Genomic DNA, 56,799 nt, shown 5'->3' on the forward strand with positions numbered 1-56,799 from the left:
GCCACGACCCCCGCCGGGCCGTATCGGGCGGCCGCGGCGAGCCCGGCGATCTCGTCCGGCCGCGCGGACGACGGCAGCACCACCAGTGCCGCCTCCGCCGCGTCCGTCGACCCGCGGGCCGGGCCCCGCGGGCGGCGCGCGGAGCCGGCGCCGGGGGTGTCGACGACGGTGAGCCCGTCGAGGGCGTCGCTGGTCAACGAGACCAGCAGGTGGTCGACGTCGGCGGGGTCGACCCCCAACCGGTCACCGACCGCCGCGGGCACCCGGCCGCCCTCGGCGAGCGGGAGCGGTCGGCGGGACCCGTCCGCGAGCACGACGTCGAGTCGGTCGACCGGCCCCCGCACGTAGCGCGCCGTCAGGCGGGTGCACTCGCCCGCCCCGGTCGGCGCGACCCGCCGTCCGACCAGGGCGTTGACCAGCGTCGACTTGCCCGACGAGACCGGACCGGTGACGACGATCGCGGGCGTGGCCACCGCCCGGGCCGCGACCGCGTCCAGCGCGTCCGCGATCGGCAGCGCGACCGCGGGCGCGAGCGTGCGGCACGCCCCCGCCGTCTCCTGTGCCCACCGACCCATGCCCGGCAGGGTAGGGAGCCCGGCGGAGCCGTGGGGGCGGTTCCGCGGACCTCACCAGCCACATCCGTCCCGAGATCACGCGCGCGCCGGGTTTCGCCCGATCGGGATCACGGGGATGCTGGGCGCTGCCGGGGACACACCCCGACCGAGGAAGGAAGGCGCGTCACCGTGACCACCAGCGCCAGTACCGGGACGTACCTGCTCATCGTCGTGATCGGCCTCGTGGCCACGGTCATCGTCGGACAGGTCCTGATGCGCACCGGCGTCGGCTTCCTGCGCGACGTCTTCGACGACCGCGACACCGCGATGTCGATCACCCGCCTGCTCGGCGTCGGCTTCCACCTCGTCGCGCTGGGCTTCCTCGCCCTGGTGTCCACGTGGGACCCGTTCGAGATCCAGGGCACGGTCCAGTACGTCGTCACGAAGACCGGTGCGGTGCTGCTCTTCCTCGGCATCCTCCACGTCATCACGCTGCTGGCGCTGGCCCGCGTGCGGAACAACCGCCGGGTGCAGACGATGGCGGCCAACCTGCGCGGCGGCCGCCGCCAGCCGGCCGATGGTCGCACCCAGGCCCTCGAGTCCGGGCCGTCCTGACGACGGGTCGCGGCCCCGTCCGGGGCGGGATGTGAGGATCGACGACGTGCCAGCAGGAGACGTCGCGGTCGACCCGCGGCGCGGGATCGTCAGCTTCGCCGACCGCGGGGGTCGGATCACCCCCGGCCAGCAACGGGCGTGGGAGCGCTCGTGGCCGCGCTTCGGGCGTGAGTTCGCCGAGCTCGGCGACGTCCTGGACGCGTCCGGGCACCTGGACGCCCCGCGCTGGTTCGGCCGCGAGGCGCCGCTGCGTCTCGAGATCGGCTCCGGGATGGGGGAGACGACGGCCGCGCTCGCGGCGGCGGAACCGGACACCGACCACGTCGCGATCGAGGTCTACCCGCCCGGGCTCGCCCAGCTGCTGATGCGGATCGAGGCCGCGGACCTGGAGAACCTGCGCCTGCTGCGGGGCGACGCCGTCGTGGTGCTCCGCGAGCACGTCGCACCGGACTCGCTGGCGGGTCTGCGCGTCTTCTACCCCGACCCGTGGCCCAAGCGCCGGCACCACAAGCGCCGGATCGTCCAGCCCTCGACGGTGGCGCTGATGGCCTCCCGGCTGCGCCCCGGCGCCACCCTGCACCTCGCGACCGACATCGCCGACTACGCCGAGTGGATGCTGGAGGTCACCGACGCCGAGCCCACCCTGCACAACCCGCACGGCGGCTTCGCCCCCCGGCCGGACTGGCGGCCCCGGACGAAGTTCGAGAGCCGGGCCGAGCGGGAGGGCCGGCCGAGCCGGGACCTGCTGCTCGTCCGGGTGGGGGACGCGGCGTGATCAGTCCCCGGGGTGATGGGGGAACGCGGGCCTGGGGCGAGCGGAGCGACGGGGGAACGAGACGGACGCGTCGGAGGCGGGCCGTTAGAGTCGAGCCCGTGTCACCCTCCCCTTCTCCGTCCCCGGCCGATCTCGCGCACCCGGCCGCGATCGCGGGTGGCGAGGTCGACGAGAACGGGGTGCTCGCGGTGGAGCCGGGCCCGGCCCGGACGCTGCTGGTCTGGGACGCCCCGAACATGGACATGAGCCTCGGCTCGCTGCTGGGGGCGCGGCCCACCTCCGCCTTCCGGCCCCGCTTCGACGCGGTCGGCCGGTGGCTGCTGGGGCTCGCCGGCCCGGAGGGCGTGGCCGAGGCGACGGTGTTCACCAACGTCGTGCCGGGGTCGACCGAGATCGTGCGGCCCTGGGTCGAGGCGCTGCGCAACGTCGGGTTCGCGGTCTTCGCCAAGCCGAAGACGACGGAGGACTCCGACGTCGACGACGACATGCTCGCCCACATCCAGGCCCGCCACGCCGAGGGCGACCTGGCCCACGTCGTCGTCGCCTCCGGGGACGGGCGCGCGTTCCGCGAGCCGCTCGAGGCCCTCGTCGAGCAGGGCATCCGGGTCACGGTGATCGGCTTCCGGGAGTACGCCGCGTTCGCGGTCGCCTCGGAGGTCGTCGCCTTCCTGGACCTCGAGGAGATCGAAGGCGTGTTCCGCGAGCCGTTGCCGCGGGTCAGCCTGGACACCCTGCCCGCGGGCGGTGCCTGGCTGCAGCCGCTGCGCTCGCTGCGGTCGCTGCTGGAGCGGTAGGCCCCCCACCTGCACGAACGGCACTCTCGCAGCTTCTATGGGCGCGAGAGTGCCGTTCGCTCGGATCGAGGAGGCGCCCGCCCGTGGACGTGCCCGAGCACTGGGGAACCACCCCGGCCGAGCGTGCGCGCCGCACTCCGGCGGACGACCTCGTCCCGCACCCCGTCGCGCGGTGGACCCGGGCCGCGACCAGCACCGCCGACCGGAACGTGCTGTACCGATGGCTGTGCCAGCTCACGGTCGCGCCCTACAGCTACGACCTCGTCGACAACTGGTCCCGGTCGAGCTCCGCTCCGCTGCGTCTCCCGCTCGTCCGCCGCAGCCCGCGCGCGCTGACGCCGGGGGCCGACACGGTGCACATCGGACAGCGACTCCTGGCGCTGTTCGTGGTCGACTCCTTCGTGCCGGGGGAGCACTTGACGATCCGGCGCCGGAGACGGAGCGCAGCGGAGCTCGACCACGCGGGCCGGACGAGGGGCGGTCCGGTCGGGGAGTTCGCGGTCACCTACGCCGTGCACGACGATCCGGGCGGCTCCCGACTCGTCGCGACGGTCGTGCTCGACCGCACCGGCCCCGTCGTCGGGAAGGCCCTGGCGTGGGGGGACCTGGTGATGATGCGCCGGCAGCTGACCCGTCTCTGCGCCCTCGCCGCGCGGTGACGACACTGACCCCCATGCGCCGACTCGCCGCCCCGCTCGTCCTGACCTGCGACGGGCCGCCGGTGCCGCTGCGCGACGCGGTGGTCGACGTCGACGACGACGGGCGCATCACCTTCGTCGGGCCGGCCGCCGACGCCCCGCCCACCGGGGCCACGACCACGCACTGCTCCGGCCTGCTCATGCCGGGCCTGGTGAACACCCACGCCCACACGCCGCTCGCACTGCTGCGCGGGATGGGCGGCGACCTCCCGCTGATGCGCTGGCTGACCGAGGTGGTGTGGCCCGCCGAGGCGCGCCTCGACGCGCCGGACGTGCGCACCGGCATGCTCGCGGGCGGCGCGGAGATGCTGCGCCACGGCGTCACGACCTCCACCGAGATGTACTTCTGGGCCGACACCGTCGTGGACGCGGTCCTCGAGCTCGGGTCCCGGGTCGTCATGACGCCGGGGATCATCACGGCGCCGGGGATGGACCGGCTGGGCACGTGGGAGCAGATGCGGGACGCGATCTCGGCGTGGATCGACGCCGACGGCCTGCGGTTCGGCCCGGGCGGGCGCGTCGAGCTCGGCTACGGCGCGCACTCGGCGTACACGCTCTCGGCCGAGGCGGTCGCGACGACGGCCGCGGCCGCCCGCGAGCGCGGCGCCCTGCTGCACATCCACGTCGCGGAGGCGGTCGGGGAGGACGACGAGGTCCGCGCGGCCTACGGCTCCGTCCCGGCGATGCTCGAGACGACGGGCAGCCTGGGCGGCCGGGTGCTCGCGGCGCACTCCATCCAGATGTCCGATCAGGACCTCGAGATCTTCGCCCGCCATGACGTCGCCGTGGCCCACTGCCCGGGCTCGAACGCGAAGCTCGCCGCCGGCGTGGCCCGGATCGGGGAGATGCTGACGGCGGGCCTGCGGGTCGGGCTGGGCACGGACTCCCCGGCGTCCAACGACGACCTCGACCTCTGGGAGGAGCAGCGCCTCGCCTCGCTGTTCGCCCGCCAGCGCCACGCGGACGCGACCGCCCTGACCGCCGCGGACGTCCTCCTGCTCGCGACGGCGGGTGGCGCCGACGCCCTCGGCCGCGACGACCTCGGGCGGCTGCGTCCGGGGGCCTGGGCCGATGTCGTCCACGTCGACCTGGACGACCCGGCCTTCGTCGACCCCGACGACGCCGCCCAGCTCGTCTCCAACCTCGTCTGGTCGGCGGGGTCACGCTCGGTGCGGGACGTGTGGGTCGCGGGCGAGCCGGTGCTCGCCGACCGCACCCCGACGCGCGTCGACCCCGCGGAGATCCTCGGGGCCGCGCGCGCCGCCGGGCGGCGGATCAAGGGCTGACGCTGCACCTCGGGTCCGGGACCGCGCGGACGGCTGGAGCCGGCGCCGGGACCCGCCGTCGTCCGGGGAGGGCGGTCGCGATCCCCGCCGCCGCGACGACGAGCACCGCCGCGACGCCGAACGCGATCCCGTAGCCGGCGCCCGCGGCGACGACCCCGACGACGGCGACGCCCACCGCCCCGCCGGCCTGCTGGCTGGTGTTCGCGAGCCCGGAGACCAGCCCGGCGCGCTCCGGGGAGGCGTCGGCCATGAGCGCGGTCGTGACCGCAGGCATCGCCTGGCCCGCGCCCACGCCGAGCAGCACGAGGGCCGGCAGCACGCCGGCGACGTAGCCGGACCCGAGGGCCATCCAGACCAGGCCCGCGGCGATGGAGGTGGCGCCGGAGAGCAGGACGGTCCGCGCCCCGAATCGTGCGATCAGGCGGCCCGCCACCCCGAGCGCGACGGTCGCGATGAGCAGCGGGACGGGGAGCATCGCCCAGCCGGTGGTCCAGGGGTCGAGACCGAGGACGTCCTGCAGGTAGAGCGCCGCCGCGAACTGGTAGCCCATCGCGCCGGCCACGAGCAGCGCCTGGGAGAGGTTCCCGACGGCGACCGACCGCAGACGGAGCACCGGCAGCGGGACGAGCGGGTCGGACGCCCGCTGCTGCCGCCGGACGAACCCCGCGAGCAGCGCGAGCGCCACGAGGCCGAGCGCGAGGCGGACCCACGGGCCACCGGCCGGTTCGACGATCGCGGTGATGGCCGCGGCCAGCCCCGCCGTGACGAGCACGGCCCCGAGGACGTCCGGGCGGGCGGTGCGGTCCCGGTCGGCGTCCGGCGCCAGCGTGCGCAGGGAGGCGACCAGGGCGACCAGACCGATCGGCGCGTTGATCCAGAAGATGGCGCGCCAGCCGAGCGTGTCGGTGAGGACGCCCCCGAGGAGCAGGCCGATCGACGCGCCCGCCGCCCCGACGAAGGCGTAGACGCCCATCGCACGGGCCCGGTCGGCGGCGTCGTCGAAGAGCCCGACGACCATGCCGAGCACGACCGACGACGCCATCGCGGCGCCGACGCCCTGCACCGCGCGGGCGGCCACGAGGGCTCCCGTGCCCGGGGCGGCCCCGCAGGCGATCGACGCGACCGTGAAGACGACCAGGCCGGCGAGCAGCATCCGGCGGGGCCCGATCAGGTCCCCGACGCGGCCCGCGACGAGCAGGAGCCCGCCGAGCGGCACGAGGTAGGCGTCGACGGTCCAGGACAGGCCGGCGGGGGAGAAGCCCAGGTCACGGGCGAGGGCGGGCATCGCGACGCTCACGATCGTCCCGTCCAGGATGATCATGAGCATCGACAGGCTGAGGACGCCGAGGGCGAGCCACGGGGACACACCGCGGGTCCGGTCCGAGTTGTGCATGCTCGGACCGTAGCGGATCGTCTACTTCAAAACCAAATACTTCAGCATCATCCGCGGCGGGATGACCGTCGTGGCCGCGGGTCGTCGGCGGGGACGTCGAGGGGGCCGCCCGTCGCGATGAGCGAGGTCAGTGCCTCCACCAGCACGTCGCGTTGCGCGGCCGGGAGCGCGCCCAGGACCTCGTCGTAGAGCCCCCGGACCACCGCGGCCGCCTTCTCGAAGAGACGGGAGCCCTCGGCGGTGGTCACCACCACCCGCGCCCGCCGGTCGTTCGGGTGCGGCTCGCGTCGGGCGAGACCGGCGGTCTGCAGGGCGTCCAGCGTGACCACCATCGTGGTCTTGTCGAGCAGGGCCGCCTCGGCGATCTGGCCCTGGGTCAGGGTGCCGCTGTCGGCCTTCCCGAGGACGCAGTACTGGCGCGCCGTGAGGTCCAGGTCCCCGAGCGCGCGGGCCAGGCGGGCCTGGATCCCCTCGTGCGCCGCGCCGAACAGCAGGCCGAGGTCGGGCTCGAGGTCCATGCAACCACGGTAGACGTTCCGTCGCGGGAACATCCCGTTCCGGACGAAGATGGGGGATCCCTACTCCGACCGGACGGGTGCGCTGGGTCACCCGTCGTGGCAGCCTCGCCGCTATGAGCGGCGAGTACCGGCAGGCCTACGAACGCAGCATGACCGACCCCGAGGGCTTCTGGCGCGAGGCCGCATCGCTCATCGACTGGTCCACCGAGCCGGAGACGATCGTCGACGCCTCGGCGCTGCCCTTCTCCCGCTGGTTCGTCGGCGGCGAGCTGAACACCTGCCACAACGCGCTGGACCGTCACGTCGACGCCGGCCGCGGCGACCAGGTCGCGCTGATCCACGACTCGCCCGTCACCGACGACCGGCAGCGGTTCACCTACGCCGAGCTGCGCGACCTCGTCGCCCGGTTCGCCGGCGTCCTCCGCTCGGCCGGCGTCGGCAAGGGCGACCGGGTGATCATCTACATGCCGATGGTCCCGCAGGCCGCGATCGCGATGCTGGCCTGCGCCCGCCTCGGCGCGGTGCACAGCGTCGTGTTCGGCGGCTTCGCCGCCCGCGAGCTCGCGGTGCGGATCGACGACGCGAAGCCGTCCGCGATCGTCTCCGCGTCCTGCGGCATCGAGGGCAAGCGGGTCGTCGAGTACAAGCCCCTGCTGGACAAGGCGATCGAGCTCGCCGAGCACGACCCGGGCCGCTCGATCGTGCTCCAGCGCCCCCAGTACACCGCGTCGATGACCGACCGCGACCTCGACTGGGACGCCGCGATGCGCGACGCCGAGCCCACCGAGTGCGTCCCCGTCGCGGCCACCGACCCCCTCTACGTCCTCTACACCTCGGGCACCACCGGCAAGCCCAAGGGCGTGCAGCGCGACAACGGCGGGCACGCGGTCGCCCTGCGGTGGTCCATGGAGGCGATCTACGACGTCGGGCCGGGCGAGGTCATGTTCACGGCCTCCGACGTCGGGTGGGTCGTCGGCCACTCCTACATCGTCTACGCGCCGCTGCTGACCGGGGCGACGACGGTGCTCTACGAGGGCAAGCCGATCGGCACCCCCGACGCGGGGGCCTTCTGGCGGGTCATCCAGGACCACGGGGTCAAGGCGCTGTTCACCGCGCCCACGGCGTTCCGCGGCATCAAGAAGGAGGACCCCGAGGCGGCCCTGCTCGCCGACTACGACATCTCCTCGCTGCAGACCCTGTTCCTCGCCGGCGAGCGGCTGGACCCGGAGACGTGGACGTGGGCCTCGGAGAAGCTCGGCGTCCCCGTCGTCGACCACTGGTGGCAGACCGAGACGGGCTGGCCGATCGCTGCGAACCTGCGCGGGCTCGAGCCGATGGAGCTCAAGGCGGGCTCGCCCTCGGTCCCGGTGCCCGGGTACCAGGTGGACATCCTGGACGTCGACGGATCGGTGCTCCCGCGCGGCGAGGAGGGGGCCATCGTCATCAAGCTCCCGATGCCGCCCGGGTGCCTGCAGACCCTCTGGGACGACGACGAGCGCTTCCGCGAGTCGTACATGTCCCGCTACGAGGGCTACTACCTCACCGGCGACGGCGGGTACGTCGACGACGACGGCTACGTCTTCGTCATGGGCCGCACCGACGACGTCATCAACGTGGCCGGCCACCGCCTCTCGACCGGGTCGATGGAGGAGGTCCTCGCGGGCCACCCCGACGTCGCCGAGTGCGCGGTCATCGGGGTGCACGACGCGATGAAGGGCCAGGTGCCGCGCGGCTTCGTCGTGCTCAAGGCGGGCGTGACCCGCGGCGAGGACGAGATCGCGCCCGAACTCGTCGCCCTGGTGCGCAGCGAGGTCGGCGCGGTGGCGTCGTTCAAGAACGTCGCGGTCGTGCCCGCGCTGCCCAAGACCCGCTCCGGCAAGGTGCTGCGCAAGACGATGCGGCAGATCGCCGACGGCCAGGACGCCATGGTCCCGTCGACGATCGACGACGCCACGGTGCTCGACACCCTGCGCCCGGTACTGCAGAAGGGCCCGCAGAACAGCTGACCCGTGTCGAGCGAAGGGCCCCTCCGGTCGATCTACTCGATCGGAGGGGCCCTTCGCTCGAACGGGGGGTGGGGGCTAGTCCGCGCGCCCGAGGCCGTCGGTCGGGAGCTTGGCGCCGCCGTAGCCGATGTAGTTGCCGGAGGAGTTCCGCAGTCCGCCGTCCGCGACCGCGTCCAGGCCGTGGTTGGCGATCATCGTGCGGACCCCGGCGGTGATGTTGGCGACCGGGTCGTAGATGCCCTTGTCGGCCAGCGACGGGAGCACCGCGTTGCGGAACGTGGTGTCGATGAGCTGCATGAGCCCCTTCGACGGCGTGCCCGCGGCGGCGTTGGAGTCCCAGTCGTTGATCGCGTCCGGGTTCCCCGTCGACTCCCGCATGATGATCTGCTTGATGCCCGGCGCGAGCTTCTGCGGCAGGCCCATCAGGCCGAGGGCCTTGGCGATCTGGCCGTTGAGGCTGTCGTCGTTCCCGGCCGAGTAGGGCCGCCCGAACTCGACCGGCCCGTTCTCGCGGGCGACGGTCATGGCCTTCTGGAGGTCGTCCGGGCCGCTGTCGGCGCTCTTCGCGGCCTCGGCGAGCTCCGAGGTCGACATCGCGACGGTGGTGACGTCGCTGATGGCGGTCGTCGCGCTCGCCGCCGGGTGCGCCGTGGGGCCCTGCTGGGCGGCGAGGGCCATCTGCGCGGCGGAGAGCTGCGCGGTGCCCGGGTCGGCGTCCGCCGTGTGCGTGGTGTCCAGCATCTGCACGGCCGGCACCACGGCGCCGGCGGCGACCGCCGCGACGAGGATCTTGCCGGACGTGGCACTGGAGAGGGCGCGCGGGGGACGGGGCCGGGCGGGAGCGGCGGGCGGGTTCCAGACCGTCGCCCGGGAGGTCATCGGACGCAGCGGCGCGGGTGCGGCGAAGGCGGGGGTGTAACCGCCGACGGGGCGGGTAGCCCGTAGTCCACCGGGTGGTGTCCCGTGTCTCGCCACGTGTCGTCGCCCTTCGCCGCAGGGAATCGCACGACGAGGCCGCTGGGGAGCGTGGCGCCGGCGTGGCGCCGTGACCTCGTCGTGATCCGGACCGGCGGAACATAGCGCGGACGGCGGGTACCGCGAGGGCGGGGTGCCGCTTCTCGGACCTCCCGACGGCGGGTGTGTCCGGAAACGTGTCCGACGAACGCCTCTCGTCGACCGATCGAGGATGGCGCGTCGCGTCGACCGGCACGCGGACCCCGGGTGAGCGGTCGATCCGGGAGTCCGTCGAGCGGGCCGACGGGCGGGCGGCCGACGAGCGGCGGCCGGGAACCTTCCGGCGCCCGGATCCGACGTCCTGCCGTGGTCGGGCGCGTCCGGGCGTGTCCGGGCGGCGTTCGGCCCAGGTCTCTCAGTCGGCGCTCAGGCCCAGGAGGTCCGCGAGCGCGTCGAGGGCACGGTCGCCCTCCGCCCGCGCGGCGGCCGAGACGGTGCCGAGGCCGAAGTAGCCGTGCACGAGGCCCTCCCCCCGCAGGAGGCGGACCGGCACCCCCGCCGTGGCCATCGCCTCCGCGTGCGCGAGGCCCTCGTCGCGCAGCGGGTCGAACTCCGCGGTCGCGACGACCGCGGGCGCGAGGTCCGTGAGCTCGCCGAGCCGGGCCGCCTCCCCGAGGTTCACCGACGGGTCCCCGTGCGCGGCGGGATGGGGGACGTAGCGCGCGTAGAACCAGCGCATGTCACCCGCCGTCAGGAAGGGGCCGTCGGCGTTGGACACGACACTCTCCGAGGACATCGTCGGGTCGAGGCCCGGGTAGAGCAGGAGCTGGCCCTCCAGGCGCGGCCCCCAGTCGCGGGCGAGCAGCGCGAGGCCCGCGGCGAGCCCGGCGCCCGCGGAGTCGCCCCCGACGACGAGGCGTCCGCCGACGTGCGTGGCGGCCCACCGCAGCGCGGCGTGCGCGTCCTGCAGCGGCGCCGGGTGCGGGTGCTCCGGGGCGAGCCGGTAGTCGACCGACACCACCCGGGCCCGCAGGTGCCGGCAGACCCGCCGCGCGGAGGCGTCCGCGGTGTCCAGGTCGCCGAGCACCCACCCGCCGCCGTGCAGCCAGAGGACCGTGACGCCGCTCGGGTCGTCGGGCTCGTAGACCCGGACGACGACGTCGGTGTCGGTCGTCGGGTCGGTGAGGACGTCGTCGTGCACCGAGGCGACCGGCAGGTCCTGCGAACCCCGGCGGATCAGCGCGAGGTCGCGGTAGCTGCGCCGGGCCTCCTCCGGCGTCTCCCGGGTCATCGGCAGCCAGCCGTCGGCCGCCAGCTTCGCGACGGCGGCGGCGAGCTCGGGGTCCAGCACGCTCACGGTGTGATCTCCTCGGGGTGCGTCAGGAGGCGGGCGTAGTTGCGCACCGACCGCTGGTAGCGGGGCAGGTGGTCGGCGAGGGCGGTGAGGGCGAGCGCGACCCCGTCCAGGGCGCGGCCGGTGTCCGCGTAGGCGAGCGCGAGGAACGCGCGGACGGCGTCGTCGAGCTCGCCGCGGACGGCCAGCTCCGGCTCGAGGAGGGCGACGGCCTCGTCCGGACGACCCAGGGCGCGCAGGGAGCTGGCGAGCTGGATGACGGCGCGGCGGTGGCGGTAGGGGTCGAGCCCGGCCGCGAGCGCCTCCCGGTAGAGCGGGACGGCCTCCGCGGTCAGCCCCGTGGAGTCCCGGACGCCGGCCCGTTCGAACGCGCTCTCGCCCGCCGGGAGGTGGGCGACCAGCTCGTCCAGTGCGTCCCGCGCGGCGGCCTCGCCGTCCCGGGCCACCCGGTCGTCGAACTCCGCCCAGAACCGGTCGAGCGCCGCGTGTGCCTCCACGCCCGTGACCCTGGCACGAACGACGACGGCCCGCCGTCGCGATGACGAGCGGGCCGCTGACCTGCGAGAACCTTCGTGGAGCGAGTGACGGGAATCGAACCCGCGTTCTCAGCTTGGGAAGCTGATGTTCTACCATTGAACTACACTCGCCTGCTGCGCCCGTCACGATACACGGACCGCGCGCGCCGACGATCAGGGACCCCGCAGCCACGAACGGCCCACGCGGACCGCAACGACATCGATGTAACTCACTCGCATCACGGTGCGGTCTCGGGGCGATCGCGGCCGAAACGGTGACACTGCGTCGATCCGATTGCGCCCAAGCGGTATTGATGGAGCACTCGTCTGTCGTCGGGACACGAAGTGGTGTGTGCTGTCTCCCGAGGATGTCGGGATGATCGGCGGGGAGGTGCCATGACTCTCGGTGAGCACGCACGGGAGGACCTCGGCGCGGAAGTCCCCGAACTGCTGGTGATCGTCGGGTCGGTCGCCGACGCGCAGGCCCTGGGTCCGCTGGGCCGTCCGGGTCAGGACGTCGAGGGCGAGCCGGTCCGGCCCGTGCTCGTCGCCACCGGCCCCGACCCGCTGGAGGTGGACGCGGCCCTCGACGACCTCGGCGCGCCGGCCGGTCGCCTGCTGCTGCTCGACGGGCCGAGCGCGACGTGGGCCGAGGAGGCCGCGCGCCTCGTGGTCCGTCTGGACGCGCTGATCGCGGGCGAGCCTCCCGCCGGGGTCGTCGTCCGGGGCGGTACCGAGGCCGCGCTGGCCGCGGCACGCAGCGCGGTGAACGCCGGCATTCCGCTCCTGCACCTCTCCGCGGAGCCGGACGACGCCCGCTCTGCCGTCACGGCGGCCGTCGTGGCCGAACTCGCGGCGTGGCAGACGTCGCCGGCGGGCGGGCTGCCCTACCCCTCCGAGCTCGACCTGGTGGTGCACCGGAGGCTCACGCCGGCCGCCGCGAGGCCCCGGCACTCGGGCGACCAGACCGTCGTCCGGATGCCGTCCGGCCGGGGCTCGCGCTCGCTCTCCGCCTGAGGGTGTTCCTCAGGACTCATTACGCCGAACGGCCGGTCCTATTGGGCCGAGCAGACGGATCTCCGCTGCGCTCACCGTGAGACGCCGACGAAAGCTGTGTCCAGTACCCAGGAACGGCTAACGTCATGCCGCCGGTGGGGGATGTCCCGGTGAGAACGAGTTCGTCTCTCCGGGGGACGGGCGTCCCGCGGAGGATCGGGCCGGGAGGGTGGGGCGGTGAGGCGAGCACCGAGGTTGACGACGGAGGTCGCACGCCTCGGCGTCACGGTGTCCGTCGCCGCGCTCGTGATCGTCCTCCTCGTGGTGTTCCGCGCGCTCTACAGCGCCGCCGTCACCGCACCGGCGGCGGACCGGCTGCAGGCCGGGTTGCTCGCCGTCGAGGACTCCCACCAGGCGATGCTCGCGATGGACTCCTCCCTGCGGGGCTACCTCGCGACCGGCGACCCGTTCTTCGCCGACGAGGCCACCAAGGCCAGCCCCGAACTGGCCGTGGCCAACGGGCAGATGATCAACCAGCTCGAGGAGCCGGCGCTGCGGCAGAGCGTGCTCCAGCTCGTCGTGGCCCAGCAGCGCTGGCGCACCGAGTGGGCCGAGCGGGCCCGCCAGGTCCCGCCGCCCGGCGGCGTGGAGGCCTTCCTGCTGCAGGGCAAGGCCATCTTCGACAACTACCAGGGCCGCAAGGACGACACCCGCGCCGCCACGCTGGCCGCGATCGAGGACAACCAGCAGGCGGCCCTGCGCATGCAGTGGGGGATCGCGGCCGTCCTCGTGCTGGTCGGCCTCGGCACCCTTGCCGTCGCGCTGCGTGGTCGGCGTCGGCTGGAGCGGCACGTCGTCGCGCCGGTCGACGGCCTGCTCGCCTCGGTCCGTGGGATCTCCGAGGGGCGTCTCCATCCGCCGGAGCCGGTCGCGGGCTCCGCCGAACTGGTCGCCCTGCGTGACGGTCTCGCGGACATGACCGTGGCCCTGCGCCACCAGCGCGAGGAGTCGCTGGCCCAGGCCGAGCGCCTGCAGGCCCAGACCGACCGGCTGCGCACCATCCTCATCATGACGCGCGAGATCGCGGGCTCGCTGAACACCCGGTACGTCGTCGACTCGACCGTGCAGGCGGCCGTCGCCGTGACCGACGGCCGGGTGCTGCTCTGGCTGCTCGACGAGGACGGCAGCGGCCTGGAGCTCGCGTACGACTCGGAGCGCGGGGCCATCCCGCCGCTGGAGCGGCAGTGCAGCCTCGGGGTCGGCGTGGTCGGACGCTCGGCGCGCTACGGCCAGATCTCGCGAGGGGACCCCGACACCGACGACGAGGCCGCCGTGGCGGTCCCGCTCGTGGTCGGCGCGCGCGTGATCGGCGTGCTCGAGTGCTTCGACGGCACCGAGGGCGAGGTGGACGGGCAGTCCCTGTCCGCGGTCGAGATGCTGGCCACCCTGGCGGGTTCGGCGATCGAGGCCAGCCGCCTGCACGCGGCCACGGAGCGGCTCTCGCAGTTCGACCCGCTCACCCAGCTCGCGAACCGGCGCCGGCTCGGCGCCGACCTGGACACCGCGGTGGCGAACGCGAAGCGGCACGGTCACCCGATGTCGGTGATCATGCTCGACCTGGACCACTTCAAGGAGCTGAACGACCGCTACGGCCACCAGCAGGGCGACGTCGTGCTCCAGGAGGTCGCGAGCACGCTGCGCGCCTCGATGCGCGACGGCGAGACCGCCTACCGCTACGGCGGCGAGGAGTTCGCCATCCTCGTGACCCAGGGCGGGCCCGACGACGCCGCCGCGCTCGCCGAGCGCCTGCGCGAGCGGGTCGAGGCGGACTTCAAGCGCGGCGGGCGTCAGCTCGTCACGGCGTCGTTCGGGATCGCGACGCTGCCCGAGCACGCGGGCGACGGCGAGGGCCTCGTCTCCGAGGCCGACCGGGCGCTCTACTCGGCGAAGAACTCCGGCCGGAACCGGGTGCACCGGGCGGGGCAGCTCGTGGGTTAGATGGTCGCGTGGCGAGCATCGAGGACCTGATGTGGACGAACCTGCTCGAGGTGTTCGGCGAGCGGGACCCCGACCGGCGGGCCGCCGCCATCGCCCGGACCTACGCGTCCGACGTCGTCTTCGCCGACCCGGAGGAGTCGCTGACCGGCCACGAGGCGCTCCGGGCGAAGGCGCAGTCGCTGCTCGACCAGGCGCCCGGCTTCGTCTTCGCGGCGGACGGCGCGGTCCACGTCGTCGACGACCTGGGCCACCTGAGCTGGACCTTCGGCCCGGACGGCGGCGAGCCGGTGGTCCGTGGCACCGACATCGCGCTGGTCCGCGACGGCGTGATCGCCCGGCTCTACACGTTCCTGCGCTAGAGCCCGCGGCGGAAGTTCACGTACGAGCGCGACGGGGTCGGCCCGCGCTGGTCCTGGTAGCGCGAGCCGTAGACCGGCGAGCCGTAGGGGTGCTCCGACGGCGACGACAGCCGGAACAGGCACAGTTGCCCGACCTTCATGCCCGGCCACAGCCGGATCGGCAGATTCGCGACGTTCGACAGTTCCAGCGTCACGTGGCCGGAGAATCCGGGGTCGATGAATCCGGCGGTGGAGTGGGTCAGCAGGCCCAGACGGCCGAGACTCGATTTACCTTCTAATCGCCCTGCAATGTCATCAGGTAACGAGATGACCTCGTACGTCGAGCCGAGGACGAACTCCCCGGGGTGCAGGACGAACGCCTCGTCCGCGGCCGGCTCGACCATGCGCGTCAGGTCGTCCTGCTGCAGCGCCGGGTCGATGTGGGTGTAGGCGTGGTTGTTGAACGTGCGGAAGTGCCGGTCCAGGCGCAGGTCCACGCTCGAGGGCTGCAGCAGCGTCTCGTCGAACGGGTCGAGCGCGACGCGTCCGGCGGCGATCTCGGCGCGGATGTCGCGGTCGGAGAGCAGCACCGCCGCACTCTATCGGCGTAACCCGACCCACCCGTCGTCGGGAACAGCAAGATCTCGAAGAGCCGAGCGGAGTGGGGCGGGGACCGATCGGTCCGCTCTGCTCGTCGGGATCTTCGCCAGGCCGCGGACGAGCGAAGGGGCCCTCCGGTCGACCTATTCGACCGAAGGGCCCCTTCGCTCAACCGGCGGGGAGCGCGGAGAGCTACTCCGCCGGGTTCTGCACGTTCGCCGAGGTGGCGGTGGTCGCCGGGTCGGACTCGCCCGGCTGGTCGCCGTCCGCCGGCTGACCGCGCTTCACCGCGGCCAGCAGCATCTGCGAGACGTCCATGACCTCGGTGCCGACCGCCTTGGCCTCGCTCTGGCGCTCGGTGAGGCCGTCGGTGAGCATCACGCGGCAGAACGGGCAGCCGGTGGCGATGGTGTCGGGCTCGGTGGAGATGGCCTCGTCGACGCGCTCCATGTTGATGCGCTTGCCGATGTTCTCCTCCATCCACATGCGCGCACCACCGGCACCGCAGCACAGCGCCCGGTCGGCGTGGCGCGGCATCTCCTTGAGCACCGCGCCCGCGGCCTCCACCAGCTCGCGCGGCGGGGTGTAGACCTCGTTGTGCCGACCCAGGTAGCAGGGGTCGTGGTAGGTCACCGTCTTCGGGCCCGCGTGGCCGTTGGACGACCCGTTGGTCGAGACGACCTCCGAGGCCGGCGCCGCCTGGTCCTCCGGGTGGCCGTTCGACGAGTGCCCGTTCGCGGTGATCAGCCCGCGCTCGGTGCCGTCGGCGTGCGGGCCGTGGTACTGCAGGTTCGTCGCCGGGTTGACGTCCAGCTTCGCCTGCGGCACCGGGGAGGACTCCGGCGCGACCGGGATCAGCTTCTTCTCCCGGACCAGCTGGTTGAGCAGCTGGGTGTGGTGGACGACCTCGTAGTGGCCGTCGAGCTGCGGGTACTCGCGCCCGAGGGTGTTCATGCAGTGCGGGCAGGTGGTGACGATCTTGCGCGTGCCCGGCTCGCGGCCCTCGAAGACCGTGTCCAGCATCTCCTTGGTCTGCATCGCCATCATCTGGAAGAGGAACTCGTTGCCCGAGCGCCGCGCCGGGTCACCGGTGCAGCTCTCCTCCTTGCCGAGCACCACGTAGTCGACGCCCGCGATGTGCAGCAGCTCCGCGGTGGCGCGCACCGTCTTCTTGGCGTTGTCGTCGAACGCGCCGGCGCAGCCGATGAAGAAGAGGTACTCGGTCTCGGGGGACAGCTCGCCGTCGAACTCCGGGACCTCGAACGGCAGGTCCTTCGCCCAGTCCATGCGGGCGGAGTTGTTCTGGCCCCAGGGGTTGCCCTTGTTCTCCAGGTTGCGGAACAGCACGCCGAGCTCGCCGGGGAACTCGGACTCGATCATCACCTGGTTGCGGCGCATGTCGACGATGTGGTCGACGTGCTCGATGTCGACGGGGCACTGCTCGACGCAGGCGCCGCAGGTGGTGCAGGACCAGAGGACCTCGGGGTCGATGACGCCGAGCTGCTGGGCCGTGCCCACCAGCGGGCGCGCGGCCTGGATGTCGTCGGTGCCGGTGTGGCGCTCGTAGCCGGACTCCGGCACGCCGTGACCGCCGTGCTCGTTCTTCGCGAGCCCCGCGTCCCAGTCGATCCCGCCCTCGTCGGGCATGTCCTTGCCGCCGATCATGTACGGCGCCTTCGCGAGCATGTGGTCGCGGAGGTCCATGATCAGCAGCTTCGGCGACAGCGGCTTGCCGGTGTTCCACGCGGGGCACTGCGACTGGCAGCGTCCGCACTCGGTGCACGTCTCGAAGTCGAGCATGCCCTTCCACGTGAAGTCCTCGATCTTGCCGCGACCGAAGGACGCCTCCTCGGGCGGGTCCTCGAAGTCGATCGGCTTGCCGTCGTACTCGATCGGCTGCAGCGGGCCGAGGGCCTTGGGCAGGCGCTTCGCCGCGACGTTGATCGGCGCGATGAAGATGTGGAGGTGCTTGGAGTAGAGCACCTGCACGAGGAAGACCAGGGCGACCCCGATGTGCAGCAGCAGGAAGATCGTCTCGAGGACGAACAACGTCGTCGGGGAGAGGCTCGTGAAGAGCTGGCCGACGGCGATCGAGACGTACGCCCCGGACTCGTAGGGCAGGTTCCCCGCCGCGGACGACACGCCGCGGAAGGCGAACAGCGTCCAGACGACGTTGAAGATCAGGAAGAGCACGATCCAGGCGCCGGAGGTGTGCGAGCCGTAGAAGCGCGACGAGCGCTCCTTGCGCTCCGGGTCCTGCTGCACGCGCATGATCCCGAACGTGATGATCGAGAGCAGCACCATCACGGCGATGAAGTCCTGGAGGAAGCCCAGGATCGGCGAGCGCCCGATCAGCGGGATGTGGAAGTCCTCGACGAACAGCGCGCCGTAGGCCTCGATGTAGACCGTCAGCAGGATGACGAAGCCCCACATCGTGAACAGGTGGGCCAGACCGGGGATCGACCAGCGGAGCAGCTTGCGCTGGCCGGCGACCTCCACGATCTGGGTGCCCAGCCGGGCGCCGAGGCCCTCGGAGCGCTTCGCGTCGGGCTGCCCGGACCTGATGAGGGTGAACAGCCAGTACGCGCGGCGGGCGGCGATCACCCCCACGGCGACCGTCAGGGCGAGGCCCAGGATCAATCGGACGAGCACTGTTCGACCTCCCAGCGGACCTCTGCGCTCACCGGCAGCGGTCGTGAACCGTCAGGCGGGCCCTCGCGCGAGATGTGGTGGACGCGGCGTGGACCCGGAGCACGGCGACTGTAACGGCTGGTCCCGGCTCCCGTCCGCGTGAGAGGGGTGACGTGCTACTCATCGGTAACCGACGGCGGCGTCGTCACTCTCCGGAGGACCGGTGGCGACACGGAGGACGGACGACCCCGTGCGCCTCCCCCCGTTGCCGGTACGGGCGCGCCACGATGGGCTAGGCCGTCCGGGGAAGGCACCGACCCCCACGGCGCAGTGTGCGTGCGGCGGCGCCCTGACCGGGGGTACCGACCCGCTCGCGCGACGTGTTTACTCAACCGGTCGAGAGACCGGCCGAGCGCCTGACGATCGCGACCTGTCCGGGAGGACCACCCGCCATGAGCCTCACGACCCTGGGAGCGCACGCCCTCGACGCCCAGATCATGGCCCAGGGGCTGGGGACGAACGGGCTGCAGGGCTGGATTCGTGACAACATCGTGCCGCTCCTGCTGCTCGGCATCGCCGTGATCATGCTGTGGATCGGTGGTCGGGGGGACAACGCGGGAGTCGCGCGCCGTGGGGTCGGCCTGCTCGTGGGCCTGGTGGCCCTGGGGATCGCGGTCTCCGGCAACGGCCCGGCGGTCGGGCAGTTCCTGGCGCAGCTGATCACGGGGTGACGCGGGTGCAGATCCGCACCGACGACGACGTGTACCGCGTCGACGCCGTCTGGCTCGGCCCTCCGCGGGCGACCTTCCCGTGGCGGGCGCGGTACTCCAGTTACGGCGTCGGCCTGATCGTGATGATCGTCGTGATGTTCGTGCAGCGACGCCTCGGGATCCCGATCGGCTTCTTCTCGATCGCCTGGGCGCTGCTGATCACGGTCGTCGTCGTCCGGTTCGTCAGCAAGCGGATCAACGAGGACCGCCCGCTGCTCGAGTGGCTGACCCTCTTCTGGCACGAGGTGCGCGGCCCGCGGCGGCGCACCCGGGGCGCCGGGAGCACGGTGGGCACCGGGCACGTCGCGATCGAGCCCGCCCGGCCCCGCGCGGCACTGCCACCCGGCCGCCACGACCCGCACGCCGAGATGGCCGTGCGCGAGGACGGCCCCCGGACGAGCGCGCCGGGCAGGGAGCGTCCGCGGCGGCGCCCGAAGCGGTCGTGGACGACGCGCGCCGGGGGGACCGGCGCCCGCCGCGGCGTGCCCACCGGTGCGACGCGCGGCACCGCTCCGGACACCGATCCGGACGGTGTCCTGCGCGTCCGGGCCCGCCGCGCCGACCGCCCCTCGCGCGGGACCGCCGCGTCCTCGGGGGCGGCCCGCCGCTACGGTCCGGGCGCGACGGGTGGATCGGTGCGGAACGAGGAGGGCGACGGTGTTGCGCCGGGGAGGTCCTGACGGCGGGCGGGGTCGCCGCTCGCCCTGGCCCGAGCCCCGGGACTCCCCCGCCGCCGCGACCGACGCCGGGTGGGGCACGTTCCCGGGCGGCTTCCCCGCCGCGCCGGCCGAGGTCGTGCCGGTGGACCGCCCCGCGCCGCCCGACGACTCCGACGACCGCGACGACACCGGCCCCGAGCCGCGCGACGCCGGGCCGGAGCCCGCCGATCGTCGCGCCGACGAGCCCGTCGACGCGCCCGCGGGCGGTGGGCTCCGCCGTCCGCGCCGGGCCCGCCGCGGCCGTGCCCTCGCCGGGGCCTCGTCGGCGCCCGGCTACCGGTCCGCGATCGCGCTGCGCTCCATCGACGGCAACATCGCGCGCACCGGCTCGACGGTCACCGCGTGGTACCGGCTGGCCGCGCAGCCCTGGAGCTTCCGGTCGGACCCGCAGCGCGAGTCCCTCATCCGCCGCATCGCCAACCAGCTCGGGGAGCTGCAGGGACGGTGGGTCCACCTGCGGGTGACCAGCCGGCCGTTCCCGGTCGCGCGGTGGGCCGAGGCGTTCGACCACAACTCCCCCGGCCGGCTCCCGGACGTCCCCGACGGGCTGTCCTGGGAGGACTTCGTCACCGGCGAGCAGGAACACCTCATGGGCCTGTCGATGGCCGACAAGGAGGTGTTCCTCGGGGTCGAGGTCTCGGGGCGCTCGGTGGTCGACCGGTGGCTGGAGACGGCCGCCCCGGTGCTGCACAAGGTGCTGCCGAGCGCGGCGGACGCCGAGCTCACCGCCCTCGAGACCGAGATCGCGCACGTCGACGCGCTCGTCGGCGGTCCCGGGCTGGACGGGACGCCGTGCACCGCCGAGGACATGGCCTGGCTGATGCACCGGTCCTGCGCGCTCGGCCTGCCCGCGCCGCAGCACGTGAACGCCGAGGCCGGCGCGGTGTGGGAGAGCGAGGACCTCGCCGCCTTCACCGACGGCGTCGCGATGCACCAGGAGCCCTACGCCCCGACGGTGCAGGTCGAGGGGCGGCAGGGGCTGCACCCGGTGTCCCGGCACGTCGCCGTGCTCTCGGTCGGGCTGATGGACTCGTTGCGCATCCCCGAGGCCGACGACCCGTGGATGCAGCGCTCGGACCGCCTCCCCTTCCCGGTGGAGTGGTCGGCCCGGATCTACGTCCGGCGTCCCGAGGAGGTGTCCGGGGAGCTGCAGCGCCAGATGGGCAAGGTGCGCAGCCAGATCCGGCACTACACGCACGACCACGACCTCGACCCGCCGATGTCGCTGGAGCGCCAGGCCGACCGGGTGCTGCAGATCGAGGACGAGCTCTCCGGCGGACTGACGCAGCTGAACACCCGGGTCTACGGCTGGTGGCGGGTCGCCGTGGCCGGCCGCGACGAGTCCGAGGCGCTCACCCGCGCCCAGCAGCTGCTCGACCTCTACCGCCCGCGGGTCGCCCTCGAGCACCCGGAGGCGCAGTACGCGTACGCCCGCGAGTTCATCCCGGGGGAACCGCTGGCGTCGACCGCCTACCGGCGGCGCGGCTCGGTGACGTGGGTGGCGGCCGGCGTGCCCGCGGCCTCGGCCAGCGTGGGCGACCGGCGCGGGGTGCTGCTCGGGGAGACGTGCACCGCGACCCGTCGTCCGGTCGCGTGGGACCCGTGGATGGCGCAGGAGGTCCGGCGGGCCTCGGGCCTGACGGCGGTCGTCGGCGGGCTGGGCTCGGGCAAGTCGTTCCTGACGGGGCTGATGGTCTACAAGACCCTGCGCGCCGGGGCCCGGTGGACGGTGCTGGACCCGTCCGGCCCGCTGGCGGCCCTGACCCGGCTGCCCGAGCTGGCCCCGTTCTCGCGGCACATCCACCTGCTCGGGGCCGACCCCGGCATCCTCAACCCGTACCGCGTCGTCGCCGAGCCGCGTCGCGAGCACTTCCTCGACGAGGACGACCCGGAGAAGGCCTGGCGCCGGGAGCGGTCCCTGGCCGCCGCGACCCGCCGTCGTCTGGTGCTCGACGTCCTCACCGGGTTGCTCCCCTACGACGTGGCCCGCCTGCCGCACACCCGGATCGTGCTGCTGCGCGCGGTGCGCGAGGTCGGCGGCGGGCAGCACCGCGACCCGGGCCAGGTCATCGCGACGCTGCGCCGCCACGCCCGGGAGGGCGAGGAGCACGCCGACGTCGTCGCGGACTTCCTCGAGGAGCGCCGCGAGCTGCCGCAGGCCGCGCTGCTCTTCCCGGAGCGCACGCACGACCCGGAGGACCCGCGAGGCCCGAGCAACGAACCGAGCGGACCGGACGACCCCTCCGTGCTGGACGAGGACTACCGGCTCACGGTCCTGACGATGCAGGGGATGTCGCTGCCGCGGCCCGGCAGCCCGCGCGAGGAGTGGACCGACGGCGAGTCGCTCGCCGTCGAGCTGCTCAACCTCGCGTCCTGGCTCACGCAGCGGACCGTCTACACCGCCGACCGCGACCTGCGGAAGGGCGTCGCCCTCGACGAGACGCACTTCCTGTCCCAGATCCCCACCGGCAAGGTGCTGATCGACCGGCTCGCGCGCGACTCCCGCAAGTTCAACGTCCGCGCGCTGTTCGCCTCGCAGCTCGCCGGCGACCTGCTGCGGGTGCCCGGCTTCGCGTCGCTGGTCGACGCGGTGTTCGTCGGGCGCACCGACGACGCCGAGGCCCAGGCCGAGGCGCTGCGGCTGCTGCGGGTGCCCACCGACGTCGGCTACGAGGAGATGCTCGGCACCCTGTCGCCGCGCCCGACCGCGTCCCAGCAGGACGACCGTCCCGACGACACCCCGCGCCAGTTCGTCTTCTCCGACGGTCACGGCGGCGTGGAGAAGATCCGGGTCGACCTCGAGGGCGCGCACCTGGAGCACCTGCGCGGGGCGCTGGACACCAACCCGGACGCGCAGCGCGCCCACCTGCCTCCGGCGCCGGCCGGTCCGGCGCCCCGGACGCCGGCCGCGCGGACCTCCGCGGAGGACCGGCCGGCCCCGCCGGAACCCCCGGCGGAGTCGGACGTCGACGACGGCGTCCCGGCCGCCCGCGCCCCGGGGTGGGGTGGCGACGGGTGATCCTCCTCATCGGCATCGTGGCGGCGGCGCTGGTGATCGGATGGCGACGGGCCCGGCGCGCCGGCGACGACCCGTTCCTGACGACGGGTGGTGCCCGGACGACGCTCGCCCGTCGCCCCCGGCTGCGGGCGCTGCTCGTCGTCGGCTCGCTCGTCGCGGGACTGGTGGCGATCGGCGGGACGGCCACCGCGCAGGCGTTCGACTGCAAGGCGCCCCCGGACCCGGACCGCCCCGGCACGGGCCTCGTCGGCTCGCTCGACCCCGCACCGATCGGCGTGGGCGTGCCGGGCAGCGTCTACGACGAGGTGGGCTACGCGGGCCAGGTCTGGTGGACCTACGACCTGGGCTGCGGCCCGGGCGGCGCCCGCGACCCCGCGGCGGCGACCGACACCTGGCTGGGCAACCAGGTCTTCAACGTCGCGAAGCTCGTCGTCGGCGGCGTGAACTGGGCGCACTACCTCATCGCCCGCGGGTCCAGCCTGCTCACGCCGCTCGACCAGGTCATCCAGACCGGCACGCGGGCGATGTACGAGGCGGTCTTCACGACGTGGGTCGGGATCGCGCTGGCGGCGCTGGCGGCGATCCTGCTGCTGCTCGCGATGCGCGGGGAGCTCTCCCAGCAGGCGCGGCGCGGCTTCGTCGCGGTCCTCGCGCTGGGCCTCGCGGCCGCGGCCTACGCGGCGCCGATCCAGTGGTCGCGCGCGCTCGACGGCGTGCTGCTCGACGGGGTCACCGCGATGCAGCAGGGGTTCCTGCGCCAGGTCGGGGTGGGCGACCAGAACACCCTGCCGACGGTGCTGTCCGACCAGATCGTGTACTCGAACTGGCTGCGCGGGGAGTTCGGCTCGGCCGACGTCCCGCAGGCCCGCGACCTCGGGCGCCCGCTGCTGGACGCGCAGACGTTCTCCAAGGTCGAGGTCGCCACGGGGCAGGACGGCCAGGCGCAGGCGGACGCGAAGAAGCAGCAGTTCACCGACGTCGCGAACCGGGTCGGCGACCGGTACTCCTACTTCCAGGGCCGCTCCGGCTCGCGGGTGGGTGCCGGGGTGCTCGCGCTGGTGCAGGCGGCGTGCATCGGCCTGTTCCAGCTGATGAGCAAGGTGCTGATCCTGGTCTCGATGCTGATGATCCGGCTGCTGGTGATGGTGGCGCCGGCGCTGGCCGTCGTCGCGCTGCTGCGCCCGGAGGTGCTGCCCGCGATGCTGCGGGTGGGCGGGGCCGCGCTGGTCAACACGCTGCTCGTCGGTGCCCTGGCCGGGCTGCACTCGCTGCTGGTGATCTCGCTCTTCCGGCCCGGCTCCGGGGTGGACACGTGGCTCGCGCTGCTGGTCACCGGGGTCGTCACGGTGATCCTCTGGGCGGTGTCGCGGCCGTTCCGGCGCCTGACCTCGATGGTGTCCCTGACCCGGGAGCAGGTGAGCGGGGTGCTGCCCGCGAGCGGGTCCGGCGCGATCGGCCGGGCGCTGGGGCGGCTCGGCGGCCCGGGCGGGCGCGAGGACTCCTGGTGGGGCGAGCGGGTCGAGCGGCGGTCGGGAGCCGGGCGCATCCGTCCGGAGGAGACCGACCCCGTCACCGACCGGGCGACCCGCACGCGCACGGTCCACGTCGATTCCGAGGTGGTGCGCCCGGACCCCTCGACCGCCGCCGCGCCGCGCCGCGAGATCGACGCCGCCCGCCCGGCCCTGCCGTCCGGCCCACCGCGCGTCGTCGAGGTCGACGGGGCGCCGTCGCAGCGCATCTACCGGCCGTCCGCGCGGCGCGGGACGGAGCGTGCGGGCGGGCCGGTCGTGGAGGGCCGGGTGCTCGAGAGCCGCATCACCCCCGAGACCCGCGGCGACGGGGGGTAGCCCACCGTGCCGATCCGCACCCGGCGCGGCCGGTCGGGCGCCTACCGGGCGCTCTGGGAGTGGCCGCTGCACAGCCCGGCCCGCCTCGTCCTGGTGGTCGCGGTCCTCGCGCTGCTGGTCGCCGGGGTCACCGCGCTCTCCGGGTGGCTGACGCCGCGGTCGGCGACGACGGGCGGGGCGCTCGGCCCGGTGCCCGAGGCGCCGACCGTGACGGCCGTGCCCCCGGCGCCGGTGCCCCCGCCGGAGCTCACCCCGACGACGCTGCCGCTCTCCGCGGCACCGCAGGCCGCGCTCGGGGTCGCCCAGCGCTGGACCGCCGCGTGGGTGGACCACCCGGCCGGGACCACCGCGGCGCAGTGGAGCGAGCGGCTGCGGCCCTACACCACCGACGAGTACCTCCCGAGTCTCGCGGACGTGGACCCCGCCAACGTGCCGGGCTCGCGGGTGACGGGTCCGCCGCGCGCGGTCGAGGTGCGCCCGGACTCGGTGCGCGTCGAGGTCCCCACGGACGGCGTCACGCTCCAGCTGCTGCTCGTGCAGGTCTCCTCCGGGGACTGGCGGGTGTCCGGGTACGACCGGGCGGGCTGAGATGACCACCCTCCTGCGTCCCCCCGACCAGGGCGGCCCGCCCCGGCTGCCGCGCCTGCCGTCACGCCTGCGCTTCCTGCGCCTGCTCATCCCCGTGGGCGTGCTCGCGCTCGGCCTCGTCGTCGTGCTGATGATGGGGCTGCTCGTCGTCGGGCAGTTCACCGGCGGCGGCGACCCGGAGGCGGCCGGGACCTGCGACGCGGGCGCGGGCCGGGCGGCGGTCGGGGTGCCGCGCACCGGCGCGGACCTGAACCAGACGCAGCGGGACACCGCGGGGACGATCATCGGGGTCGCGAAGGGGATGGACGCGCCGCCGCGGGCGTGGGTGGTCGCCCTCGCCACGGCGATGCAGGAGTCCCGGATGGGGCTCGCCGGGATCGACGTGGCCGTCGACCACGACTCCCTCGGCGTCTTCCAGCAACGTCCCAGCCAGGGGTGGGGCAGCCCCGACGAGGTCCGCGACCCCGTCTACGCCACCCGCACCTTCCTCACCCGCCTCCTCGCGGTGCCCGGGTGGGCCGACCTGCCGGTGACGCGGGCCGCGCAGATCGTCCAGCGCTCCGCTTTCCCGAACGCCTACGCCAAGTGGGAGCCGCTCGCCGCCTCGCTGGTGGGCGACCTGTCCGGCGTCCAGGGCGCGATCCGGCCGTGCACCGAGGGTCCGGCCGCCGGTGTCGCCACCACGCTGCCCCCGGGGGTGGCGCGGACCGCGATCGACTTCGCCGTCCGGGAGACCGGCAAGCCGTACGTCTGGGGTGCGACCGGGCCGTCGAGCTACGACTGCTCCGGGTTGATGTTGCGCGCCTTCCAGTCCGCGGGCATCGTCCTGCCGCGCGTCTCGCGGGACCAGTACGGCGCCGGCGCCCACGTCCCGGTCGACCAGTCGCAGCCGGGTGACCTGCTGTTCTGGGCCTACGACACGTCCGACCCGGACTCGATCCACCACGTCGCGCTCTACCTCGGCGACGGGAAGATGATGGAGGCCCAGCAGACCGGGGTACCGCTGGGAGTGCGCTCCGTGTCGTGGTCGGAGAAGGGCCTGGTCCGCCTGGCCACCCGCCCCGGCACGGCGCCCCCGGAGGCGACCTGAGCCGACCGGGAACAAGTCCACGAACCGGTTCGTTGGCACCGGTGAGAGCAAGTTGAGCGCCTCACACTCACCCCCGGGTCGCCCCCGAGGGCCGGGCTCGGTAGAGTTGAGCGCGACGGGCTCACGGACACCCCACGTACTCCCGGAAGGAGTCATCACCCATGGCGCGAGCGGTCGGCATCGACCTCGGCACCACCAACTCCGTGGTCGCGGTCCTGGAGGGCGGCGAGCCCACGGTCATCGCCAACTCCGAGGGCAGCCGGACCACCCCGTCGGTGGTCGCCTTCGCCCGCAACGGCGACGTCCTCGTCGGGCAGTCGGCCAAGAACCAGGCCGTGACCAACGTCGATCGCACGATCCGGTCGGTCAAGCGGCACATGGGCACCGACTGGACCACCGAGATCGACGGCAAGAAGTACACCGCGCAGGAGATCAGCGCCCGCACGCTGATGAAGCTCAAGCGCGACGCCGAGTCCTACCTCGGCGAGGAGGTCACCGACGCGGTGATCACCGTCCCCGCCTACTTCGAGGACGCGCAGCGCCAGGCCACCAAGGAGGCCGGGCAGATCGCGGGCCTCAACGTGCTGCGGATCGTGAACGAGCCGACCGCGGCCGCCCTCGCCTACGGGCTGGAGAAGGGCTCGGACGAGCAGACCATCCTCGTCTTCGACCTCGGTGGTGGCACGTTCGACGTGTCGCTGCTCGACATCGGCGACGGCGTCGTCGAGGTCCGCGCCACCAACGGTGACAACAACCTCGGTGGCGACGACTGGGACGAGAAGATCATCAGCTGGCTCGTCGACCGGTTCAAGAGCTCGCAGGGCATCGACCTCTCGAAGGACAAGATGGCCATGCAGCGGCTCCGTGAGGCCGCCGAGAAGGCCAAGATCGAGCTGTCGAGCTCGTCCTCGACCAGCATCAACCTGCCCTACATCACGGTCGACGCCGAGAAGAACCCGCTGTTCCTCGACGAGACGCTGTCGCGCTCGGAGTTCCAGCGGATCACCTCCGACCTGCTCGAGCGCTGCCGCAAGCCGTTCAACCAGGTCGTGAAGGACGCCGGCATCTCCGTCGGGCAGATCAGCCACGTGGTCATGGTCGGCGGATCGACGCGCATGCCCGCCGTCACCGAGCTGGTCAAGGAGCTCACCGGCGGCAAGGACCCCAACAAGGGCGTCAACCCGGACGAGGTCGTCGCCGTCGGCGCCACGCTGCAGGCCGGCGTGCTGCGCGGCGACGTCAAGGACGTCCTGCTGCTCGACGTCACGCCGCTGTCCCTCGGCATCGAGACCAAGGGCGGCGTCATGACCAAGCTGATCGAGAAGAACACCACGATCCCCACCAAGAAGTCCGAGGTCTTCACGACGGCGGAGAACAACCAGCCGTCCGTCCAGATCCAGGTCTTCCAGGGCGAGCGCGAGATCGCGGCCTACAACAAGAAGCTCGGCATGTTCGAGCTGACCGGGCTGCCCCCGGCCCCGCAGGGCGTGCCGCAGATCGAGGTCACGTTCGACATCGACGCCAACGGCATCGTCAACGTCTCCGCGGTCGACAAGGGCACCGGCAAGTCGCAGGCCATGACCATCACCGGCGGGTCGGCCCTGTCCAAGGAGGAGATCGACCGCATGGTCTCCGACGCCGAGGCACACGCCGACGAGGACCGGCAGCGCCGCGAGGCCGCCGAGACCCGCAACCAGGCCGAGTCGCTGGTCCACCAGACCGAGAAGGTCCTCGAGGAGAGCGGCGACAAGGTCCCGTCCGAGACGAAGGACAAGGTCCAGGGCTCGCTCGACGACCTGAAGAAGGCCCTGCAGGACGACGACACCGAGGCGATCAAGTCCGCGGTGGAGAAGCTCGCCACCGACTCGCAGGAGCTCGGCCAGGCCATCTACGCGCAGGGCCAGCAGGACGGCGCGGCGGGTGCGGCCGGCGGCGCCGCGGGCGCCGGTGCCGCGGACGGCTCGGCCGACGACGACGTCGTCGACGCCGAGATCGTCGACGACGACAAGAAGTAGTCCCGACCGACGGGTGTCGTGGCCCGGCCCTCGTGGCCGGGCCACGACCGCGTGACGAGCCTCCGGGAGGAGATCATCGTGCAGGACCCGACGGACGTCCGCGAGGACGTGTCGGTGGAGGACCACCAGGAGCAGTTCGGGGTCGGACCCGACGGACCCGGCGGTGACCCCGTCGTGTCGGGCGGAGGCGTCGAGGGCGTCGTCGAGGGCGTCGTCGAGGGCGTCGAGGTCCCGGACGCGGCCGTGGGCGGCACGCCCACCTCGGCCGAGGCCGGCACCGACGAGACCCCCGGGTCGACCGACCCGGAGCTCGGCCGGCTGCGCACCGACCTCGAGGAGCGCACCGAGGACCTCAAGCGGATCTCAGCGGAGTACGCCAACTACCGCCGCCGCGTGGAGCGGGACCGCGAGGCCACCGTGAACGGCGCGAAGGCCCAGGTGGCCGGGGAGCTGCTCACGGTGCTCGACGACGTCGAGCGCGCACGGCAGCACGGCGACCTGAACGGCGCCTTCAAGGTGGTCGCCGACCGGCTCACCGAGACGCTGAACCGCGCCGGACTCGCCGGCTTCGGCGAGGTCGGCGACGCGTTCGACCCCGCGGTGCACGAGGCCGTCGCCCACGGCACCTCCGCCGAGGTCGACGGCCCCACCGTCACCACGGTGATGCGCCGGGGCTACCGGTTCGGCGACAAGGTGCTGCGGGCCGCCATGGTCGAGGTCACCGACCACGACCCGGACGCGGTCGCGGCGACGACGAACGGGACCGGCGGTTCCGAGACCGCCTGAGGATGCAGGAGAGTAGGGACGTCCCGGTCGACGCCGGGTTCACGGGAGGAGGGATGTGCCGATGAGCAATCGCGACTGGCTCGAGAAGGACTTCTACCGTGAGCTCGGCGTCGCCAAGGACGCGTCGGCCGACGAGATCAAGAAGGCCTACCGCAAGATCGCGCGGGAGAACCACCCCGACGCCAAGCCCGGCGACACGAAGGCCGAGGCGAAGTTCAAGGCGGCCGGCGAGGCCTACGGCGTGCTGTCCGACGCCACCAAGCGCCAGGAGTACGACGAGGCCCGCACGCTGTTCTCCGGGGGCCGTTTCGGCGGCTTCGGTGGCGGTGGTCGCTCCTCCGGCGGCGGCCAGGCCGGCGGGTTCGAGGACCTGTTCGGCGGAGCCACCCGTGGCGGGGGAGGCGGCGCCGGCGGCCTGGGCGACCTCCTCGGCGGCATCTTCGGCGGCATGGGAGGCATGGGTGGCACCGCCACCGACCCCACCGGCGGCGCGGGTGCCCCCGGGGGCATGGGCGGCTTCGGCGGCGGGGTGCCCCGCCAGCGCCGGGGCGCCGACGTCGAGACCGAGGTCCGCATCGACTTCGGCGAGGCCGTCAACGGCGCGACCCTGCCGCTGCGGCTCACCTCGCCGATGACGTGCGGGACCTGCGACGGGTCCGGCGCGAAGCCCGGCACCACCCCGCGCACCTGCGTGCGCTGCGGCGGCGCGGGCCTGGTGTCCCGCAGCCAAGGTGCCTTCGCGTTCAGCGAGCCCTGCCCGGACTGCCGCGGCACCGGTCACCTGGTCGACGACCCGTGCCCGGAGTGCGGCGGTGACGGCGTCAGTTCGCGGCCCCGCACCCTGACCATCCGCATCCCGGCGGGCGTCGAGGACGGCCAGCGGATCCGGCTCGCCGGCAAGGGCCAGCCCGGCCCCAGCGGCGGCCCCGCGGGCGACCTCTACGTCATCGTCCACGTCGCGGCCGACGCCGTGTTCGGACGCTCGTCGAAGAACCCCGACGACCTCACCCTCGGGCTGCCCGTGACCTACCCCGAGCTGGTGCGGGGCGCGACCGTGACGGTGCCGACGATCGAGGGCCGCATCTCGCTGAAGGTCCCGGCCGGCAGCTCGGCCGGGCGCACCCTGCGGGTGCGCGGCCGCGGGGTGAAGCGGAAGGACCGCACGGGGGACCTGCTCGTCACCCTCGAGCTCGCGGTGCCGTCCCGACTGTCCGCCGAGGCGAGCGACGCGCTCGACGCCTACGCGAAGGCGACCGCCGACCACGACCCGCGGGCCCACCTCACCGAGCGGGCCGACCGGGCCCACGCGGACAAGGAAGCGGCGTCATGACCGCGGGGGACACGGGGCCCGACGGCACCCGTCGTGCCCCGCGCGCCGAGTCGGCGATCCCCGGGCTGCCGCCCTGGGCCGACGAGGACACCCCGGTCTTCGTCATCTCCATCGCCGCGGAGTTCTCGGGCATGCACGCGCAGACGCTGCGGTCCTACGACCGCATCGGGCTCGTGAGTCCGGGCCGCGCCAGTGGTGGCGGGCGGCGGTACTCGGTGCGCGACATCGCCCTGCTGCGCGAGGTACAGCGGCTCTCCCAGGAGGAGGGCGTCAACCTCGCCGGCATCAAACGGATCATCGAGCTGGAGCGCGAGGTCGACCAGCTCACCGACCGGCTCGCCGAGGTCACCGACGAGCTCGCGCGCAGCCGGTCCCGGCTGCAGGCGCTGACCGACCAGGCCGGTCGCAGCGGCGAGCTGCTGCCCGCGGTGCGGACGCAGTCGGTCGTCGTGTGGCAGCCGGCCCGCCGGCGGCGGCAGGGCCCGGAGGAACCGGGCCGGGAGTGAGCCGGCTCAGGACCCGTCGTCGGTGAAGGGGTCGTAGTGGATGCGGTCCAGCGGCGTGCCGTCGACCAGCAGGGCGGCCGTGGTCGCCCGGGTCATCGCGGGCGAGCCGGCCACCACGACGTCGTGCTCCAGCCACGGGCCGGAGCGCGCGACGGCGTCCACGACGCTGCCCGGGGCGAGCTCGGTGTCGAGCGGGTCGGACTCGCAGACCCCCACGACGGCGAGCCACGGCTCGCCCACCGCGAGGTCGGCGAAGCGGTCCAACGTGTGCAGGTCCTCGGGGGTCCGTCCGCCGACCATCACGGTCGTGGGGCGCACGTCGACGCCCGCCGCGGCCTGGCCGACCAGGTCCTCGCACAGGGCCAGGGCCACCGAGGCGCCGGTGCCGCCGGCGACGACGAGCAGCTCCCGCTCGGCGCCCGGGTCGACCACGGTCCCGCCCTCGGCCGGGCCGATGCGCCAGCGCTCGCCGCAGCGGCTGTGCGCGACCAGCGACCGGCTGACCCACCCGCCGTCGACGGCGCGCACGTGGAACTCCAGGCGGCCGTCGGCGCGCGGCGCGCCGGCCGGCGTGAGGTGCCGCCACAGGCGCGGGCGCTGCGGGATCTCGACGGTCACCGACTGCCCGGCCCGGAACGGCACGGCGACGTCGGGTTCGACCTCGACGACCGCGAGGTCCCAGCTCAACCGGCGGTGCGACACGACCGTCGCCCCGACGACGCCGGGCAGCGCCGCGGCGGCCTCCCGCGCCGGGGCGGCGGCCAGCGAGAAGGCGCGCACCCAGGCGTCGTCCGCGCCCGGGGCCCACAGGTCCCCGGCGAACTCACGGACCGCGCCGATCAGGGCGACGCCGAGGGCCTCGTCGGCGGCCTCGTCGAGGTCGAGGGCCCGCAGCTCCCGGGCGAGCGCCCCGGCCGCCACCGGGAGCTCCCCGGGGCGGTCGACCGCGGACATCGCGGTGACCGTGGTCCGGAGCAGGCGCCGGGCGGCGGGGTCGGCCTGGGTGGGGAAGTGTTCCCGCAGGCGCGGCGCGAGACTGAACAGCAGGGCGCCGAACCAGTGGGCGAGGTCGGCCTCGCAGTCCGCGACGCGCGACCAGACCGCGCGGACGGCCTCGCCCGCGCGCACGACGACGAGGTCGACGGCGGGGGCCGCGGGCTCCTGGGCCGGGAGCGGAGTGGCCGGGAGCGGTGTGGTCGGGGGCGGCACCGTGACCGGGGTGGCCAGGGCCGTGGTCGGCGGGGCGTCGGCGGGCGAGGCATCCGCGGGCGGGGCGTCGGTGGTCGCGGCGGGGAGGACGGTCGTGGCCGCCGACGGCGCACCCGGCCGCGTCGCGGTGGGCACCAGCCGGAGCATGCGGGCGGGCCGATCGGCCGACGGGCGGGGTCGGGGACGCGGCCGATCGGCCGCCGTCCCGCCGTCCGCGGCCGTGCGACCGCCGCGCTCGACTGGGCCGATCGGCTCGGCTGGTTCCGCCGACATGCCGACTCCCTCCGTGCCCCCGGCGAGGTCCCGTCCCTCGCCCGGGTCCGGAGCATCATGACAGAGCGTGCCGAGACCCGGCGAACCGACGTTGCGTCGTCACCGTGGGTGCTGATGCGCGGGAACGAATCGGAGAAAGCTCCGGAGACTTGAGCGGAATACGCTCAACTCTGGGTAGGTTGGACCCCACGAGAGTCACGACGCCCGGCGTCACCACCCCCATCCCCGAAAGCTCAGCCCCGAAAGGTCAGCCCCGATGGACTTCTCGCCGACGACGCGGACCCAGCAGGCCGTGTCCGCCGCGGTCCGCGCCGCCACCGCGTCCGGACACCCCCAGGTGTCGCCGGCGCACCTCCTCGTCGCCCTCCTCGACCAGACCGACGGGATCACGCTCCCGCTGCTGCGCGCCGTGTCGGCCGACCCGGACGCCGTCCGGGGCGAGACCGAGCGCCTGGTCGCGTCGATGCCGAGCGCGACCGGGTCGAACGTGTCCGCGCCGCAGTTCGACGGTGACTCCGCCCGGGTGCTCGCGCACGCCCAGCAGCTCGCGGCCGACATGGGCGACGAGTACGTCTCCACCGAGCACCTGCTGGTCGGGATCGCGGCCGCCGGGGGCCGGACCGCGGGCGTCCTCACCCGCCACGGCGCGACGCCGGAGGCGCTCCAGGAGGCGTTCGGCAAGGTCCGCGGCTCCACGCGCATCACGTCGGCCGATCCCGAGGGCACCTTCCAGGCCCTGGAGAAGTACGGGCAGGACCTCACCGAGCGGGCCCGGTCCGGCGCGCTCGACCCCGTCGTCGGGCGGGACGCCGAGATCCGGCGCGTGGTGCAGGTGCTGTCGCGCCGCACGAAGAACAACCCGGTGCTGATCGGAGAACCCGGCGTCGGGAAGACCGCGATCGTCGAGGGGCTGGCGCAGCGCATCGTCGCGGGCGACGTGCCCGAGTCGCTGCGCGACAAGCGCGTCGTCGCGTTGGACCTCGGCTCGATGGTCGCCGGCGCGAAGTACCGCGGTGAGTTCGAGGAGCGGCTCAAGGCCGTCCTCGGCGAGATCACCGACTCCGCGGGCCAGGTCATCACCTTCATCGACGAGCTGCACACGATCGTCGGCGCCGGGGCGACCGGGGAGTCCGCCATGGACGCCGGCAACATGATCAAGCCGATGCTGGCGCGCGGCGAGCTGCGGATGGTCGGCGCGACCACGCTGGACGAGTACCGCAAGCACATCGAGTCCGACCCGGCCCTGGAGCGCCGCTTCCAGCAGGTCCTCGTGGGCGAGCCGTCGGTGGAGGACACCATCGGCATCCTGCGCGGCCTCAAGGAGCGCTACGAGGTGCACCACGGCGTGCGCATCACCGACGCCGCCCTCGTCGCGGCGGCGGCGCTCTCCGACCGGTACATCACCGCGCGCTTCCTGCCGGACAAGGCGATCGACCTCGTCGACGAGGCCGCGTCCCACCTGCGCATGGAGATCGACTCGCGCCCGGTGGAGATCGACGAGGTGGAGCGCGCGGTGCGCCGCCTCGAGATCGAGGAGATGGCGCTGGCCAAGGAGTCGGACGCCGCGTCGGCCGAGCGGCTGACCGCCCTGCGCGCCGAGCTGGCCGAGCGCCGCGAGGAGCTCACCGCCCTCACCGCTCGCTGGACGGGGGAGAAGGAGTCGATCAACTCCTCGCGCGACCTCAAGGAGCAGCTCGAGGCCCTGCGCGGCGAGTCCGACCGCGCCGAGCGCGACGGTGACTACGCGAAGGTCGCCGAGCTGCGCTACGGCCGGATCCCGGCGCTGGAGAAGGAGCTCGCCGCCGCCGACGAGGCGTCGGCCGCCGCGGGCCCCGTCATGCTCAAGGAGGAGGTCGGTCCGGACGACGTCGCCGACGTCGTCTCCGCCTGGACCGGCATCCCCGCCGGGCGGCTGCTCGAGGGCGAGACCCAGAAGCTGCTGCGCATGGAGGACGAGCTCGCGGGCCGCGTCGTCGGTCAGGCCGAGGCGGTCCGGGCGGTGTCCGACGCCGTCCGCCGCACCCGGGCCGGCATCTCCGACCCCGACCGTCCCACCGGCTCGTTCCTGTTCCTCGGCCCCACGGGCGTCGGCAAGACCGAGCTGGCCAAGGCACTCGCCGCGTTCCTCTTCGACGACGAGCGGGCCATGATCCGCATCGACATGAGCGAGTACGGCGAGAAGCACTCGGTCGCCCGGCTCGTCGGTGCGCCCCCCGGCTACGTCGGCTACGACCAGGGCGGCCAGCTCACCGAGGCCGTCCGGCGGCGGCCGTACGCGGTCGTCCTGCTCGACGAGGTCGAGAAGGCGCACCCGGACGTGTTCGACGTGCTGCTCCAGGTCCTCGACGACGGCCGCCTGACGGACGGCCAGGGCCGCACCGTCGACTTCCGCAACACGATCCTCGTGCTGACCTCGAACCTCGGCTCCGCGGCGCTGATGGACTCCGCGCTCGACGACGCCGGGCGGCGGGACAAGGTCATGGAGGTGGTCAAGCGGTCGTTCAAGCCGGAGTTCCTCAACCGGCTCGACGACGTCGTGGTGTTCCACGCGCTGTCGACCGAGGAGCTGACCTCCATCGTCGACATCCAGATCCAGCGCCTGGCCGCCCGCCTGGCCGGCCGCCGGCTCACCCTCGACGTCTCCGACGCCGCGAAGGAGTGGCTGGCGCTGCAGGGCTTCGACCCGCTGTACGGGGCGCGCCCGCTGCGCCGACTGGTGCAGTCCGCGATCGGCGACCAGCTGGCCCGCGAGCTGCTCGGCGGCGAGGTCCGCGAGGGCGACACCGTGCGGGTCGACCTCGACAAGGACGCCGAGCACGGCACCGGCGCGCTGACGGTCACGCGGGCCTGATCCCCGGCCCCCGGTCGAGCGAAGGGCCCCTTTGGTCGGATAGACGGGCGAGGGGCGCCCACCGCCAGTCCGGTCCCGGTTGAGCGAAGGGCCCCTTCGGTCGAATAGATCGACCGAGGGGGCCCTTCGCTCGTTCCCGGGCCAGGCGTCAGGCGGCGACCGGCTCGGCCGCAGGCACCGGCTCCGGTTCGTCGTCGGGGGCGACCGCGGTGATCGGCGGAACGGCCCGCAGCGCCCAGATCGCGACACCGCACAGCGCCAGGAACACGACTGCGCCCACGCCCGCCGTCGTCGCGAGCCCGGTGGTGAAGGCCTCGCGGGCGGCGTCGAGCACGCCCGGATCGCCGGTACGCGCCGCGGTCTCGAGGCTCTGCGCAGCCGCGTCGGCGGTCGCGGTCGGGGTGCCGGCCGGGAGGTCCAGCGTCGAGCGGTAGACGACGGCGGCGAGGCTGCCGAGGGTGGCGACGCCCAGGGCGATGCCCATCTCGCCGCTGGTCTCCGACAGCGCGCCCGCCGAGCCCGCCTTCTCCGGGGGCACCGACCCGACGACGAGGTCGGTGCCGAGGGCGGCCGGCGCGGCGACACCCATGGACGTCACGAGGAACGCGCCGACCAGCAGCCACGGCGAGCTGTCGGCGGCGAGCCCGGTCAGGGCAACCAGGCCCAGGGCCGCGAGCGCGAGGCCGCCGGCGATGACGAAGGCCGGGCGGACCCGGCCCGCGAGGCGCGGCGCGGCGTTCGTCGCCACGATCATCGCGAGCTGCAGTGGTGCCAGGATCAGGCCGGCCTGCAGGACGGAGAGGCCCGCGACGAGCTGGAACCACTGGGTCGCGAGCAGGAACGTCCCGGCCATGACGACCCCGCCCGCCAGGTTCAGCCCGAGCGCACCGGACACCGCGCGGCGACGGAAGAGGCGGAGGTCGAGCAGCGGGTCCTCGAGGCGGAGCTGCCGCCGGACGAACAGCACGCCGACACCGAGGCCGACCACGAGGGCGGCGAGCGGAGCGAGCGCGGGACCCGCCGTCGCGAACTCCTTGAGCGCGTAGACCACGGGCAGGACGGTGCCGAGCGAGAGCGCGACGCTCGCGAGGTCGAGCCGGCCGGCGGCCTCGTCGCGGGCCTCGGGGAGCAGCAGCGGGCCCGCGATCAGCAGCACGACCATCACCGGCACCCCGAGCAGGAACGCCGCACCCCACCAGAACGTCTCGAGGAGCAGGCCCCCGGCGAGCGGCCCGACGGTCATGCCGCCCATGAAGCAGCTCATCCAGATGGCGATCGCGCTCGCCCGGGCCCGCGGGTCGGTGAACATCGTGCTGATCAGGGCGAGGGTCGACGGCATCAGCGTCGCGCCGGCGATGCCGAGGACCGCCCGGGCCGCGATCAGGGTGGCCGCGGAGTCGGCGAAGGCGGCGACCACCGAGGCGACCGCGAACGCCGCGCCCCCGATCAGCAGCAGCCGTCGACGGCCGATGCGGTCGCCGAGCGTGCCCATCGTGACCAGGAACCCGGCGATCATGAAGCCGTAGACGTCCATCGCCCACAGCTGCTCGGTCGGCCCCAGGTCGAGGTCCGCGCTCATCGCCGGCAGCGCGAGGTAGAGCACGCTCATGTCGAGCGACAGCAGCAACGTCGGCAGGGCCAGGACGGCGAGGCCGGTCCATGCTCGTCGGTTCGTCATGGTCCGAGAAACTAACAGACAAGTATTGATTTAGGAATTCATGCGATGAGAGCAGCCTCATCGCGGTCTCCCGGAGGGCTCACCGCCGGTCCCGAGAGTGGTTCTCGACGGCGGGCGAGGTGCCCGCCCCGATCACCGGGAGACCAGCCATGACCCGCACCCGCCTGCTCGCCCTCGGCGTCGCCGCCGCCGGTGCCGTCCTCCTGTCCGGCTGCGCCGGGGGCGACGACGCCCCGCTGCCGGCCGGCGTCGCCGTCCCGGGCATCACCGAGATGTCCGCGGACACGCCGATCGCGCCGCCGGCTCCGGTCCCCGCCCCGCCGGTCGGCGACGACGCGGACGACCGCTGGGACGACGACCGCTGGGACGACATCGATGACCGCGACGACGACCGGGACGACCGCGACGACGACCTGGACGACCGCGACGACGACCGGGATGACGTGGACGACCTGGACGACGACGACCGCTGGGACGACTGACTCTCAGACGAGCCGGTACCCCATGCCACGCACGGTGGCGATGCGGTCGGCGCCGATCTTGCGGCGCAGGTAGCGGACGTAGACGTCGACGACGTTGGAGCCCGGGTCGAAGTCGTAGCCCCAGACCCGGGAGAGCAGCTGCTCGCGGGAGAGCACCTGCCCGGGGTGGCGCAGGAACGTCTCGGCCAGCACGTACTCGCGCGCCGAGAGGTCCACGACCACCCCGTCCACCGTCGCCTGCCGCGTCCGCACGTCCAGCGACAGCGAGCCGTGCCGCAGCACCGTCACCTCGCCCGACGAGTCGGCCAGCCGTCGACGTACCCGCGCCAGCAGCTCCTCGAAGCGGAACGGCTTGGCCATGTAGTCGTCCGCGCCGCCCTCGAGGCCGGCGACGGTGTCGGTGATCGAGTCGCGGGCGGTCAGCACGATCACGGGGAGCCGCGACCCGGAGCCGCGCAGCTCCGACAGCACGCCGAAGCCGTCCATCCCGGGCAGCCCGATGTCGAGGACGAGCAGGTCGAAGTGTCCGGAGAGGGCCTGGTCACGGGCGGCCACGCCGTCGCCGACGGTCGTGCAGGCGAACCCCGCGCCCCGCAGCCCCTTCTCGACGAACGACGCGATCCGGGGCTCGTCCTCGGCGATCAGGATGCTGCTCACGACCACTCCGCCCGGTACGGGATGACGAGGGTGAAGGTGGCGCCGGGACCGCTCTCGCCGGGCCGGCCCGCGCCGACCCCGTCGGACAGTGCGACGCGGCCGCCGTGCGCCGCGGCGATGGCGCCGACGACGGCGAGGCCGAGTCCGGCGCCCTCGGAGCGCCGGGCCCCGCCGCCGCGGGCGAAGCGGGCGAAGATGCGGTCCCGATCGGCGTCCGCCACGCCGATCCCGGTGTCGGAGACCCGGAGCTCGAGCACCCCGCCGCTCATCGCGGCGCCGAGCACGATGCGGTCGGCCGGCACGGTGTGGGCGACGGCGTTGTCGGCCAGCGCCAGCAGCGCCTGGGTGATCCGCTGCGCGTCGAGCGCCTGGACGAGCCCGCCGACCGACGTCACGATCCCCCAGTGGCGGTCACCGAGCCCCCGGGCCTTGGCCAGCGTCTCCTCGACCAGCGCGTCGACGTCGGTCGGCTCCGGGCGCACGAACGCGGGCTGCTCGGCCTTCGCCAGGACGAGCAGGTCGGCGACGATGCGGTTCATCCGGTCCAGCTCGTCGTCGACCAGGGCCAGGGCCTCGCGGACGTCGTCCGGGTCGGTGGCGTCCACGACGTCGAGGTGGCCGCGCACGATCGTGATGGGGGTCCGCAGCTCGTGGCCCGCGTCGTCGACGAAGCGGCGCTGCTCGGCGGCGCCGGCCTCGAGGCGGTCGAGCATCGCGTTGACCGCGGTCACCAGGTCCCCCATCTCGTCGCGGCCGGTCGTGACCCGGATGCGGGCCGACAGGTCGGTCTCGGTGATCGTGCGGGCCGTCCGCGCCACGGAGCGGACCGGCGCGAGGATGCGGCCCGCCACGAACCACGCGCCACCGGCCGCGAGCAGGGCGGTGACGGCGCCGACCCCGACCATGAGCAGCGCCGCGTCGTCGGCCGCCGCCCGTTCCTGGTCCGCGAAGTAGGCGGCCACGAGCACGCCGCGCGCCGGTGTGCCCGCGAGGGTCACCGGCACCGCGAGGTAGCGCACCTCGCCGGCGGCGCTGGCGTAGGTGCCGGACGTGGGAGCGGTGACCGGGCCGACCAGCGCGGTGAAGGCCGGGTCGGCGGAGAGCAGCACCGGGCTCGCCTGCCGGCTCTGGAAGCGGAACACCCCGTCGACGTAGCCGAGGAACTTCTCGTTCGGCCGGGCCAGGTTGTAGGTGATGGCGGTCTGCAGCACGGCGTCCACCGTCCCGAAGGGCCGTCCCGGCGACGGGTCCCGGCCGGAGGCCGTGAGGCCGGTGAACTCGTCGATCTCGGTGCGCAGCGCCGCGTCCATCCGGGCGTCGGTCTCGCGGACCGACAGGCGCCACGTCACCACGGTGACCAGCGCCAGGCTCGCCAGCACCACCAGCAGCACCCAGGCGACGATCCGGAGACGGGCGGAGAGCCGCCCCCGTCGCTCAGTTGTCGTCGTCCGGCCCGTCGTCGTCGGGACCGTCGTCATCCTGGTCCTGCCCGGCCGGCGGCGGCGCGACCGTGCCGTCGTCGTCGGAGTCCGGTGCGGGGGCCCCGGGGACCGCCGACGGCACCGAGACCGGGGCCGGCAGGGGCGGCGCGCCCGAGGTGTCGCAGGCGGCCAGACCGCCGAGGGCCACGAGCAGCAGGGCGGCGGCGAGGCGGGAGCGCATGGTCCCGAGCGTCGGGGCCGCCGATGAGCCGACGATGACGCGCCGATGAGAAGACTCTCATCGGGCCTCGGTGACCCGCCCGGACTCCACGTGCCAGTGCCGGGTGGTGCGCACCGTGTCGAGCATGCGGCGGTCGTGGGTGACCAGCAGGACGGTGCCCGGGAACGACTCGAGCGCGGACTCCAGCTGCTCGATCGCCGGCAGGTCGAGGTGGTTCGTCGGCTCGTCGAGCACCAGCAGGTTCACCCCGCGCGCCTGCAGCAGGGCGAGTGCGGCCCGGGTGCGTTCGCCGGGGGAGAGCGAGTCGGCCGGTCGGTGCACGTGCTCGGCGCCCAGCCCGAACTTGGCGAGCAGGGTGCGGACCTCCGCCGTCGGCCACCGGTCGACCTCCGGCTCGCGGGAGAACGCGTCGAGCAGCGTGCCGGAGGCGAACAGGGAGCGGGCCTGGTCCACCTCCCCGATGACGACGCCCGACCCGAGCCGCGCCGACCCGGCGTCGGGAACGATCCGACCCAGCAGCAGCCCGAGCAGGGTGGTCTTCCCGGCGCCGTTGGCGCCGGTCACGACGACGCGGTCGGCGTGGTCGAGCTGCAGCGTGACGGGCCCGAGCGTGAAGTCGCCGCGCCGCACGACCGCCTCGGACAGCGCGGCCACCACCGTGCCCGACCGGGGTGCGGCCGCGATCGTCATCCGCAGCTCCCACTCCTTGCGGGGCTCCTCGACGACCTCCAGGCGCTCGATCCGCCGCTGCGACTGCGCGACCTTCGACGCCTGCTTCTCGGTGGACTCCGTGCGGACCTTGCGCGCGTTCTTGTCGTTGTCCGACTTCCCGGCCCCCTTGCGGCGCGCGTTGCGGACGCCGTGCTCGAGCCAGTTGCGCTGCGTCTGCATGCGGCTCTCGAGGGCGGAGCGCTTGTCCGCGTACTCGTCGTAGGCCTCCCGCGCGTGCCGCCGGGCCACCGCACGCTCGGCGAGGTAGGACTCGTACCCGCCGCCGTAGGAGTCCACCTGCTGCTGGGCCAGGTCGAGCTCCAGGACGCCGGTGACGGTGCGGGCGAGGAACTCGCGGTCGTGGCTGACCACCACGGTCGGGGCGCGCAGCTCCCGCACGAACCGCTCGAGGCGCTCCAGGCCGGCGAGGTCGAGGTCGTTGGTCGGCTCGTCGAGCAGGAACACGTCGAAGCGGGCGAGCAGGAGGGCGGCGAGGTTGACGCGGGCGGCCTGGCCGCCGGAGAGCGTCGTCATCGGGGTGTCCAGCCCGAGCGCGAGCCCGAGGTCGTCGGCCACCTCGGGGACCCGGTCGGCCAGGTCGGCGGCGCCGAGGTCGAGCCAGCGTTCGAGAGCCACCGAGTAGCGCTCGCCGTCACCTCCGGCCTCGAGGTCCGCCGTGGCCGCGTCGAGCTCGGCCTGCGCGGCCGCGACCCCGGTCCGCCGGGCCAGGAAGCCCTCGATCGTCTCGCCCGGGCGGGGAGCGGGCTCCTGCGGCAGGTGCCCGACGGTGGCCGTGGGCGGCGCGAGCTCGACGGTGCCGGTGTCCGGCTTCTCCAGCCCCGCGAGGATGCGCAGGAACGTCGACTTGCCGGCGCCGTTCGCGCCGACCAGCCCGACCACGTCCCCGGCCCCGATGGTGAGGTCGGCGCCGGAGAAGACGGTGCGGGCGCCGTGGACGGCCGAGACGTCGCGGGCGACGAGGGTGGCGCTCACCGTGGCGAGCGTAGCCCCGGGAAAAGCATGGTCACTCCGAGTGTCCTCCCCCGCCGGGGTGGGTCACGGGCCTACGCTCGGCGGGTGCCTGCCTGGATCTGGTTCGTCGTGGCGCTCGTCGCCGCAGCCGGCGGTGCGCTGCTGCTCTGGTACGACCGCGCCCGTCCGGAACGTCGTGGCAACGACCGACGGGAGTGGGCGGCGTCCAAGGGCTGGGAGTTCACCGACGCGCTCTCCTCGCCGCCGCACGCGTGGCGCTACGGGACGCTGCGCGGTGACGGCCCCCGCCAGGCCTACGACGTGGCGACGGGGGCCGTGCCCGGCCCCGGCGGCCGCCGTCTGGGATGCATCTTCGACCAGGAGCAGGACGGGCGGACCGTCTCGACGATCGCCGCGGTGCGCGGGACGGTCGCGGTGCCGGTCGCGATCGAGCTGCGCCTGCCCGAGTCTCCCCGTCCCGACGACGACGAGCTCGACAACCTCGGGCAGGTCGGCCGCCGCTACGCGTTCGTCTCGAACGCCCTCGAGGGCCGCCGCCTGCTGACCCGCCGCGTCACCGACGCCGCGGACCGCGTGGGCGCCGACGTGCCGCTGGTCTGGGCGGAGGACACCTGGGTGCTCGCGTCGATCGAGCCCGACGCCGACCCGGACCGGGTGGAGGGCCTCATCGAGTCCCTCGTCGAGGTGTCCGCCGCGATCAAGGAGGCCGTCGAGGGGGGCCCGGGCGACACGGACCGGCCGGAGCCCGACGGCGACGACGCGCCCACCACCGTCGTCGGGAAGCGGGAGCCGGAGCGCTCGATCCCACCGGTCGGCAGCCCCGCCGACGAGTCGCGTACCGAGACCGTGGAACGCGACGACGACGCGCCGACCACCACCGTCGAGCGCCCCGTCCCCGCGGAGGGGAAGCGGCCGGCGGGCGACGACGAGGACGACCTCGACTACGACGAGGAGCTCGAGCGCTTCGCCGCCGGCGACGACGACACGAGCCCCTACACCGACGGCCGACCGACGCACCGGGACCGGCCCGCGGACATCCCCTACGACCTCGAGAGCGACGACCCGGACCCGGACCAGGGCCGCCGGGACGAGCCGCGCTCCTCGCAGGGCAGCACGTGGCGCAGCGGGAAGTTCCGCGGCCGGTGACGGGTACCGCCCTCGTGACGGGGGCGAGCTCCGGCCTGGGGGCCGAGTTCGCCGTCCAGCTCGCCGCCGCCGGCTACGACCTCGTGCTGGTCGCCCGCGACGAGGCCCGGCTGCAGGCGCTCGCCGACCGCCTCGGCGGCGCCGAGGTGCTCGTGGCCGACCTCGCCGACCCGACGTCGCGGCTCGCCGTCGAGCAACGCCTCACCGACGACGAACGACCCGTCGATCTGCTGGTGAACAACGCCGGGTACGGCACCGCGGGCGAGTTCGTCGACACCGACCTCGACGTCCTCGCGGCGAACCACGAGGTCAACGTGACCACGGTGCTGCGGCTCACCCGCGTCGCGCTGCCCGGGATGATCGCGCGGGATCGCGGCGGCGTGCTGAACGTGTCCAGCGTCGCGGGCTTCCTTCCCGGCCGGGGCTCGGTGTACGGGGCGGGCAAGGCCTACGTGACGACGTTGTCGCAGAGCCTGGCGCGGGTCGTGGCCGGGACCGGGGTGCACGTGATGGCCCTCTGCCCCGGGTTCGTGAAGACCGAGTTCCACGAGCGCTTCGGCCAGGCGCGGACCGGCCCGGGCTTCGCCTGGATGGAGCCGGACTACGTCGTCCGGACCGCCCTGGCCGACTTCGCGAACGCGAAGGCGCTCTCCGTCCCGCACCCGCTCTACAAGGGCATCGTCGTGTTCGCCCGCGTGGCGCCCCTCGGCCTCATTCGCCGGATCGCCCGCCGCAGCGCCACGGGGCGTGGCTGAGAACCGGACGTACGACGCGAACCGGACCGATCGGTCTGCCGTCGTTGACCCGTCCGTGGCCGCTCACCAGGATGGTGCGGTGAACGCGACGGGGGGCGGGGGGACGCCCCGGGTGTCGGTGGTCGTGCCGCTGTACCAGAAGGAGCGGTACATCGGTCGCACCGTCGCGAGCGTGCTCGCGCAGACCTTCACCGATCTCGAGCTCGTGGTGCTCGACAACGCCTGCACCGACGGCTCCGCGGACGTGGTGCGCTCGTTCGACGACCCACGGGTGCGGCTCGAGCGCAACGACGAGACGGTGCCCGCACCGGAGAACTTCCGCCGCGCCGTGCAGCTCGCCCGGGCGCCCCTGGTCAAGGTGGTGAACGCGGACGACCTCATCTACCCGAGCGCACTCGCCGAACAGGTCGCGGTGCTCGACGCCGAGCCGGACCTCCCGCTGGTCTCGTGCCGCCACGACCTGGTCGACGACCACGACACCGTCATGTCGCGTGACCGCGCGCTGCGCACCCCGGACCTGATCGGGCGGCAGGACGCGACCACGGTGATCCGGCGGATCGTCCGGCACCGCGGCAGCCCGCTCGGCGTGCCGGGCAACATGCTCTTCCGGCGGACGGCCTACGACGCGGTCGGCGGGTTCCCGGACAACCCGTACGCCCTGGACGTCGCCCTGGCCGCCCGGCTGGTCGAGCAGGGCGGCTTCTACGGGTTGCCCCGCACCCTGTCAGCGTTCCGGCTCGCCACCGGGTCGGTCACCTCGACCGCCTTCCGCCGCAACATCGCGCTCCAGCACGACTTCCTCCGCGAGCTGCAGGCCCGGCACGCGGGCGTGATCCGACCCAGCGACATCGCGGTCGGGCTGCTGCGCGAACCGGTGACCACCCTGCGGCAGCGCCTCATGGCGGCGGCCTCGTCCGACCCCTCGAGCCGCTCCCACCGGTGGATGCGCCACGCGGTCGACGTGCGCCTCCCCGCACCCCGCCCCTGACCGTCGCGGGACAATGGCGGCCATGTCGTCGTCGCACGCGCCCCTGCCCGGAGCCCCCGCCGACCGCGCGGCCGCCAGCGTGGGGGGCGGACCCGACGTCGACGGCCCGTCCCGGGAGCGGCTCGCGGCCCTGGCCCGCGAGCTCGCCGTCGTGCACGGGCGGGTCACGCTGTCGTCCGGCCGCGAGGCGGACTACTACGTCGACATGCGCCGGATCAGCCTCCACCACGAGGCGGCGCCGCTGATCGGGCGGCTGCTCCGGGAGATGACGGCCGACTGGTCCTACGACGCCGCCGGTGGTCTGACCATGGGCGCGGACCCCGTCGGGGCGGCGATCATGCACGCCCCGGGGCCACCCGTCGACGCGTTCGTGGTGCGCAAGGAGGCCAAGGGCCACGGGATGCAGCGTCGGGTCGAGGGACCGGAGGTCGCGGGCCGGCGGGTGCTCGTGGTCGAGGACACCTCCACCACCGGCGGCAGCCCGGTGACGGCGCTGGACGCGCTGCGGGAGGCCGGGGCGGAGGTCGTCGGCGTCGCGACGATCGTCGACCGGACGACCGGGGCCGCCGAGGTGATCCAGGCACGCGGTGTGCCCTACCGGGCGCTGCTCGGGCTCGCGGACCTGGGTCTGGGGTGACGGAACCGCCCGACGAGGGGCCCGGCCCCACCGAGTGGGCGACGGGTGCCCCCGAGGTGGGGGTCGGGCCGTGGGAGGGATCGTGGCCGGACGCCCCGCACTACGACCCGGAACTCCTCGAGCACGGCGACCGCCGCAACGTCGTCGACCGCTACCGGTACTGGCGCCGCGAGGCGATCGTCGCCGACCTCGACACCCGGCGGCACCCGTTCCACGTCGCCATCGAGAACCTCCGCCACGACGCCAACATCGGGACGATCGTGCGCACCGCCAACGCATTCCTGGCCGCGGCGGTGCACGTCGTCGGCCGCCGGCGCTGGAACCGCCGCGGGGCGATGGTCACCGACCGCTACCAGCACGTCGTGCACCACCCCGACGTCGCCGACCTCGTCGCGGCGGCCCGCGCCGAGGGCCTCGTCGTTGTGGCGGTGGACAACGGCCCGGGCGCGGCCCCGCTGGAGACCACGCCGCTGCCGCGCGCGTGCGTGCTGCTGTTCGGGCAGGAGGGGTCGGGGCTCTCCGCGGAGGCGGTGGCGGGCGCCGACCTGGTGGTGTCCATCGCCCAGTTCGGCTCGACCCGCTCGATCAACGCCGGGGTGGCCGCCGGGATCGCGATGCACGCCTGGATCCGCGCTCACGCGACCTGACCGCTCAGCTCCCGGGGCGGCGGATCTGCTGGGTGGGGGCGTCGGCGTTCGCGCCGTCCAGGGTGTCCTCGGCGAGCCCCTGCGCCCCGAGCTTCTTCTCGCGTCGCGCCTGGATCAGCTCGACGGCGATCGGGATGAGCGACACGAGGACGACGAGGATCAGCATCGCCTCGATGTTGTTCTTGACGAACTCGAACTGGCCGAGCACCGCGCCGAGCAGCGTCACGCCCGCCGCCCAGAGCACGGCGCCGATCGCCGAGAAGGTCATGAACCGCTTCGCGTCCATGCGGCCGACGCCTGCCATCACGGTGATGAAGGTCCGGACGATCGGCACGAACCGGCCGAGCACGATGGCCCGGTTGCCGTACTTGTCGAAGAACTTCTGCGTCCGCTCGACGTTCTCCCGCTTGAACAGCTTCGAGTCCGGCTTGTCGAAGATCGCCGGGCCGGCCTTCCAGCCGATGCCGAACCCGACGACGTTGCCTGCGAAGGCCGCCACCACGAGGACCACGCAGACCAGCCACAGCGGCGTCTCGATGAGCCCCGTGGTGGCCGCGAGGCCGGTGATGAACAGCAGCGAGTCACCCGGCAGGAAGAACCCGATCAACAGGCCGCACTCGGCGAAGAGGATCAGCGCCACGCCCAGCAGGGCCCATGGGCCCAGGCTGGAGATGATGTACTGCGGATCCAGCCACTGCGGGCCCAGGGCGACGACCGTGGTCGCGTCGGCGAGCGTCACGCCTCCTCACGGTACTGGCCCGCCCTGAGCGTCCTCGCTGCGGTGGGGACGAAACGCCCGCAGGTGTCATGACCGGGCACGCAGCGTGCCCGCTCACTCAGGCCGGGAGCAGCAGCGAGAGCACGCCGATCGCGGCGCCGACGGACCCGCCGGCCAGCAGCGACACCAGGCCCCACCAGGCCACGGTGCCCGCGCTCCACGTGCCCGGACCGTCCACGGGCGGGGCGGGGGCCGGACCGGGTCGGGCTCCCTGCGGGTACGCGCCGTAGGCGTGGACGGGTCCCGACGGCGGGCCCTGCCGGGCCCCGGCGGGCATGGGCGGTGCCGGTCGCGGCGGAACCGGCCGCGGCCCCGGCGGGGGGAACGCGGTGCTGCCGGAGCGGGGCGCGGGGACGTCCGGGCGTGCCGGGGACCGGGTGGTCGGCGGTTCGGCGCCCTGCGGTGCGGCGGCGGACTCGGGAGCACCCGCGTCCGGCGCGGACCTCCGGCGGCCGAGCGGACGGAACCGGCGCGGCTTGGCCGGGCCGCTCCCCGTCGCGGGCGGGGCCGCGGGTTCCGACGTCGGGGGTACCCCGCGCGGCGTCGACACGCCGCCTGCCGCGTGGGCCCGCAGCGCCTCGGACAGCAGCCGCTCGTCATCCATCGCGGGCGATCGTAACCGCGGCCTCCGACACGACCCCAGGGGTCGACACCCGCGGCGCGGCGGACGGCACCGGCGGCACGGTGGTCAGGGGGCTCCGCCGACGATCTTCGAGATGGCGTCCAGGCCGCGGCTGGCCGTGGACTTCACGGTGCCGCGGCTGATCCCGGTGGCCTCGGCGATCTCGGCCTCGGACAGCCCGCCGTAGTAGCGCAGCACGAGGACCTCGCGCTGGCGGCGCGGCAGCTGGCCCAGCGCGGAGACCACGGCCTGGTGCTCCGCGGAGAGCATGGCGAGCGACTCCGCCGAGCGGGCGTCGGCGGTGTGCGGCGGGGTGTACTCCCGGGCGGTGCGCCGCCGGCGCAGCACCGAGCGCGAGCCGTTGACCACCGCGGTGCGCAGGTAGCCCAGGGCGGCGTTCTCGTCGCGCAGCCGGGTCCAGTGCCGGTGCAGCCCGGTGAACGCCTCCTGGACGACGTCCTCCGCGGTCGCCGGGTCGTCCACCAGCAGGATCGCCAGGCGGACGAACCGCATCCGGTGCTCGCGGTAGAGGTCCTCGAGGGTCCGCGGACCGTCGGCGGAGGGCTCCGGCGGGGGCGGCGGCGCCCCGGGCAGCAGGCCCGGCGGCGGGGGCCCCGGCCGGGGGGCCGGGGGATGCGTGGGACCGGACGGGCGCGGGCCCGCCCACCCGTTCCCGCCGCGGGCGGGCGGAGCGGCGGGGTGGACCACCGAGGCCTCCGCGCCGGTCATCGCGTCGAGCGCGCGCAGGCTGCCCAGCGTGCGTTCGATCGCGCTCTCGACCGGCTCGACCACGCCCCCGACGATAGACCAGCCCTCCGACACCTTGTCCCGGGCCGCATCCGGAAACGGGACACCACACCCGCTTCTGTCGTGGCACCGCCGAACGGGGGAGATCGGTCACGTCCGGCGCGGGTCTCGGGAGGCAGCGGACACCCGAGGAGGACGGGCATACTGCGGGCCGCGAGCGGGGTCCCCAGTACCGCCGACGACACGAACCGCACCAGGGAGCCACCTCATGCCGATCGCGACCCCCGAGGTCTACAACGAGATGCTCGACCGGGCGAAGGCGAACCGCTTCGCCTACCCGGCCATCAACTGCACCTCGTCGGAGACGATCAACGCCGCGCTGCGCGGGTTCGCGGAGGCCGAGAGCGACGGGATCATCCAGTTCTCCACCGGGGGCTCGGAGTTCGGCTCCGGCCAGTCGGTGAAGGACATGGTGACCGGTGCGACCGCCCTGGCCGAGTTCGCCCACGTCGTCGCCGAGAAGTACTCGATCAACGTCGCGCTGCACACCGACCACTGCCCGAAGGACAAGCTGGACGGCTTCGTGCGCCCGCTGATCGGCATCTCGCAGGAGCGGGTGGACGCGGGGCAGAACCCGCTGTTCCAGTCGCACATGTGGGACGGCTCCGCCGTCGAGCTGCACGAAAACCTCGAGATCGCCCAGGAGCTCCTCGAGAAGGCCGCCAAGGCGAAGATCATCCTGGAGATCGAGATCGGCGTGGTCGGCGGCGAGGAGGACGGCGTCGCCAACGACATCAACGACAAGCTCTACACCGCCGCGGGCGACTACGAGCACACCGTCGACGCCCTCGGCGCCGGCGAGAAGGGCCGCTACCTGCTCGCGGCGACCTTCGGCAACGTGCACGGCGTCTACAAGCCGGGCAACGTCAAGCTCAAGCCCTCGGTGCTCAAGGAGGGCCAGGAGGTCGCGGCCCGCAAGCTGGGGCTCTCCGAGGACTCGAAGCCGTTCGACCTCGTCTTCCACGGCGGCTCGGGCTCGCTGCTCGAGGAGATCCACGAGGCGCTGGACTACGGCGTCGTGAAGATGAACGTCGACACCGACGCCCAGTACGCCTTCACCCGCCCGATCGCCGGGCACATGTTCTCGAACTACGACGGGGTGCTGAAGGTCGACGGCGAGGTCGGCAACAAGAAGGTCTACGACCCGCGCAGCTACCTCAAGGCCGCCGAGATCGGCATGGCGGAGCGCGTCGTCACCGCGTGCGAGAACCTCCGCTCGACCGGTCAGTCGCTGGCGAAGTAGCCCTTCCTCCCGGTGTCAGCAGTGCGGCCATGCTGACGCTGGACGTCACATTCGTGGGTGGTACGACGGCGGGCGGGGCCGGCACCGGCGGACCGGGGACAATCGGGGCCATGACGATCCCGACCGGTCCCTCCGCCGGGCACGGCCACAACCTGCTCGGCCCGCAGCCGACCCTCCTGCCCGCCGACCCCGCCGCCACCGACCGCCTCGACGCGGGGGAGTCGCCGGCCGCGGTCGCGGCGGACCACCCCACGTCGAGCGCGGCGTGGGCGACGCTCGCCGAGCAGGCCCTCGACGCGGGCGAGACGATCGCCGCGTACGCGTACGCCCGCACCGGCTACCACCGCGGCCTCGACCAGCTGCGCCGCAACGGCTGGGCCGGCTTCGGGCCGGTGCCGTGGGAGCACGTGCCGAACCGGGGCTTCCTGCGCGCGGTCGCCGTGCTGGCCAAGGCGAGCGGCACGATCGGGGAGCTCGACGAGGCCACCCGGTGCCGCGACCTGCTCGACGACTGCGACCCGGCCGCCGCCCCCGCGCTGGGCGTGGCCTGAACCCTCCCCCGATGCGAACGAACGGCACCCTCGCGCCCGTAGAAGCTGCGAGGGTGCCGTTCGTGCCGGTCGGAGCGCCCCGATGAGCCGGATCGGCACGTTCCTCGACTCTCGACGACGGCGGCTGCGCGACGCCGCGCTGCCCGTCCTGCAGTGCGCACTCGCGGCCGGCGCGGCCTTCGCGATCGCCCGGCACGTGGCCGGGCACGAGCTGCCGTTCTTCGCGCCGATCGCGTGCGTGCTGGTCCTCGGCATCTCGGTGACCAACCGGCTGCGGCGCAGCGTCGAGCTGGCGCTCGGTGTGAGCGTCGGGGTCGGCGTGGGCGACGCGATCGTGCTCGTCATCGGCAGCGGCTGGTGGCAGATCGCGGTCGTCGTCGCGCTGGCCCTGCTCGTCGCGCTGCTGTTCGACGTCGGGGCGCTGCTGCTCAACCAGGCGGCGGTGTCGGCGGTCCTGGTGGCGACGCTGCAACCACCCGGCACGACGGCGGCCTTCTCCCGGTGGATCGACACGCTGATCGGGGCGGCTCTGGGCCTGCTGGTCGCCTCGGTGCTCCCGTCCAACCCGCTGACCGCCGCCCGGCGCACCGTCGACGCCCTGCTCGCCGAGCTGGAGGAGGCCCTGCGCGGCGCGGCCGAGAGCATCGAGTCGGCGGACCCGGAGACCGGCGCCCGGGTGCTGGAGCGCATCCGGGCGAGCCAGCGGGCGGTGGACGCCTTCGAGGGCGCCGTCGACGCGGGCTACGAGATCACGCGGATCGCCCCGGGCCGCCGACGGCACCGCGGCGAGCTGTCCCGCCTGCGCACCGCCACCGACCCGCTCGACCTCGCCGTGCGCAACGCCCGGGTGCTGGTCCGGCGGGCGGTGTCGGCGGAGACCGACGGCGAGCCGGTGGGCGACGACGTGGCCCCGACGCTGCGGGCGCTCGCCGACGCCGTGGGTCTGCTGCGGGTCGACCTGGGCGGCGGGCACCGGCTCGACGGGGTCGAGATCGCGGTCCTCGACGTCGCCGCCCGGCTGCCGCGCGGCGGGGGCGGGTTCTCGGCGGACGTGGTGGTCGCGCAGATGCGCTCGATCGTCACCGACCTGCTGTGCGCGACCGGGATGGACCGGGAGGCCGCGCGGACCGCGGCGTCCGCGAGTCGACGCTGACGAGGGGCCGAGGACGGACTACGACGCCTTCGGCAGCGGCCGGTCCACCACGTCGGCCGGCGCGATGTCGACGACCAGGGGATCGACGGCCTGGAGGTGACGCTGCGCGACGGGTCGTGACTCGAGACGCAGCGGGGGACGCACCGTCCGCTTCCGCGCCCCGACGTCGAGCACGCGGGACTCGAAACGCTCGAGGAGCACGGTCGCGATCAGCAGGAGCAGGGGGATGAGGACCGCGACCAGCATGAACAGACCGTACCCCCCGCGTGAGTGACCTGAACCTGATCCATTCCAGGTCGGTCCGATCGTCGTATCCCCCGCTACGGCAGGTGTGTCATCACTCACGTCCTCGACCCGCTGATGACGACGCACGTTTCCCGGACGTTCACCCAGGGTCACGGCCGGACGAGGAGCCAGTCCTCGGTGTGCCGGTACCAGCTGCGTCGCTCCAGGGGGCGCGTGTCCTCGATGCCGTCCCGGCTCGCCGTCGCCGTCGTGCCGGGGCGGATGCCCACGGTGGCCGCCCGGCCGAACGTGACCCGGTCGTCGCGGCGACGGAACCGGCGGGGACGGCCGATCACCGTCGCGGCGAGTCCGCCCCCGCCCGGGCCGAGCTCCCGGTCACCCGACGACGGGTCCGGCCGGACCGCCAGCCCGGCCGCCTCGCCGCGCACCAGCTCGTGCTCGTCGCAGTAGGAGACCCCGGAGAACGCGCCGACGCGGTGCACCCCGGCGACCACGCCGCCGCGGTCGTCGCGGATCAACGGTGCGGGCGTGGGGTCGCCGCGCCGGGCCAGGTCGAGCGCCTCCGCCGGGTCGGTCGGCAGGCCCCAGACCGCCGCGGCCTCCGACGACGGGTCCGCCGGGACGAACCCGACCGCGACGTCCAGGCGCTCCCGGCGCAACAGCCGCACGACGACGGCGGCGAGCGCCGCGTCGGAGCCGGCCACCACGAGCCGGGTCGCCGCGTCGAGCAGCGGGTCCACCTCGGCCCGGGTGGGGATCGCGGCGCACCGGACCACTCCCGTCGTCGGGAAGGGGTCGGGGGAGGTGTCGCCGCAGGTCAGCACCACGGTGCCGTCGGCGGGTGCGCGACGGGTGGACATCGACGACTACCCTTCCGGTGCACGGGGTGGACTCGTGCGGGACACAGCACGCGACCTCCAGGGAGTCTCACATGCCCGCGATCGTCCTCATCGGCGCCCAGTGGGGTGACGAGGGCAAGGGCAAGGCGACCGACATCCTCGGTGGTGAGGTCGACTGGGTCGTCCGCTACCAGGGTGGCAACAACGCCGGCCACACCGTGGTGCTCCCGGACGGGCAGAAGTTCGCCCTGCACCTGATCCCGAGCGGCATCCTGACGCCGGGCGTCACCAACGTGATCGGCAACGGCGTCGTGGTGGACCCGGCCGTGCTGCTCGAGGAGCTCGCGGGCCTGGAGGCCACCGGCGTCGACACCACGAACCTGCTGCTCAGCGCCGACGCGCACCTGATCATGCCGTACCACGTGGCCATGGACAAAGTCACCGAGCGCTTCCTCGGCAAGTCCAAGATCGGCACCACCGGACGCGGCATCGGCCCCGCCTACCAGGACAAGGTCGCCCGGGTCGGGGTGCGCGTGCAGGACCTGCTGGACGAGAAGATCCTCCGCCAGAAGGTCGAGGCGGCGCTGGACCTCAAGAACCAGGTCCTGGTCAAGGTCTACAACCGGCGCGCGCTGGACCCCGACGAGGTCGCCGACCAGGTGCTCGCCTGGTCCGAGGGCTTCGCCCACCGCATCGCGGACACCCGCCTCGCGCTCAACGAGGCGCTCGAGCGCGGCGAGACCGTGCTGCTCGAGGGCTCGCAGGGGACGCTGCTCGACGTCGACCACGGCACCTATCCGTACGTGACCTCGTCGAACCCGACGGCGGGCGGCGCGTCCGCCGGGTCGGGCATCGGGCCCACGCGGATCGACCGCGTCATCGGCATCCTCAAGGCCTACACGACCCGCGTCGGCTCCGGCCCGTTCCCGACCGAGCTGTTCGACGCCGACGGCGAGTACCTGCGCAAGCAGGGCGGCGAGTTCGGTGTGACGACGGGTCGCTCGCGGCGGTGCGGCTGGTTCGACGCCGTCATCGCCCGCTACGCGACCCGGGTCAACGGCCTGACCGACATCTTCCTGACGAAGCTCGACGTCCTGTCGAGCCTGCCCGAGGTGCCGATCTGCGTGGGCTACGAGATCGACGGCAAGCGCACCGACGACATGCCGATGACCCAGTCCGACCTCCACCACGCGACGCCGGTCTACGAGCGGATGCCCGGGTGGTTCGAGGACATCTCCGCGTGCCGGTCGTTCGACGACCTGCCGCAGGCGGCCCGCGACTACGTGGAGCGGATCGAGGAGCTCTCCCTCGCGCCGGTGTCCGCGATCGGGGTCGGGCCGGGTCGCGACGAGACGATCACGCGACGTACTTCGGTGGTGTGACGCGCTCACGTAGCCTGGACGGGTGGGCGCCTGTGAACACCTCATCGCTTCGAAGGACGTCGACCCACCGGTCCCGGACGTCGAACGCGGGGCGCCGGGGCTGATCTGCCCGGACTGCCACGAGGCCGGGTACGACGTCTGGGCGCACCTGCGGATGTGCCTCACCTGCGGGCACGTCGGCTGCTGCGACTCCAGCCCGTACCGGCACGCGTCGGCCCACTTCACCGACAGCGGGCACGCGGTGATGGAGTCGTTCGAGCCCGGCGAGTCCTGGCGCTGGTGCTACCTGGACCGTCGGTTGCTTCCCTAGAGGTGGCCTTCGGCCTCGTGAGGGGCGAACCTACGACCAGGCGGCGATCGCGGTGTCCGGGTTGTCGCTGAACAGGCCCTCGATCCCGAGCGCGCGGTACTGCGCGTACTCGCCGAACGCGTCGCCGTAGGTCGACTTCGGGGCACCTGGCGCATTCCGCTGCTGGGGCGGCGGGAGGAACTCGTTCTCGTTGCGGAACGTGTAGGGCATCGTCCTCAACCCGGCGGCCCGCGCGTCGCCGGCCAGCGTCGTCGGCACCCCGGTCGGGGCGATCACCCGCTCCTTCGTCGGGCCGATCCACGTCGCGTAGGTCGCGACCTCCTGCAGCCCGCGGGCCGAGACGAGGTCGTCGAAGGTGCGCGGGTCGCGGGCGGCGACGAAGTCGGCCGGTGCCTTGTCGCCCGAGTCGACGAGCTGCAGCAGCGGGCAGGCGACCTGGGACTTCAGCGCCTTGAGGTTCGCCACCTCGAACGACTGGATGATCACCTGCGGGTCCTCCGCCAGCCCGCGGCGGCGCAGCACCTCCACCAGCGCGGGCTCGACCGGCACCCCGACCGACGCGTGCCACGTCGAGTGCTTGACCTCCGGGAGGACCCCGACGCGCCGGTTCAGCTCCCGGGACAGCTCGTCGAGCAGGTCCAGGACCTCGTCGAAGGTGAGCAGCGGGTCGCGGCCGTCGTAGAGCGTGTTGTGCGGCCGGGTGGCGGGGATGCGCTCGACCGCGCGGAGGGTCTTCAGCTCGGCCAGGGTGAAGTCGACCGTGAACCAGCCGTCGTAGGAGGTGCCGTCGATGACGACGGTCCGGCGGCGGTTCGCGAACTCCGGGTGCCGTGCGACGTCCGTGGTGCCGCCGATCTCCGGCTCGTGCCGGGCGACGAGCTTCCCGTCCTTCGTCGAGCACAGGTCGACGTCGACCGCGTCCGCGCCCATCCGCGCGGCCAGCGAGTACGACGATGCCGTGTGCTCCGGCCGGTAGCCCGACGCGCCGCGGTGCCCGACGATCGTCACCTGGCCTCGTCCGGACGGAGGCTGCCCGGGTTGGGGCGCCGCGGCCGGCGTCGACGTGCCCGTTGCCGGCGCGGCCGCGGGCGCGCTGTCCGAGCACGCGGCGAGACCCGCGGCCGCGGCGAGTCCTCCGGCGGTGGTGAGCGCGGCACGTCGCGAGAACGGCATGCGCGCGATGGTTTCCCGACGGCGGGTGGCGCCGCCACCCGGGGTGGGTGAACACCGGGTGCGGGCGCGAGGGCCGGGTCGAGCGAGCACCTGCGGTCGGGCCCGGGGCCGGAGGACCGCCGAGGGTGCTCGCTCGCGCCGGGCCGTAGGGTCGGCCCCCGTGCGCGTCCTGGTCATCGGGTCCGGAGCCCGCGAACACGCCCTGCTGCTCGCCCTGGCGGCCGACCCGGCGGTGACGGCGCTCGCCGCGGCCCCCGGCAACGCCGGCACCGCGGCCGTGGCCGAGCACCCCGGTCTGGCCGACCCCCTATCGGCGTGCTCAGGCTCATTGTCGGGAGCCACGGCGGTGGTGGACCTGGCCCGGCGGTGGCGGGCCGACCTCGTCGTCGTCGGGCCGGAGGCGCCGCTGGTCGCGGGCGTCGGTGACGCGCTGCGCGAGGCCGGGATCCCGTGCTTCGGGCCGTCGGCGGAGGCGGCGCGGATCGAGGGGTCGAAGGCGTTCGCGAAGGACGTCATGGCGGCGGCCGGGGTGCCGACGGCGCGCTCCGAGGTCGTGGACGGGCCCGCCCACCTCGACGCCGTGCTCGCGCGGTTCGACGCGCCGTGGGTGGTGAAGGACGACGGGCTCGCGGCCGGCAAGGGCGTGCTGGTCACGGCCGAGTACGACGACGCCCGGGCCCACGCGATGGCGGTGCTGGAGGCGGGGCACCCGGTGCTGGTCGAGTCGTTCCTCGACGGGCCCGAGGTGTCGCTGTTCTGCTGCGTCGACGGCACCGACGTGGTGCCGCTGCTGCCCGCGCAGGACTCGAAACGGCTCGGCGACGGCGACGTCGGCCCGAACACCGGCGGGATGGGCGCCTACGCGCCGCTGCCGTGGGCGCCGGACGGGCTGGTGGACGACGTCGTCGCGACCGTCGTGCGGCCGGTCGCCGAGGAGATGGCGCGACGCGGCACCCCGTTCTCGGGCCTGCTGTACGCGGGGCTGGCGCTGACCTCGACGGGCCCGCAGGTCGTGGAGTTCAACTGCCGGTTCGGCGACCCGGAGACGCAGGCGGTGCTGGCGCTGCTGCGGTCGTCGGCGTCGTCGTTGCTGCTCGCGACGGCGACCGGCCGACTGAGCGCCGAGCCCGCCCCGACGTGGGCGGAGGGCTACGCCGTGACGGTGGTCGTGGCCGCCGAGGGCTATCCGGGGGCGGTGCGCACCGGCGAGGTGATCATCGGGACCGACGGCGACGGCGTGCTCCACGCGGGCACCCGGCGCCGGGACGACGGGGCGGTGGTCTCGGCGGGCGGCCGGGTCCTGTCGGTCGTGGGGACCGGCGCCTCGCTGGAGGACGCCCGCGCCGACGCCTACCGCCGGATCGACGGCATCCGGCTGCCCGGGGCGCACTGGCGCACCGACATCGGGCTCGCGGCGGTGGAGGGCCGGGTCGCGGTGGGGTGAGCTCGCCTCCCGGGACGTCAGCAGTGCGGCCATGCTGACGCTGGACGTCACGATCATGGGTGGTATGCCGAGGCCCTCGCGGGATCTCCGGAACGACCACCACGTCGTGCGGCACCGACCTAATCTCCTGCGCATGCCCGACGTCGTCTACGGCACCGCCGCCCTCGAGCAGGCGCGCTCCGAGGTGGCCACGCACGCGCGTCGTCTCCCGGCCCTCGCGGACCTGCTGGGCCCGGCGGGGCAGTCGTCGGGGGTCGGTGGGCTGCGCTCGGCGGGGCTGCTGGCGGGGGCGCTCGCGGACTGTCGTGCCGCGCTGGAGACCGAGCTGACCGCGGGCGGCGCACGCCTCGACGAGACCGACCGTGCTCTCGACGCCACGCTGCGCTCCATGCAGGCCGCCGAGACCGACACCGCCGGATCGCTGGGCGCCCGGTCGTTCGCCTCGGGGGCGCGGGGCTTCGCGGCACTCGGGTAGGCGCACGTGGCCGGCTGGGGGTACGACGTCGTGGGCGCGCTCGACGCGACACCCGGCACCGAGGAGCTCCGGGCGGTGGCGGCGCGGGTGGACCGGGTCGACACCGGCGCGCTCGCCGATCTCGCCCGTCGCTACGCCTCGCTGGCCGACGGGATGGAGAGCTCCGTGCGGGCGGTCGCGGGCCGTGGGGACGGGGTGGCCGAGGCGTGGCAGGGCCCGGGCGCCGACGCGTTCGCCCGGTACACCGCCGACTTCGCCCGCGCGGGCAGCGGCACCGGTGACGCCACCCGCCGCATCCAGGGCGAGCTCGCCGACCTCGGCCGCACCCTCGCGGGGCTGCGCGAGGAGGTCGCGGGGCACGTGTCGGACGCGCTCGACCTCGCGGCGGCCCG

Annotated in this window: 54 protein-coding genes and 1 tRNA gene (2 of these 55 cut by a window edge); 34 read left to right on the plus strand and 21 right to left on the minus strand. The window is 74.1% G+C overall.

From position 1 onward, the window contains the following. Positions 1–575, minus strand: the 5' end (the start) of a protein-coding gene (locus tag QRT03_RS03580) for a dynamin family protein (RefSeq protein WP_286051118.1). Its footprint begins 889 nt before the window's first position; the window shows 575 of its 1,464 coding nt (coding positions 1–575); its start codon is at positions 573–575; the stop codon falls past the left edge of the window. Positions 576–743: 168 nt separating this feature from the next. Between QRT03_RS03580 and QRT03_RS03585 the strand changes: the two genes are divergently transcribed. The 5 genes from QRT03_RS03585 (at position 744) to QRT03_RS03605 (ending at position 4,722) form a co-directional block, all read left to right on the plus strand. Next, the gene (locus tag QRT03_RS03585; RefSeq protein ID WP_286051119.1) at positions 744–1,169 is read left to right on the plus strand and encodes a hypothetical protein; all 426 of its coding nucleotides are present in this window, start codon (positions 744–746) and stop codon (positions 1,167–1,169) included. A 46-nt stretch (positions 1,170–1,215) separates the two neighbouring features. After that, entirely contained in the window at positions 1,216–1,944 is a 729-nt protein-coding gene (trmB, locus tag QRT03_RS03590) for a tRNA (guanosine(46)-N7)-methyltransferase TrmB (protein ID WP_286051120.1), read from the plus strand. A 98-nt stretch (positions 1,945–2,042) separates the two neighbouring features. Then, on the plus strand, positions 2,043–2,738 hold the full coding sequence (locus tag QRT03_RS03595; protein ID WP_286051121.1) for an NYN domain-containing protein: 696 nt from the start codon (positions 2,043–2,045) through the stop codon (positions 2,736–2,738). An 83-nt stretch (positions 2,739–2,821) separates the two neighbouring features. Then, a complete protein-coding gene (locus tag QRT03_RS03600) occupies positions 2,822–3,397 on the plus strand; it encodes a hypothetical protein (RefSeq protein ID WP_286051122.1) in 576 nt (191 codons plus the stop codon). A 14-nt stretch (positions 3,398–3,411) separates the two neighbouring features. Next, positions 3,412–4,722, plus strand: a complete 1,311-nt coding sequence (locus QRT03_RS03605; protein WP_286051124.1) for an amidohydrolase family protein — start codon at positions 3,412–3,414, stop codon at positions 4,720–4,722. Here the strand turns inward: QRT03_RS03605 and QRT03_RS03610 are convergent. Next, positions 4,712–6,115, minus strand: a complete 1,404-nt coding sequence (locus QRT03_RS03610; RefSeq protein ID WP_286051125.1) for an MFS transporter — start codon at positions 6,113–6,115, stop codon at positions 4,712–4,714. The genes QRT03_RS03605 and QRT03_RS03610 overlap by 11 nt on opposite strands. Before the next feature lie 47 nt (positions 6,116–6,162). After that, the gene (locus QRT03_RS03615; protein WP_286051126.1) at positions 6,163–6,633 is read right to left on the minus strand and encodes a MarR family winged helix-turn-helix transcriptional regulator; all 471 of its coding nucleotides are present in this window, start codon (positions 6,631–6,633) and stop codon (positions 6,163–6,165) included. A gap of 113 nt (positions 6,634–6,746) precedes the next feature. Between QRT03_RS03615 and QRT03_RS03620 the strand changes: the two genes are divergently transcribed. After that, positions 6,747–8,639 carry a propionyl-CoA synthetase gene (locus QRT03_RS03620; protein ID WP_286051127.1) on the plus strand — a complete coding sequence of 631 codons (1,893 nt, stop codon included), beginning with the start codon at positions 6,747–6,749 and terminating at the stop codon, positions 8,637–8,639. A 75-nt stretch (positions 8,640–8,714) separates the two neighbouring features. Here QRT03_RS03620 and QRT03_RS03625 read toward each other — a convergent pair whose 3' ends face one another. From QRT03_RS03625 to QRT03_RS03640, 4 genes are all read right to left on the minus strand, one after another. Beyond that, positions 8,715–9,518, minus strand: coding sequence for a transglycosylase SLT domain-containing protein (locus tag QRT03_RS03625; RefSeq protein ID WP_286051128.1), 804 nt, complete (start codon positions 9,516–9,518; stop codon positions 8,715–8,717). A gap of 490 nt (positions 9,519–10,008) precedes the next feature. Beyond that, a complete protein-coding gene (locus QRT03_RS03630) occupies positions 10,009–10,950 on the minus strand; it encodes an alpha/beta hydrolase (protein WP_286051130.1) in 942 nt (313 codons plus the stop codon). Then, entirely contained in the window at positions 10,947–11,444 is a 498-nt protein-coding gene (locus tag QRT03_RS03635; protein WP_286051131.1) for a tetratricopeptide repeat protein, read from the minus strand. The genes QRT03_RS03630 and QRT03_RS03635 overlap by 4 nt, the downstream gene beginning before the upstream one ends. A 76-nt stretch (positions 11,445–11,520) precedes the next feature. After that, positions 11,521–11,594, minus strand: a tRNA-Gly gene (locus tag QRT03_RS03640). 264 nt (positions 11,595–11,858) lie between these two features. On the opposite strand from QRT03_RS03640, the gene QRT03_RS03645 reads away from it, so the two are divergent. From QRT03_RS03645 to QRT03_RS03655, 3 genes are all read left to right on the plus strand, one after another. Beyond that, the gene (locus tag QRT03_RS03645; protein WP_286051132.1) at positions 11,859–12,479 is read left to right on the plus strand and encodes a glycosyltransferase family protein; all 621 of its coding nucleotides are present in this window, start codon (positions 11,859–11,861) and stop codon (positions 12,477–12,479) included. Between the two features lie 234 nt (positions 12,480–12,713). Next, positions 12,714–14,456: a GGDEF domain-containing protein gene (locus tag QRT03_RS03650; protein WP_286051133.1), complete on the plus strand. Its 1,743-nt coding sequence runs from the start codon at positions 12,714–12,716 to the stop codon at positions 14,454–14,456. 8 nt (positions 14,457–14,464) lie between these two features. Beyond that, entirely contained in the window at positions 14,465–14,815 is a 351-nt protein-coding gene (locus tag QRT03_RS03655; RefSeq protein ID WP_286051134.1) for a nuclear transport factor 2 family protein, read from the plus strand. On the opposite strand, the gene dcd is transcribed toward QRT03_RS03655, so the two are convergent. Both dcd and QRT03_RS03665 read right to left on the minus strand, forming a co-directional pair. After that, complete coding sequence (gene dcd / locus QRT03_RS03660) at positions 14,812–15,384, minus strand: dCTP deaminase (protein ID WP_286051135.1); 573 nt, start codon at positions 15,382–15,384, stop codon at positions 14,812–14,814. The two genes, QRT03_RS03655 and dcd, sit on opposite strands and share 4 nt — an antisense overlap. A gap of 202 nt (positions 15,385–15,586) precedes the next feature. Continuing rightward, positions 15,587–18,046 carry a heterodisulfide reductase-related iron-sulfur binding cluster gene (locus QRT03_RS03665; protein ID WP_286051136.1) on the minus strand — a complete coding sequence of 820 codons (2,460 nt, stop codon included), beginning with the start codon at positions 18,044–18,046 and terminating at the stop codon, positions 15,587–15,589. 431 nt (positions 18,047–18,477) lie between these two features. Here QRT03_RS03665 and QRT03_RS03670 point away from each other — a divergent pair, with 431 nt between their 5' ends. The 10 genes from QRT03_RS03670 (at position 18,478) to QRT03_RS03715 (ending at position 30,695) form a co-directional block, all read left to right on the plus strand. Further along, positions 18,478–18,756, plus strand: coding sequence for a hypothetical protein (locus tag QRT03_RS03670; protein ID WP_286051137.1), 279 nt, complete (start codon positions 18,478–18,480; stop codon positions 18,754–18,756). Positions 18,757–18,761: 5 nt separating this feature from the next. Then, entirely contained in the window at positions 18,762–19,475 is a 714-nt protein-coding gene (locus QRT03_RS03675; RefSeq protein ID WP_286051138.1) for a hypothetical protein, read from the plus strand. Further along, positions 19,456–22,533 carry an ATP-binding protein gene (locus tag QRT03_RS03680; RefSeq protein ID WP_286052040.1) on the plus strand — a complete coding sequence of 1,026 codons (3,078 nt, stop codon included), beginning with the start codon at positions 19,456–19,458 and terminating at the stop codon, positions 22,531–22,533. The genes QRT03_RS03675 and QRT03_RS03680 overlap by 20 nt, the downstream gene beginning before the upstream one ends. Continuing rightward, positions 22,530–24,380 carry a hypothetical protein gene (locus QRT03_RS03685; RefSeq protein ID WP_286051140.1) on the plus strand — a complete coding sequence of 617 codons (1,851 nt, stop codon included), beginning with the start codon at positions 22,530–22,532 and terminating at the stop codon, positions 24,378–24,380. Before QRT03_RS03680 ends, QRT03_RS03685 begins: the two co-directional genes overlap by 4 nt. Positions 24,381–24,386: 6 nt before the next feature. Beyond that, entirely contained in the window at positions 24,387–24,968 is a 582-nt protein-coding gene (locus QRT03_RS03690; RefSeq protein WP_286051141.1) for a hypothetical protein, read from the plus strand. Positions 24,969–25,098: 130 nt separating this feature from the next. Then, positions 25,099–26,058, plus strand: a complete 960-nt coding sequence (locus tag QRT03_RS03695; protein ID WP_425604797.1) for a C40 family peptidase — start codon at positions 25,099–25,101, stop codon at positions 26,056–26,058. Between the two features lie 161 nt (positions 26,059–26,219). Beyond that, positions 26,220–28,073, plus strand: a complete 1,854-nt coding sequence (gene dnaK / locus QRT03_RS03700) for a molecular chaperone DnaK (protein ID WP_286051143.1) — start codon at positions 26,220–26,222, stop codon at positions 28,071–28,073. 78 nt (positions 28,074–28,151) lie between these two features. Further along, positions 28,152–28,859, plus strand: coding sequence for a nucleotide exchange factor GrpE (grpE, locus tag QRT03_RS03705; protein WP_286051144.1), 708 nt, complete (start codon positions 28,152–28,154; stop codon positions 28,857–28,859). Positions 28,860–28,920: 61 nt separating this feature from the next. Continuing rightward, complete coding sequence (locus QRT03_RS03710; protein ID WP_286051146.1) at positions 28,921–30,189, plus strand: DnaJ C-terminal domain-containing protein; 1,269 nt, start codon at positions 28,921–28,923, stop codon at positions 30,187–30,189. After that, positions 30,186–30,695, plus strand: coding sequence for a heat shock protein transcriptional repressor HspR (locus QRT03_RS03715; protein WP_286051147.1), 510 nt, complete (start codon positions 30,186–30,188; stop codon positions 30,693–30,695). Before QRT03_RS03710 ends, QRT03_RS03715 begins: the two co-directional genes overlap by 4 nt. Positions 30,696–30,701: 6 nt before the next feature. Here QRT03_RS03715 and QRT03_RS03720 read toward each other — a convergent pair whose 3' ends face one another. Beyond that, on the minus strand, positions 30,702–32,039 hold the full coding sequence (locus QRT03_RS03720) for an FAD-binding oxidoreductase (RefSeq protein ID WP_286051148.1): 1,338 nt from the start codon (positions 32,037–32,039) through the stop codon (positions 30,702–30,704). A 394-nt stretch (positions 32,040–32,433) separates the two neighbouring features. On the opposite strand from QRT03_RS03720, the gene clpB reads away from it, so the two are divergent. Then, entirely contained in the window at positions 32,434–35,028 is a 2,595-nt protein-coding gene (clpB, locus tag QRT03_RS03725; protein ID WP_286051150.1) for an ATP-dependent chaperone ClpB, read from the plus strand. Between the two features lie 148 nt (positions 35,029–35,176). On the opposite strand, the gene QRT03_RS03730 is transcribed toward clpB, so the two are convergent. After that, a complete protein-coding gene (locus QRT03_RS03730; protein ID WP_286051151.1) occupies positions 35,177–36,706 on the minus strand; it encodes an MFS transporter in 1,530 nt (509 codons plus the stop codon). A gap of 149 nt (positions 36,707–36,855) precedes the next feature. Between QRT03_RS03730 and QRT03_RS03735 the strand changes: the two genes are divergently transcribed. After that, complete coding sequence (locus QRT03_RS03735) at positions 36,856–37,188, plus strand: hypothetical protein (RefSeq protein ID WP_286051152.1); 333 nt, start codon at positions 36,856–36,858, stop codon at positions 37,186–37,188. A gap of 3 nt (positions 37,189–37,191) precedes the next feature. Here QRT03_RS03735 and QRT03_RS03740 read toward each other — a convergent pair whose 3' ends face one another. From QRT03_RS03740 to QRT03_RS03755, 4 genes are read right to left on the minus strand one after another with little or no spacing between them, the layout of a single operon-like run. Beyond that, the gene (locus QRT03_RS03740; protein ID WP_286051153.1) at positions 37,192–37,845 is read right to left on the minus strand and encodes a response regulator transcription factor; all 654 of its coding nucleotides are present in this window, start codon (positions 37,843–37,845) and stop codon (positions 37,192–37,194) included. Beyond that, the gene (locus tag QRT03_RS03745) at positions 37,842–39,323 is read right to left on the minus strand and encodes a sensor histidine kinase (protein ID WP_286051154.1); all 1,482 of its coding nucleotides are present in this window, start codon (positions 39,321–39,323) and stop codon (positions 37,842–37,844) included. The genes QRT03_RS03740 and QRT03_RS03745 overlap by 4 nt, the downstream gene beginning before the upstream one ends. Next, a complete protein-coding gene (locus tag QRT03_RS03750; protein WP_286051155.1) occupies positions 39,280–39,507 on the minus strand; it encodes a hypothetical protein in 228 nt (75 codons plus the stop codon). The genes QRT03_RS03745 and QRT03_RS03750 overlap by 44 nt, the downstream gene beginning before the upstream one ends. A 57-nt stretch (positions 39,508–39,564) precedes the next feature. After that, entirely contained in the window at positions 39,565–41,211 is a 1,647-nt protein-coding gene (locus QRT03_RS03755; protein WP_286051156.1) for an ABC-F family ATP-binding cassette domain-containing protein, read from the minus strand. 84 nt (positions 41,212–41,295) lie between these two features. Here QRT03_RS03755 and QRT03_RS03760 point away from each other — a divergent pair, with 84 nt between their 5' ends. The 5 genes from QRT03_RS03760 to QRT03_RS03780 all read left to right on the plus strand — a co-directional run bounded on the left by QRT03_RS03760 (position 41,296) and on the right by QRT03_RS03780 (position 45,384). Continuing rightward, entirely contained in the window at positions 41,296–42,357 is a 1,062-nt protein-coding gene (locus QRT03_RS03760) for a hypothetical protein (RefSeq protein ID WP_286051157.1), read from the plus strand. Then, positions 42,354–43,112, plus strand: coding sequence for an SDR family NAD(P)-dependent oxidoreductase (locus QRT03_RS03765; protein ID WP_286051158.1), 759 nt, complete (start codon positions 42,354–42,356; stop codon positions 43,110–43,112). The genes QRT03_RS03760 and QRT03_RS03765 overlap by 4 nt, the downstream gene beginning before the upstream one ends. A gap of 79 nt (positions 43,113–43,191) precedes the next feature. Beyond that, positions 43,192–44,100 carry a glycosyltransferase family 2 protein gene (locus QRT03_RS03770; RefSeq protein WP_286051159.1) on the plus strand — a complete coding sequence of 303 codons (909 nt, stop codon included), beginning with the start codon at positions 43,192–43,194 and terminating at the stop codon, positions 44,098–44,100. Between the two features lie 22 nt (positions 44,101–44,122). Next, positions 44,123–44,737: an orotate phosphoribosyltransferase gene (gene pyrE, locus QRT03_RS03775; protein WP_286051160.1), complete on the plus strand. Its 615-nt coding sequence runs from the start codon at positions 44,123–44,125 to the stop codon at positions 44,735–44,737. Then, positions 44,734–45,384 (plus strand): TrmH family RNA methyltransferase, encoded by a 651-nt coding sequence (locus QRT03_RS03780; RefSeq protein ID WP_286051161.1) that lies wholly within the window; start codon positions 44,734–44,736, stop codon positions 45,382–45,384. The genes pyrE and QRT03_RS03780 overlap by 4 nt, the downstream gene beginning before the upstream one ends. A 4-nt stretch (positions 45,385–45,388) precedes the next feature. Here QRT03_RS03780 and QRT03_RS03785 read toward each other — a convergent pair whose 3' ends face one another. The 3 genes from QRT03_RS03785 to QRT03_RS03795 all read right to left on the minus strand — a co-directional run bounded on the left by QRT03_RS03785 (position 45,389) and on the right by QRT03_RS03795 (position 47,576). Continuing rightward, positions 45,389–46,123, minus strand: coding sequence for a DedA family protein (locus QRT03_RS03785; protein WP_286051162.1), 735 nt, complete (start codon positions 46,121–46,123; stop codon positions 45,389–45,391). A gap of 97 nt (positions 46,124–46,220) precedes the next feature. Next, the gene (locus QRT03_RS03790) at positions 46,221–46,766 is read right to left on the minus strand and encodes a hypothetical protein (protein ID WP_286051163.1); all 546 of its coding nucleotides are present in this window, start codon (positions 46,764–46,766) and stop codon (positions 46,221–46,223) included. Between the two features lie 84 nt (positions 46,767–46,850). Further along, positions 46,851–47,576, minus strand: a complete 726-nt coding sequence (locus tag QRT03_RS03795; RefSeq protein WP_286051164.1) for a SigE family RNA polymerase sigma factor — start codon at positions 47,574–47,576, stop codon at positions 46,851–46,853. Between the two features lie 223 nt (positions 47,577–47,799). On the opposite strand from QRT03_RS03795, the gene fbaA reads away from it, so the two are divergent. The 3 genes from fbaA to QRT03_RS03810 all read left to right on the plus strand — a co-directional run bounded on the left by fbaA (position 47,800) and on the right by QRT03_RS03810 (position 50,538). Next, positions 47,800–48,834: a class II fructose-bisphosphate aldolase gene (gene fbaA / locus QRT03_RS03800; RefSeq protein WP_286051166.1), complete on the plus strand. Its 1,035-nt coding sequence runs from the start codon at positions 47,800–47,802 to the stop codon at positions 48,832–48,834. A gap of 110 nt (positions 48,835–48,944) precedes the next feature. Beyond that, a complete protein-coding gene (locus QRT03_RS03805; RefSeq protein WP_286051167.1) occupies positions 48,945–49,385 on the plus strand; it encodes a DUF3151 domain-containing protein in 441 nt (146 codons plus the stop codon). Between the two features lie 82 nt (positions 49,386–49,467). After that, the gene (locus QRT03_RS03810; RefSeq protein WP_286051168.1) at positions 49,468–50,538 is read left to right on the plus strand and encodes an FUSC family protein; all 1,071 of its coding nucleotides are present in this window, start codon (positions 49,468–49,470) and stop codon (positions 50,536–50,538) included. A gap of 18 nt (positions 50,539–50,556) precedes the next feature. Here QRT03_RS03810 and QRT03_RS03815 read toward each other — a convergent pair whose 3' ends face one another. Together QRT03_RS03815 and QRT03_RS03820 are read right to left on the minus strand one after the other, a co-directional pair. Beyond that, entirely contained in the window at positions 50,557–50,784 is a 228-nt protein-coding gene (locus QRT03_RS03815) for a hypothetical protein (RefSeq protein ID WP_286051170.1), read from the minus strand. A gap of 149 nt (positions 50,785–50,933) precedes the next feature. After that, the gene (locus tag QRT03_RS03820) at positions 50,934–51,644 is read right to left on the minus strand and encodes a hypothetical protein (protein WP_286051171.1); all 711 of its coding nucleotides are present in this window, start codon (positions 51,642–51,644) and stop codon (positions 50,934–50,936) included. 71 nt (positions 51,645–51,715) lie between these two features. Between QRT03_RS03820 and QRT03_RS03825 the strand changes: the two genes are divergently transcribed. Further along, the gene (locus QRT03_RS03825) at positions 51,716–53,005 is read left to right on the plus strand and encodes an adenylosuccinate synthase (RefSeq protein ID WP_286051172.1); all 1,290 of its coding nucleotides are present in this window, start codon (positions 51,716–51,718) and stop codon (positions 53,003–53,005) included. Positions 53,006–53,027: 22 nt separating this feature from the next. Next, a complete protein-coding gene (locus QRT03_RS03830; RefSeq protein WP_286051173.1) occupies positions 53,028–53,315 on the plus strand; it encodes a UBP-type zinc finger domain-containing protein in 288 nt (95 codons plus the stop codon). Between the two features lie 30 nt (positions 53,316–53,345). Here QRT03_RS03830 and QRT03_RS03835 read toward each other — a convergent pair whose 3' ends face one another. Beyond that, positions 53,346–54,488: a glycerophosphodiester phosphodiesterase family protein gene (locus QRT03_RS03835; RefSeq protein WP_286051174.1), complete on the minus strand. Its 1,143-nt coding sequence runs from the start codon at positions 54,486–54,488 to the stop codon at positions 53,346–53,348. Between the two features lie 160 nt (positions 54,489–54,648). On the opposite strand from QRT03_RS03835, the gene purD reads away from it, so the two are divergent. The 3 genes in view from purD to QRT03_RS03850 are tightly spaced (at most 31 nt apart) and all read left to right on the plus strand, a layout consistent with a single transcriptional unit that may run on beyond the window. Next, a complete protein-coding gene (gene purD, locus QRT03_RS03840) occupies positions 54,649–55,932 on the plus strand; it encodes a phosphoribosylamine--glycine ligase (RefSeq protein ID WP_286051175.1) in 1,284 nt (427 codons plus the stop codon). Positions 55,933–55,963: 31 nt separating this feature from the next. Next, complete coding sequence (locus tag QRT03_RS03845; RefSeq protein WP_286051176.1) at positions 55,964–56,407, plus strand: hypothetical protein; 444 nt, start codon at positions 55,964–55,966, stop codon at positions 56,405–56,407. Positions 56,408–56,413: 6 nt separating this feature from the next. Continuing rightward, positions 56,414–56,799, plus strand: the 5' portion of a protein-coding gene (locus QRT03_RS03850; RefSeq protein WP_286051177.1) for a transglycosylase SLT domain-containing protein. It continues 1,156 nt past the right edge of the window; 386 of the gene's 1,542 nt are visible here — the first part of the coding sequence; the start codon lies at positions 56,414–56,416; the stop codon falls past the right edge of the window.

This window comes from Actinomycetospora termitidis, from assembly GCF_030286555.1.
In the GTDB taxonomy this organism is placed as follows: domain Bacteria; phylum Actinomycetota; class Actinomycetes; order Mycobacteriales; family Pseudonocardiaceae; genus Actinomycetospora; species Actinomycetospora termitidis.

What these genes read in the sequence shown, in the direction of transcription:
- QRT03_RS03615 (WP_286051126.1), bottom strand. Translation starts at nt 6,633, where the DNA reads ATGGACCTCGAGCCCGACCTCGGCCTGCTGTTCGGCGCGGCGCACGAG.
- QRT03_RS03820 (WP_286051171.1), bottom strand. Translation starts at nt 51,644, where the DNA reads ATGTCCACCCGTCGCGCACCCGCCGACGGCACCGTGGTGCTGACCTGC.
- QRT03_RS03810 (WP_286051168.1), top strand. Translation starts at nt 49,468, where the DNA reads ATGAGCCGGATCGGCACGTTCCTCGACTCTCGACGACGGCGGCTGCGC.
- clpB (WP_286051150.1), top strand. Translation starts at nt 32,434, where the DNA reads ATGGACTTCTCGCCGACGACGCGGACCCAGCAGGCCGTGTCCGCCGCG.
- QRT03_RS03710 (WP_286051146.1), top strand. Translation starts at nt 28,921, where the DNA reads ATGAGCAATCGCGACTGGCTCGAGAAGGACTTCTACCGTGAGCTCGGC.
- QRT03_RS03815 (WP_286051170.1), bottom strand. Translation starts at nt 50,784, where the DNA reads ATGCTGGTCGCGGTCCTCATCCCCCTGCTCCTGCTGATCGCGACCGTG.
- fbaA (WP_286051166.1), top strand. Translation starts at nt 47,800, where the DNA reads ATGCCGATCGCGACCCCCGAGGTCTACAACGAGATGCTCGACCGGGCG.
- QRT03_RS03730 (WP_286051151.1), bottom strand. Translation starts at nt 36,706, where the DNA reads ATGACGAACCGACGAGCATGGACCGGCCTCGCCGTCCTGGCCCTGCCG.
- dnaK (WP_286051143.1), top strand. Translation starts at nt 26,220, where the DNA reads ATGGCGCGAGCGGTCGGCATCGACCTCGGCACCACCAACTCCGTGGTC.
- QRT03_RS03805 (WP_286051167.1), top strand. Translation starts at nt 48,945, where the DNA reads ATGACGATCCCGACCGGTCCCTCCGCCGGGCACGGCCACAACCTGCTC.
- QRT03_RS03750 (WP_286051155.1), bottom strand. Translation starts at nt 39,507, where the DNA reads ATGCGCTCCCGCCTCGCCGCCGCCCTGCTGCTCGTGGCCCTCGGCGGT.
- QRT03_RS03610 (WP_286051125.1), bottom strand. Translation starts at nt 6,115, where the DNA reads ATGCACAACTCGGACCGGACCCGCGGTGTGTCCCCGTGGCTCGCCCTC.
- QRT03_RS03790 (WP_286051163.1), bottom strand. Translation starts at nt 46,766, where the DNA reads ATGGATGACGAGCGGCTGCTGTCCGAGGCGCTGCGGGCCCACGCGGCA.
- QRT03_RS03620 (WP_286051127.1), top strand. Translation starts at nt 6,747, where the DNA reads ATGAGCGGCGAGTACCGGCAGGCCTACGAACGCAGCATGACCGACCCC.
- QRT03_RS03845 (WP_286051176.1), top strand. Translation starts at nt 55,964, where the DNA reads ATGCTGACGCTGGACGTCACGATCATGGGTGGTATGCCGAGGCCCTCG.
- pyrE (WP_286051160.1), top strand. Translation starts at nt 44,123, where the DNA reads ATGTCGTCGTCGCACGCGCCCCTGCCCGGAGCCCCCGCCGACCGCGCG.
- QRT03_RS03605 (WP_286051124.1), top strand. Translation starts at nt 3,412, where the DNA reads ATGCGCCGACTCGCCGCCCCGCTCGTCCTGACCTGCGACGGGCCGCCG.
- QRT03_RS03745 (WP_286051154.1), bottom strand. Translation starts at nt 39,323, where the DNA reads ATGACGACGGTCCCGACGACGACGGGCCGGACGACGACAACTGAGCGA.
- QRT03_RS03825 (WP_286051172.1), top strand. Translation starts at nt 51,716, where the DNA reads ATGCCCGCGATCGTCCTCATCGGCGCCCAGTGGGGTGACGAGGGCAAG.
- QRT03_RS03625 (WP_286051128.1), bottom strand. Translation starts at nt 9,518, where the DNA reads ATGACCTCCCGGGCGACGGTCTGGAACCCGCCCGCCGCTCCCGCCCGG.
- QRT03_RS03695 (WP_425604797.1), top strand. Translation starts at nt 25,099, where the DNA reads ATGATGGGGCTGCTCGTCGTCGGGCAGTTCACCGGCGGCGGCGACCCG.
- QRT03_RS03735 (WP_286051152.1), top strand. Translation starts at nt 36,856, where the DNA reads ATGACCCGCACCCGCCTGCTCGCCCTCGGCGTCGCCGCCGCCGGTGCC.
- QRT03_RS03645 (WP_286051132.1), top strand. Translation starts at nt 11,859, where the DNA reads ATGACTCTCGGTGAGCACGCACGGGAGGACCTCGGCGCGGAAGTCCCC.
- QRT03_RS03670 (WP_286051137.1), top strand. Translation starts at nt 18,478, where the DNA reads ATGAGCCTCACGACCCTGGGAGCGCACGCCCTCGACGCCCAGATCATG.
- QRT03_RS03715 (WP_286051147.1), top strand. Translation starts at nt 30,186, where the DNA reads ATGACCGCGGGGGACACGGGGCCCGACGGCACCCGTCGTGCCCCGCGC.
- QRT03_RS03835 (WP_286051174.1), bottom strand. Translation starts at nt 54,488, where the DNA reads ATGCCGTTCTCGCGACGTGCCGCGCTCACCACCGCCGGAGGACTCGCC.